The organism is Streptomyces spinoverrucosus (genome assembly GCF_006539505.1).
Classification (GTDB): Bacteria; Actinomycetota; Actinomycetes; order Streptomycetales; family Streptomycetaceae; genus Streptomyces; species Streptomyces spinoverrucosus.
Map to the genome: position 1 here is coordinate 57,387 of NZ_BJND01000021.1, position 55,711 is coordinate 113,097.

Below are 55,711 nucleotides of genomic sequence, written 5' to 3' on the forward strand. Positions count from 1 at the left end.
GGGGACGTGCTGGCGCAGGAAGCGGTCGATCTGTTCCATCTGGCGGCGGGCGACGTACTCGGCGCGGCTCAGGTCCCACACGTCGATGCCGAGGGCCCGGGTGACGCGGGTGCTGTTGATGCTGACCTCGCGGGGGTGGGGGGTGCCGAAGAAGAGGATGTCCTCGCGGGGCAGGCGCAGTTCGCCCGCCTTGGTGGCCTCCTCGACGAGGTCCCACAGGCCGTGCACGCCCCGCCACTGGTCGGGGTGCTCATGGACGTACGCCGCGAACCGGGGCCGCAGGAAGTCGACGACGCGGAACATGAGCGTCATCGGCTGGACCAGCCCGTCCTCGGGCCGGCCGATCTCGCACGGCGCTCCGCAGGCGGCGGCCACGTCGCCGTCGCCCGTGCCGTCGACGACGACGTCGGCGTCGATCACCACCGGGCCGGACTTGGTCTCGAAGACGACCCGCCAGCCGTCGTCGAGGGGCAGGGCGGCGGAGGCGAAGGAGTGGAACAGCATGCGGACGCCGGCCTCGTCGAGCAGGTCGAGGAGGACGAGTTTGTAGATCTCCGGGTCGAAGGGAACGGTGTAGCCGGTTTTGAGGGAGGGCGGGACGCAGCCGCCGCGTTCGCTCAGCCGGTCCAGCAGACGCCACAGAAAGCCGGCGACCACCGCCTCGCCCTCGCCGTGGTCGTTGGGCAGCAGCCCGTCGCCTTCCTCGCCGGGGCCGGTGAAGACGGCCTGCTTCTGCTCGTTGTGGAACGACATCAGGGGCATGACGAGGGCCACGGTGGCGTTGCCGCCCAGGAAGCCGTACCGCTCCACGAGCACCACATCGGCCCCGGCGTCGGCCGCGGCGTACGCGGCCGCGGTGCCGGCCGGGCCTCCGCCGACGACCAGGACCTCCGTGCGGCCCCCGTGGTGGGCGTCGCGCGGCGGCAGGGTGACGGTCCGTGACAGTGGAGGTCGTTGCAGGATCGGCATCGGTTCTTCCCGTCGGAGGTGTTCCGAAGGCGGTGGGACTGCCGGGCCCCGTGTCCCGCGCCCCCTGCCGGGGTCGAGGGCCCGGTCGTCAGGTCGCCGTTCCGGTACTCGGCCGCAGCAGGTGCAGGCCCGGGCGTTCGGTGTCGGACACGGCGCCGGTCTGTTCCTCCAGGGAGTCGAGGACCACGGCGCACCGGACACAGGTCTCCCGGGCGGTGCCCCGAAGCGCCTGCACGCGGGCGTCGAGATCGTCGCGGCGCTGCGGGAACTCGTCCCACAACCGGTCCACCTCGGCCAGCAGCAGCCCGGCCTGTTCGCGCGCCACACCGACCAGCGCCGGCGCCCCGATCCGGCGGGAGAAGTCGAAGACCTTGCCGGAGTAGGGCAGTGGGAGCACGGGCAGCCCGGAGAGCGCGGCGAAGATCACGAAGTGCAGGCGCATGCCGACGGCGAGGTCGAGGTGGTTCATGAAGCCGAGGACCTGGCCGGGGCTGTAGACGCTGTGCAGGATGCGTCCCCGGTCGGGTGCGGTCATCCGGGAGAGGACGCCGTGGGCGTGGTGGACGTCCTGGCGTTCCATCGGCACGAAGACCACATGGGCCTCCAGTCGCCGTACCAGGAAATCGGCCACGTCGGCGAGCAGGGCGTGGTAGTCGCTCTCGTCGAGTTTCTCCGCCGCGCGGCCCGGTTCGCGCACCGACATCCCCACCAGCCGGGTCTCGGCGGGGATGCCCTCCTGCCGCATCATCTGGTCGGTGAACGGCTCCGGCGGCAGCAGCAGCGCCGGATCGGCGGTCACGGTGAGGTCGCGGTCGAGCCCGGCCTCCTCCAGCACGAGCCGTGACTCCTCGTCCCGGACGACGACCTCGTCCATCTTCGGCAGCACCGCCCGTACCGCCTCCCGGTCCTCCGCCTCCCGCAGCGGGCCCGCGCCGACGGCGTACGCGAAGGTGCGCACCCCGCGGCCCTGCGCGGCACCCACCAGTCGCAAGTAGCGACGCGCCTCACCGTCGTAGAGGATGCCGCCGCCCCCGAGCACCAGCAGGTCCAGGCCCGACAGGACGTCGAGGATCTGTTTCTGCGGGACGCCTTCCCAGTCGACCACCTCGTCGGCGGCGGGCTGGTGGGCGCGGGTGTGCTCGGCGTTCCGGCTGAAGACGACAAGCCGGGCCTGCGGGCGGTGGGCGCGCAGGCAGCCGAGGACGCAGGTCAGGATGGCCTCGTCGCCGAGGTTGAAGCCTCCGTAGGAGCCGAGCAGGCCGATGCGCGGCCCCGGCCCTGCGGACCGGCGAGGCTGTGTGGTGGTGGTCATCCGGAACTCCTGTCCAAGGAGCTGACGAGCTGTGCGGGGGTCCGGGACAGCGGCGCGGGCGCGGCGAGGGGTCGGATCGGGGCCTCATGGGTCGCTGCCGCGGGCTGGGCCCGGGTTGCCTTCCCCACGCAGGAGAAACCCCCAGGCGGGGAGAAACCCCCCGACCAGGTACGTTCCGACAGGCAGCGTCATCCTTTCACGGGATCGGACCCGCCACCATCGCAGCGCGAGGGACCCCGGCGTCCATCGCAGCACGAGGGACCCAGCGGCGATCACAGTTCCCGCTCCGGGGGTTGGGGCCCGGACAGTGGGGAAACCGGCGTCTCATGTCAACGCCCGAACCCCTCCGGCCCCACGCTCCGAGGGCCTCACGCTGCGTGCATCACCCGGATGCCGTACGCCTGAGAGCCTCCTGGGCGCGCACGGAGGACGCTGATCTCGGTACTGGGCGCCCCCGCGGCGCCCGCGGTCGGCGTCGGAGAGAAGGCGGAGAAGGCGGGGTCGAGAAGGCAGCAACCAGGGTCCCGGATCGGCGCCAGGCATCCGACAGGCCGTCGTCGTCATGTGCAGAGGAGACCTGAATGACCACCGCATCGTCACGTACCTGGGAGCACGCCGTCGTCACCGGCGGCGCGGGTTTCGTCGGCTCGCATCTGTGCGGCGCCCTGCTGGACTCCGGCGCGGCGGTCACCTGCGTGGACGACTTCAGCACCGGCAGGCCGGAGAACGTCGCCCCGTTGCTCGACCGCCCCGGGTTCACGCTGGTGCACGCGAACGTCGCCGAACGGATACCCGTCCAGCGGCCCCCCGACCTCGTCCTGCACCTCGCCTCCCCGGCGTCCCCGTCCGACTATCTGCGGCTGCCCCTGCACACCATGGAGACCGGCAGCCTCGGCACCCGCAACGCCCTGGCACTCGCCCATGACCACGGCGCCCGCTTCCTGCTCGCGTCGACGTCCGAGGTGTACGGCGACCCGCAGCAGAACCCGCAGGACGAGCGGTACTGGGGGAACGTCAACCCGGTCGGTCCGCGCAGCGTGTACGACGAGGCGAAGCGGTTCGGCGAGGCGCTCACCACGGCGCACGCGGAGGCGGAGGGCACCGACACCTGCATCGTGCGGCTGTTCAACACCTACGGCCCGCGGATGCGCGGCCACGACGGCCGGGCGGTGCCGACCTTCGTCCGGCAGGCGCTGGACGGCGAACCGCTCACGGTCACGGGCGACGGCCGCCAGACGCGTTCCCTGTGCTACGTCGAGGACACCGTCCGGGGCATCCTCGCGGCGGCGGCGCACGGCCTGCGCGGCCCCGTGAACATCGGCAATCCGGGCGAGATCACCATGCTGGACCTCGCCCGCCTGGTGATCAGGCTCGCCGGTTCCTCCTCGGAGGTCCGCTTCATCGAACGGCCGACCGACGACCCGGCGGTGCGCTGCCCGGACATCACGCTGGCCCGCGACAAGCTCGGCTGGGAGCCCGTGGTGGACGCGGAGGACGGCCTGCGCCGCACGATCGACTGGTTCCGCGCCACGGCCACCGAACGGTGAGGCGCGCCGAGGCGGGAACGCCCGGTCACCGACTCTCCCCCACCCCATCGCACACCCCCCAGGACCCCCATGCGCATCCTCGGAATCAACGCCCTCTTCCACGACCCCGCCGCCGCACTCGTGATCGACGGCCGCACCGTGGCCGCCGCCGAGGAAGAGCGGTTCTCCCGCCGCAAGCACGGCAAGCGTCCGGTGCCGTTCTCCGCCTGGGAGCTGCCGGAGAAGGCCGCCGCGTGGTGTCTGCGACGGGCGGGCCTGCGCCCGCAGGACCTCGACGCGGTCGCCTACTCCTACGACCCGCGGCTCGCCCGGCCCGCCGAGGCGATGGGCCTCGACGATCCCTGGGACCACCTGCGGCAGACGTACGCCCGTGAGGCCCCGGGCTTCCTGCGGGCCGCGCTGCCGGGTCTGGATGCCGGCAAGGTCCGCTTCGTCCCGCACCACATGGCGCACGCCGCGTCCAGCGCCTTCGCCGCACCCGACGCCGGCGACTCCTCCGTGCTGGTCCTAGACGGCCGCGGGGAACGCGCCTCGCACCTCGCGGCGCGGCGGGTCGGGGACCGGCTGGAGGCGCTGCACGCGCAGGAGCTGCCGCACTCCCTTGGCCTGGTCTACGAGGAGCTGACCGACCATCTGGGCTTTCTGCGTTCCTCGGACGAGTTCAAGGTGATGGCCCTGGCCTCGCACGGCAGCCCGCGGATGCTGGCCGAGCTGCGCCGGTACGTGTATCCCACCGGCGACGGCGGGTTCCACGCCACCGGCGTCCCCTGGCACGCGTTCTGCCCGCCGCGCGGCGCGGACGAGCCGTGGACGCAGGAGCACGCGGACGTGGCCGCGAGCGCGCAGGCCGTGCTGGAGGAGACGCTGCTCGACCTGGTGCGCTGGCTGCACGGGCGGACCCACCACAGCGTGCTCACCCTCGCCGGGGGCGTCGCGCTGAACTGCGTCGCCAACTCCCGTATCGCCCGCGAGGGTCCCTTCTCGCAGGTATGGGTGCAGCCTGCGGCCGGTGACGCGGGCACGGCGCTGGGCGGTGCGCTGCTGCTGGCGGCGGGCGCGGGGGACGCTCCGGAGCCGATGGCGGGCGCCGACCTGGGCCGGGACTGGTCCGACGCGGAGCTGGGCGCGTGGCTGAAGACGGCGGCCGTACCCTTCGAACGGCCCGCGGACATCGCGGAGACGGTGGCCGAGGCCCTCGCCGACAACGGGATCGTCGCCTGGTTCCAGGGGCGCTCCGAGTACGGTCCCCGGGCGCTCGGCCATCGCTCGCTGCTGGCGCATCCCGGGCACGCGGGCAATCTCGAACGGCTCAACGACGTCAAGGGCCGTGAGCAGTTCCGGCCGGTGGCGCCCATGGTGCTGGCCGACCGTGCCGCCGAGATCTTCGACGGGCCGCTGCCGAGCCCGTACATGCTGTTCGTGCACGACGTGGCCGCATCCTGGCGCGAGCGCATCCCGGCCGTGGTGCACGTCGACGGCACGGCCCGCATCCAGACCGTGGACCCGGCGCAGGAGCCGCTGGTGGCCCGCATGCTGGGCGCGTTCGAGCGGCGCACCGGACTGCCGGTGGTGGTCAACACCAGCCTCAACACGGCGGGCCGGCCGATGGTCGACGATCCGCGCGACGCCCTGGAGTGCTTCGGCTCCTCACCGGTCGACCTGCTCGCCATCGGCCCGTACGCGGTCCGGCGCGGCGACTTCTTCCGCGCGACGGGGAACGGGAGGGCCTGATGCGGGAGCACACGGCTCGGGCAGCACATCTCATACGACACCTGCAGGGCTCCGTGACGGAGAACGCGCCGTCGGCGGCGCACGGAGTACGGCGAGGGCAGGAACGCACGGCCCGGGCGGCAACCGGCCCGAGAACCCGGTCCGCCGCCCAATCCGCCGCCCCCACCGCGCACGCCGATCAGGCCGAGCACGCCCCCCGGAGGCCCCGATGACCCAGGCAGGACCCAGCACCGAATCCGAGTACGCCGACGACGCCTACGCGGTGGTGATCCCCACCCTGGGCCGCCCCAGCCTGACCGCCTGCCTGCGCGCCCTGGCCCGGTCCGGCGGCCCCCGCCCCGTGCGGCTCATCCTCGTCGACGACCGCCCGGACGCCTCGGTGGGCGCGCTCACGCAGGATGTCCCCGAGCAGCTGCGCCCGCTCACCACGGTCGTCCGGGGCGGCGCCCGGGGCCCCGCGGCGGCCCGCAACGCCGGATGGCGGGCGGCGGGACGCGTCCCCTGGATCGTCTTCCTGGACGACGACGTGGTGCCCAGCCCCTCCTGGGGCGAGGACCTGGCCCTCGACCTGGCCGGGGCGACGTACTGGACGGGCGCGGTCACCGCACGGATCGACGTACCGCTGCCGCCGGACCGCCGCCCCACCGACTGGGAACGCAACACCGCCGGGCTCGCCACCGCCCGCTGGATCACCGCCGACATGGCCTACCGGAGGGCGGCCCTGGAGGCGGTCGGCGGTTTCGACGAACGCTTCCGGCGGGCCTTCCGGGAGGACGCCGACCTGGCCCTGCGGGTGCTCGCGGCCGGCTGGACGGTGACGGCCGGGGACCGGCGTACGACGCATCCGGTGCGGCCCGCCGACCGCTGGGTGTCGGTACGGCTCCAGGCGGGCAACGCGGACGACGTGCTGATGACCCGGCTGCACGGCCGGTCGTGGTGGGGCCGGGCGGGGGCGCCGCGCGGGCGGCTGCCCCGGCATGTGGCGGTGACCGGGGCGGCGGTGACGGCCCTGGCCTGCGCGGCCGTGGGCCGGCGCCGGGCGGCCACCGCGTGCGCCGGGCTGTGGCTGGCCGGGACGGCCGAGTTCGCGCTGGCCCGGATCGTGCCGGGGCCGCGCACCCGCGACGAGGTGGTCACGATGGCGCTGACCAGCGTCGCCATCCCGCCCGCCGCCGTCTGGCACTGGCTGCGCGGGCAGCTCGTCCACCGGAACACGGCGCCCGTCACCGCCGACGGGACCGGTGAGCCGCCGCGTCCCTCGCGGGAACCGGACCGGGAACGGGTGCCCTCATGACGCCGCTCACGACGCCGCGCCGCGCACCGGGACCGTGGCTGTTCGACGGGCCCCGGCAGGCGGTACCCGACAGCTTCCCGGCGGCCGTCCTGTTCGACCGGGACGGCACCCTGATCGTCGACGTCCCCTACAACGGTGACCCGGCGCGGGTCGTGCCGATGCCGACGGCGCGGGAAGCCGTCGAAGCGGTGCGGGCGCGGGGCGTCCCGGTCGGCGTGGTGAGCAATCAGTCCGGCGTCGCCCGTGGCCTGTTGACGTACCGTCAGGTCTCGGCGGTGCGGCGGCGGGTGGAGGAGCTGCTCGGCCCGTTCGGGGTGTGGGCGGTCTGCCCGCACGGCCCGGACGACGGCTGCGGCTGCCGCAAACCCGCGCCGGGTCTGGTGCTGGCGGCGTGCGAACGGCTCGGCGCACCGGTGGACCGCACGGTCGTCATCGGCGACATAGGGGCCGACGTAGCCGCTGCCCGCGCCGCCGGCGCCCGGGGCGTGCTGGTGCCGACCCCGGTGACCCGCCCCGAGGAAACCGCAGGCGCCGAGGCCACCGCCCCCGACCTGCGTACGGCGGTCCAGCTCGCCCTGTACCCGGCGCCCGATCTCGTCCCGGGAGAGTCATGACGGCCGATTCCCGAACCCTGCCCCGCTCGCTGGTCGTACGTCTGGACAGCGCCGGCGACGTCCTGCTGGCCGGGCCCGCCGTGCGGGCCGTGGCCGCCGGATCGTCGTACACGGCGCTGCTGTGCGGGCCGCAAGGGGCGAGCGCGGGACGGCTGTTGCCGGGCGTGGACGAGGTCCTGGTGCACGACGCGCCGTGGGTGGGGCTGGAACCGGCGCCGGTCTCCCGGCAGGCGACCCGGCACCTGCTGGACGCGCTGACGGCCCGTCGCTTCGACCGGGCCCTGGTGCTGGTGTCGTACCACCAGAGCCCGCTGCCGGCCGCCCTGCTGCTGAAGCTGGCGGGCGTCGGCTGGACGGCGGCCGACAGCGAGGACTATCCGGGTGCCCTGCTCGACCTGCGCCACCACCGGCAGGCGCACCGGCACGAGGTGCTCGCGGCCCTGGACCTGGCCCGGGACGCGGGGTTCGCGCTGCCGCCGGGCGACGACGGAACGCTGCGCATTCGGACCCCGCCGGACATGACCCACCTGACCGGCTCCGAGCCGTATGTGGTGCTGCATCCCGGCGCCGCCGTGCCCGCGCGGGCGTGGAGCCCCGAGCGGGCGGCGCGGGCGTCGGCCGCGCTGTCCGCCGCCGGGTACCGCGTCGTGGTCACCGGCGGCCCCGCGGAGCGGGAGCTGACGGCCCGGGTGGCCGGAGCGCATGCCCTGGACCTGGGCGGCGTCACCCATTTGGAGCAACTGGCCGGGGTGCTCGCCGGGGCGCGGGTCGCGGTGGTCGGCAACACCGGGCCCGCGCATCTGGCCGCCGCCGTCGGCACGCCGGTGGTGTCGCTGTTCGCGCCGGTGGTGCCGGTCGAGCGCTGGCGGCCGTACGGCGTCCCGCACGTGCTGCTGGGGGACCAGGAGGCCGCCTGCGCGGGCACCAGGGCCCGCAACTGCCCCACGTCGGGCCACCCCTGTCTCGACGGGATCGGTGACGCGGAGTTACTGGCCGCGGTCACCGCACTCTGCGCAAACCGGCCAGTTGGGATGAATGACTTCAAGCAGACAAGGAAGTCGAAGCGGACGGGCCCTGTGGTGGACCAGGGCCCGTCGCCCAGGCCCGCCGCCCCGTACGGACCGGGTGGCAGGGCCGAGACGGAACGAGGAGCGTCCAAATGAACATCCTGTTGTGGCATGTGCACGGCTCCTGGACGACGGCGTTCGTCCAGGGACCGCACACCTACCTCGTTCCTGTCACCCCCGACCGCGACGCCGACGGCCTCGGCCGCGCCCGTACGTTCACCTGGCCCTCCTCGGTGCGGGAGCTGACGCCCGCACAACTGCGGGACGCGGACGTGGACCTGGTGGTCCTCCAGCGCCCGCACGAGTGGGAGCTGGCCGAGCGCTGGCTGGGCGGCCGGCGCCCCGGCCGTGATCTGCCCGCCGTCTACCTGGAGCACAACGCGCCGGACGGCGACGTCCCCACGACCCGGCACCCGTTCGCCGACCGCGACGACCTCACCCTGGTGCACGTCACCCACTTCAACCGGCTGTTCTGGGACTGCGGCAGCACCCGCACCGAGGTGATCGAGCACGGCATCGTCGACCCGGGCCACCAGTACACCGGCCGCCTCCCGCGCGCGGCCGTCGTCGTCAACGAACCGGTGCGGCGCGGCCGTTACACAGGTACCGACCTGCTGCTCGAACTGGCCCGTGCCGCCCCACTGGACGTCTTCGGCATGCGCACCGAGGGCCTCGCCGACCACCTGGACCTGCCCGAGGAGCGCTGCCGCTCCGCCGACCTGCCGCAGAGCGAACTCCACGCGGCCATGGCCGAACGCCGGCTGTATCTGCACCCGGTGCGCTGGACGTCCCTCGGCCTGTCGCTCCTAGAGGCCATGCACCTGGGCATGCCGGTCGTGGCGCTCGCCACCACGGAGGCGGTCGAGGCGGTCCCGCCGGACGCGGGCACGCTGTCCACCCGCCCCGAGGTGCTGGCCCGGGCCGCCCGGCGCTACCTCGAAGAACCCGAGGCCGCCGCCGAGGACGGCGCCCGCGCACGTCAGGCGGCCCTCGAACGGTACGGGCTCAAGCGCTTCCTGGACGACTGGGAGCGCCTGCTGACGGAGGTGCGCTCATGACGTCATCGGCCGGATCCCTGCTGCACACCCACTTCGACACCGAGGGGCCGGGCTCGCTCTCCATCGCGCTCGTCTCCGAGCACGCGAGCCCGCTGGCCGCGCTGGGCGGAGTCGACGCGGGTGGGCAGAACGTCCACGTCGCCTGCCTCGCGAGCGCGCTGGCTGACAGGGGCCACCGCGTCACCGTGCACACCCGCCGCGACGATCCCGACCTGCCCGACGTCGTGCCCCTGCGCGACGGGGTGGAGGTGCACCATGTCCCGGCCGGACCGGCGGAGCCCATACCCAAGGACGAACTGCTGCCCCATATGGGCGACTTTGCCCGCCATCTGACGCGCGTGTGGCGGGGCCGTTCGCCCGACGTCGTGCACTCGCACTTCTGGATGTCGGGACTCGCCTCGCTGCGCGCGGTGCGCCCGCTGGACCTGCCCCTGCTGCACACGTACCACGCGCTGGGCACGGTGAAGCGGCGGCACCAGCAGCTCGCGGACACCAGCCCACCGCAGCGGATCGGCCACGAGACGGACGTCGGCCTGAACTGCGACCGGGTCGTCGCCACCTGCCGCGACGAGGTTCTGGAGCTGTCCCGGATGGGCATCCCCGCCGACAAGGTCAGCGTCGTACCGTGCGGGGTCGACACCGAGCTGTTCACCCCTCAGGGGCCGGCCGCGAAGCGCCGCACCCAGCGCTACCGGCTGCTCCAGCTGGGCCGGCTCGTGCCCCGCAAGGGCGCGGCGGTCTCCGTCGCCGCGCTGGCCCGGCTGCCGGACACCGAACTCCTCATCGTCGGCGGCCCCGCGAAGGACCTGCTCGACGAGGACCCGGAGGTACGGCGCCTGCGCGACCTCGCCCGCCGGGCCGGGGTCGCCGACCGCGTCCACTTCACCGGCGGGGTGCCCAGCCGCCAGGTGCCCGCGCTGCTGCGCGGCTCCGACGTGGTGCTGTGCCCGGCCGACTACGAACCCTTCGGCATAGTGCCGCTGGAGGCGATGGCCTGCGGCCGGCCGGTCGTCGCCAGCGCGGTCGGCGGCCAGCTGGACACCGTCGCCGACCCGGCCACCGGGCGGCTGGTGCCGCCCCGCGACCCCGAGGCGCTCGCCCGGGCCGTCGCCGACCTGCTGGCCCGGCCCGAGGCACGCCAGGCGTGCGGCGCGGCCGGGCGCCGCCGCGTGCTGCGCCGCTACGGCTGGAACCGCGTCGCGGCCGAGACGGAGGCGGCGTACTGCGCCGTCCTGGAGGCCCGCCAAGCCGTGACGGAGGTGGTGTGAGCCATCGACGCCCGCCGGTCCGGGCGGCCCGCCCGGGCTTCGACAGCGTTCCGAGCCACCGCACAGCACCGACGCCCGAAGGAGGTGCGGGTCCGGCCGCCGTCCCGTGTGACGCGGTACGCCCGACCAGCATGAGCGAATTCTCCGCAACCCCCGGGTCCCCCGTCACCGCCGCGCCAGCCGCGCTGGAGGCCGCGCAGGGGCACTGCCGGTCTCTGGAGCAGGCGCTGGTCCGGCTGCGCCGGGACGGGCTCGTTCGGATAGCCGACTGGGGCGGCCGGCTCGCCGCCGTCCTGCCTTCCGGCGGCCGCCTGCTGGCCGCGGGCAACGGCGGCAGCGCCGCCCAGGCCCAGCATCTGACCGCCGAACTCGTCGGCCGGTACCGCAGGGAGCGGCCCGCCTACTCGGCCATCTCCCTGCACGCCGAGACCTCCAGCCTCACCGCGCTCGGCAACGACTACGGCTTCGACCAGGTGTACGCCCGTCAGGTGGCCGCTCACGGGCGGCCCGGGGACGTCCTCGTGCTGCTGTCCACGTCCGGCCGCAGCGCCAACCTGATCAGCGCGGCCGTGACCGGCCGGACGGCGGGGCTGCGGGTCTGGGCGATGACCGGGCCGCGGCCGAACCCGCTGGCCGAGGCCGCCGACGAGGCGCTGTGCATCGACGCCGACACCACGGCGACCGTCCAGGAGGCCCATCTGGTCGCCGTGCACCTGCTGTGCGAGGCGTTCGACGCGGCGCTCGCCCCCCGTGCCGCGTCGCGCGCCGTCGCCGCCCACCGGAGGGCATCGTGACGGGGCCGAAGCCGCTGGTGGTCGTCGGGGACGTGCTGCTGGACGAGGACATCGAGGGCGTCGCGACCCGCCTGGCCCCCGACGCGCCCGCGCCGGTCGTCGACGTCACCCAGGACCGCACGCACCCCGGCGGGGCGGGGCTGGCCGCCGCGCTGGCCGCCCGGGGCGGGCGTGAGGTGGTTCTGGTGACCGCGCTCGGCGACGACGACGCGAGCGAGGCGGTACGCCGTGAACTGCGCGGCCGGGTCCGGCTGGTGGAGATTCCGCTGACCGGCAGCCTGCCGGTGAAGACCCGGGTGCTGGCGGGCGGGCGCCCGCTGGTGCGCATCGACCGGGGCGGCGGCACCCCGGGCGAACCCGACGGGGCGGTGCGCGATGCGCTGGCCCAGGCGCACGCCGTGCTCGTCGCCGACTACGGGCGGCACACGGCGAGCGCCGTCCGGCAGCATCTGGCCGCGGTCGTGCCGCGCACCCCGCTGGTGTGGGACCCGCATCCCAAGGGCGAGGAGCCCGTCCCGGGGGCGCGGCTGGTCACGCCGAACGCGGCGGAGGCGCGCGGCCTGTGTCCCTCCGGAGGATCCGAGGGCTCGGGAGGCTCAAGGAGCGACTCCCTGCGCGACCACGCCGAGCGGGGGATGGTTCTCGCGGAGCGCTGGCAGGCGGCGGGCGTCGCGGTGACGCTCGGCGACCGCGGGGTCCTGCTGGCCCGGCCGGGCGACGGTACGCCGATGCTGATCCCGCCGCCCTACCGGGCCACCGGGGACCCGTGCGGCGCCGGTGACTGCTTCGCCGCCGCGACCGCGGCCGCGCTGGCGGACGGCGCGCTGCCCGAGGAGGCCCTTCAGCGGGCGGTGGCCGAAGCGGCGGCGTTCGTGTCGGAGGGCGGGGCCGGCAACCCGGCGCTGTGGCGGACCGCGCCCGCCTCCCCCGCCATCGAAGCGCCCAGCACCGACCCCTTCGCCCTCGCCGAGCAGGTCCGGGCGCGCGGCGGCACGGTGGTCGCCACCGGCGGCTGCTTCGACCTGCTGCACGCCGGTCACGTCGGCCTGCTGGACAGCGCCCGCGGCATCGGCGACTGCCTCATCGTCTGCGTCAACTCGGACGCCTCCGTCGCCCGCCTCAAGGGCCCGGGACGGCCGCTCAACCCGGAGGCGGACCGCGTCCGCGTCCTGCAGGCCCTCGGCTGCGTCGACGCCGTCGCCGTCTTCGACGAGGACACCCCCGAGGAACTCCTCGCCCGGCTGCGGCCCGATGTGTGGGTGAAGGGCGGCGACTACTCCGTCCAGGACCTGCCCGAGGCCGGGACGCTGCGCGCGTGGGGCGGACAGGCGGTGATCCTGCCCTACCTGGACGGCCGGTCCACGACCCTGCTGGCCCGCCGCGCGGCCCGCGCCGCCGCCCGGTGACCCCCCGACCGGCCCCCCGCCTCCTGGTGCTGCGCGCGCTGGGCCTCGGCGATCTGCTGACGGCGGTGCCCGCGCTCCGGGCGCTGCGCCGACACCTCACGGGCCACGAGCTGGTCCTGGCCGCCCCGGAACGCCTGTCCGGGCCGGTCGCCGCCACCGGCCTGGTGGACCGACTGCTGCCCACGTCCGCCCCCGGCCGGGAGGTACCCGCCGACCTGCCCTGGACGGGCCCCGCCCCCGACCTCGCCGTCGACCTGCACGGCAACGGCCCGCCGAGCCATCTGCTGCTGCAACGCCTGTGCCCGCACCGCCTGTTCGCCTACGCGCACCCGGACACGCCCGACATCGTGGGCCCCGCCTGGCAGGAGGACGAGCACGAGCGGGACCGCTGGTGCCGTCTGTTGCGCTGGTACGGCATCCCGGCCGACCCTCTGGACCTACGGATCCCGGCGCCCGCCGCGTCCTCCCCCGCGCCGGGCGCCGTCGTCGTGCATCCCGGCGCGGACGCCCCCGCCCGCTGCTGGCCGAAGGAACGGTTCGCGGCCGTGGCCCGGGAACTGCGCCGGTGCGGTCACGACGTCGTGGTGACCGCCGGGGCGGGCGAGGGTGCGCTGGCCGACTACGTGGCGACGGAGGCCGGGCTGCCGTCGGCGGCGGTCCTCGGCGGCGCCGGTGACGTGCCGTTCGACCAGCTGGCCGCGCTCGTCACCCAGGCCCGCTGCGTGGTGGTCGGCGACACCGGGCTGGCCCACCTCGCCACGGCGCTGGGCACCAGCTCGGTCGTGCTCTTCGGCCCGGTCGCCCCTCGGCTGTGGGGCCCGCCGCCCGACCCGCGCCACCGGGTGCTGTGGCACCCCGGGGAGGACGACTCGGCCCGCCCGGGCGACGCCCACGGCAGGGAACCGGACGCCCGGCTGCTGCGGATCGGCGTCGAGGAGGTCGTCGAGGCGGTGCGGGCGGTGACGGACGGTGTCCCGGGCGACGCGCCGGTCCTCGGGTCGATACGTCTCTGACCTGTCAGGCGGCCGTGCTCAGCTCCGGCTGCGGTGCCGTGCCGTCGCGCTCCCCCGTCCGCACCGGCACAGGCGTCGCCGTACCGCGTTGCCGCAGCAGGTACCCCGCCCCGAGGGAACCGGCGATGACCAGGCCGCCGATCACCAGGGCGCCCCGGGCGCCGGCGAGTTCCATCAGCAGGCCCAGCAGCGGCGGACCGGCGAGGCCCCAGCCGGTGCTGATGCTGCCCCAGACACCGAGGACGCGGCCGCGCATGTGGGCGGGCGGGTCGGTCTGCAGGACGGTCGTCCCGGCGGTGTCGGAGACGGACTCCACCACGGCCATGGGCAGCACGAGCACCAGCAGGACGGCGATCGACGGCGACAGTCCCGCCGCCGCCTGGAGCAGCGCGCCGGTGGCGGCCAGGGCGGCCACGAGCCGTACCGAGGGCCTGCGCAGCCGCGCGCCGAGCACCGCGCCGAGGATGCCGCCGACTGCGAGGACGGTGGAGACGGTGCCGAAGGCGCCGGCGCCCGCCGCGAGCGGGCCGGTGACGAGGACGGCGAGGGTCAGGCCGTAGTTCCGGCCGAAGATCGCGCTGATTCCGGTGACGCCCGCGAGCGCGACCAGCCGGGGGCGGCGCAGGAAGTAGGCGAGGCCCTGCCGCACGGTCATGTCCGGCGCGGCCGCCCGCTGTGCCGAGGCCTTGGCGCCCCGCTGGGCAGGGATGCGTGCCGCCGCCTTGGCGCCACGCTGAGCGGGGATGACGTACTTCACCGCTCCGGCGGCGGGGCGCAGGAACGGGATGACGGCGGCGACGAAGAGGAACGACAGCCCGTTGGCCGCATAGGCGGCGGCCGTGCCGAGGAAGCCGACGGCGACACCGGCGAGTGCGGTACCGGCGAGCCGGCCCGCACTGTGCACCAGCGAACCGACGCCGATGGCGGAGGGCACGTCCTCGGTGGGGACCAGGTCGTTGCCCAGCAGGGCGCAGGCGGGGCCGTCGACCGTGGCGATGGTTCCGGTGACGGCGGCCAGCACCAGCAGGACGGTCAGGTCGAGCCGGTCGGTCGCCACCAGCACGGCCGTCACGAGGGCGACGACGCCCAGCAGCGCCTGGCTGACGAGGGCGGTGAGCTTGCGGGGCCAGCGGTCGACGGCGGCCCCGCCCGCGAGGCTCACCAGGAGCGCGGGCGCGGCCTGCACGGACACGGACAGCCCGGTGGCGGCGGCCGACCCGGTGATCTGCAGCACCAGCAGGTTCTGCACCGTGAGCTGCATCCACGTACCGGCGTTCGACACGAAGTTCGCCAGCGACCACCAGCGCATGCTGCGGTATTTCAGGGAGCGCCACGGCGAGCGTGAGCCGGCGGCAGGAGGCAGGTCGGAATCAGGTGACGTAGGCACAGGAGTACTCGAAGGCGGGGCGACGGTGGTCAGGCTGAGCTCGGAACACCGGCTGCGCTGCGCGGTCGCTCCACCTGGATCTGGGCGCCGCCCATCGTGGCAGACGGGACTTCCGAGTCATGACCGACGCCCTGACCCCCGGAAGATCCACAAACCGCAATCGGCCCATGCACCTGCGGATTTGCCCCGCCTGTGCACTTGCTCACAGGATCCTGCGCCGATCGCGTTATGCGACGCACGTCACGGGAACGCGGGGAGCTGAAACCTCACCACAGTGGAGGAGCCATGGCTGGTATCAGGCCCCCTGATCTGCAGAAGGCCCTGTCCGGTGCGGAGTACCCGGCCGATCGCGACAAACTGGTCGAGGTCGCCCGGAAGAACCACGCGCCCAAGGAGGTCACCGAGCGGATCTCGCACCTCGGCAAGAAGAAGTACGAGAACCCGGCCGAGGTCAGCAAGGCCGTCTTCCAGAACGAGTGACACACACGACGCCTCGCGGCGGCCGGGCTCTAGGACCCGCCCGCCGCGATCGCGTGCGGGCGGTTCAGCCGACGTACTTGCGCGCTGGCGAAGACCGGCGCGCCCGTTCCAGCGCCACCAGGCGGGCTTCGAGGTCGGCCGGGACGGGGTCGCGTTGCTTCAGCACCCACGGCAGCCCCGCCGCCGCCAGCGCGAAGGCCCGCGCGGACGCCCGGTCACGGGGCACGGTCCGCAGCAGGTACCCCGTGCGGCGCAGGGCCGACCGCCAGGGGCGGCGCAGCCAGGTGAACCACAGGGTGTTGCGCAGGCCGAGCACGCGCCGGGCGGTGCTGTCGCGGACCGGTGACGCCGCATGGTGGATGGTCAGTTCCGGTACGTAGCTCAGCCAGTGCCCCCGGCGCAGCAGATCAGTGGCCAGCAACTCCTCCTCCCCGCCGATCCACAGCCCGGCGTGGAAGCCGCCCACCTCCCGGAAGGCGTCGACACGCATCACCGTCGCGGCGGCGAGGAAGGAGCCGAGCGCCGGTCCGGGCAGCCAGTCGGGGCCGGTCAGCGGCGAGTCGCGCAGCTCGGCGACGACGGGGTCCTCCTCCCCGGACGGCTCGACGACGATACGGGCCGTGACGGCCGCCAGCGGCGGGTGAGCGTCGAGGAGATCCGCGGCCCGCCGCAGGGAGCCTCGCTCCCACCAGGTGTCGTCGTCGCAGAAGGCCACGTACGGCGTCCGCACGTGCCGTATCGCGAGATTCCGCCCGACCGCGCCCAGGTTCCGTCCGGGCCGCAGCAGCAGTACGTCCGGGAAGTCGCGGGCGACGGCCTCGCCGGTGCCGTCGCGGGAGCCGTTGTCGGTGACCACGATCCGGGGGCGCTCGGGGAGGTCCCGCAGGGTGCGCAGGGTGCGCAGCAGTTCGGTACGGCGGTCCCGGGTGATGACCACGACCGTCGTACGGGGGTCGGGGGCCTGCCCGGCTGCGCCGCTCACCGGGCCGCCCGTTCCAGCAGCCGGACCGCGTGTTCGATGCGGTCGGGAAGCCTTTCGCGGTCCCGCAGCGCCGCGGGGAGCCGGGCGAGGGTGCCGCGCAGGGCCGTACCGGCCTCCCGTTCGCCCCGGGCCGCGGCGGCGCAGAGGTGGGCGGTGTGCCGCAGGGCGACCGGGACGGGGCGGCGCAGCCACGCGGTGAGCAGGGCGTTGCGCAGTTGCAGCGCCGAGCGGCCGGGGCGCTCGCCCGGGTCGGGGTGGTGCAGGGCCGTCACCGAGGGCACATGGCTCACGCCCCAGCCCCGGGCCGCCAGATCGTAGGCGAGCAGGGTCTCCTCGCCGCCGAAGAACAGCACCGGGTGGTAGCCGCCCGCCTCCAGGAACGCCCGGCGCCGGACCACGGCCGCGCACGCGAGAAACCCCAGGACCGGACGGCCGGGCAGGTCGGCTGCGGGCGGCAGCGGCGAGTCGGCGAGCACGGAGTTCAGCGGGTCCTCGGTGGCGTCCGGGCCGACCAGCGTCCGCGCGGCCAGCAGGCCGAGACGCGGATGGGCGTCGAGGAGGTCGGCCGCGGCATCCAGGGCGCCCGGCGCCCACCAGGAGTCGTCGTCACTGAAGGCCACGTACGGCGTGGTGGCGTGCCGTACCGCGAGATTGCGGCCCAGCGCGCCGGTGTTGTGCCCGGCGGCCAGCACGCGTGCCCCCACCGGGTGCTGCCGTACCGCGTCCACCGTCCCGTCGGCGGAGCCGTTGTCCACGACGACGACCTCGGGGCGCTCGGGCAGCGCGGCCAGCCGGTCCAGGGTGCGCAGGACGCCCCGGCGCCGGTTGCGGGTGATCATCGCGACGGTGACCCGGCTGGAGCGCCGGTCGGCCACGGCAGGCCGGGAGGTGACGACTTCGGCCATGGGCTCCTCCAGGGTTGGGTTTCACGGTCACGGAGTTACCGGGTTTCACGGATTTGTTGGGTTTCACAGAGCACGGGTGTCACGCATTGACCAGCTTCCGCACGGCACTCACCACGTCCTGTGCGGTGGCGTCGTCGCAGCCCAGCAGGACGGCCGGTACGCCGTAGGGGCCCCGGTGTTCGGGCGGCGGCGTCGGAAGGACCAGCGAGACGACCGGTGTGCCGTTGGCCGCGGCGAGGTGGACCGCGCCGGAGGCCCCGGCCACGACGACGTCGGCGGCCCGCAGTACGCCGGACAGCCGCCGCGCGTCGGTACGGCCCCCGAGGTCGACCGCCGTGCTGCCGCTGACGTACCGGGTCAGCGCGGTCTCCTCCGGGCCCCCGGTGACGACGACACGGTGCCCGGTGTCGGCGAGCAGCGCGACCGCCTCCGCGCAGCGGTCCGCCGCCCAGGCCCCCTCGTCCGAGGATCCGGCTCCGGGGTGGACGACGACGTAGGGGCCGTTGCCGGTGAGCCCCACGGTGTCGGGCGGGGGCAGCACGCGCAGACGTCCGTCGTCCCCGGCCCTGGGGGCGAAACCCAGGGCCGCAGCTGTGTCGAGGGCGGCCTCGACGTCGTGTTGCCCCGGCGGGCGCCCCGAGTGGAGCCCGTCGGCGCCGATACGGAACACCTGTGCCCTGCGCAACAGGCCCACGACGGGCAACGGGCTCTCCCCGTAGGGGGCGAGGACGAGCGCCACGTCGTAGGCCTCCGCGCGCAGGCGCCGGACGAGCGCGTCGTCGCCGTCGGGGGCGGAGGCGGGCGCCTCCCGGACGAGTACGGCGTCGACGTGCGGCAGGAGCCGCGCAGCGGGCGCGCCGCCCGGCCCGCACAGCATGGTCACGTGGCCGGCCCGAGCGGCGACGGCACGCACGGCCGGTCCGGCCAGCAGAACCCCACCGAAGCCGTCGAGACGCACCACAAGGGCCTTCACCGAAACCGCTCCCCCGGCATCCGACCCAAGTCACCAGCAGCACGCATGCCCGCGAAGTAGGCGATCGTCCGCTTGAACCCTTCCTCCCAGGACACCTTGGGCATCCAGCCGAACAGCTCACAGGCGAAGGACGGATCGGGCCGCCGCCGGGCGGGATCGGACCCGTCGGCCGTGCCGAACTCCAGGCCCGCACGGGAACCGGTCAGGTCGATCACCCGGCGGGCGATCTCCTGGACGGTCGTCTCGTCCCCGCCGCCGATGTCGACGGGCCGGAGGGACCGGCTCGCGGCCACCCGCAGCACACCGTCGACCACGTCGTCGACGTAGCACAGGGAGCGGGCCCCCGTCCCGTCGTCCTCGACGGTCACCGGCCCGCCCGCCAGCGCCTGCTCCACGAAGGCCGGGATCGACTGAGCGTCGTCCGCCCGCATCCGCGGGCCGTAGGTGTCGAAGAGGCGCACGATCCCGGCGTCCGTGCCGTGGGCGGTGGCGTACGCGGCGGTCAGGGCCTCGGAGAAGCGCTTGGAGACGTCGTACACCGTGCACGGCCCGTCCGGATGGGCCTCGCCCCGCGCCTCCTCCGGCTCGGGAGCCCCCAGGGGGTCCCCGCGCACCCGGCCCGCCGAGGCGAGCAGGAACCGCGCTCCGTCCCGGCCCGCGACGGCCAGCGCGTTTCGGGTGCCGAGTCCGGCGGCGTCCAGCGCGTCCAGCGGCCGGTCCCGGCAGTCGGCCGGTGAGGCGGGGCCCGCGCAGTGCAGTACCAGGTCGTACGGGTGGCCGGTCAGGGCGTCCGGGAAGCCGGGGTCCGCCACGTCGAGCTCCAGGAACCGGAAGCCCGGGCGGCCGGTGAGGTGCCGCACGTTGTCCGCCGACCCCGACGACAGGTTGTCCGCACAGTCGACGCCGACACCGCTGTCGAGCAGGCGTTCGCACAGATGCGAGCCCAGGAAACCGGCACCGCCGGTCACCACGGCCCGCTCCCAGCCGGGCCGCGCCGTCGACAGCGCGGAGAACGTCATCGTCGTCATCAGCTCGACCTTCCTTCCGCCGATGAGGCCGAAGACCCCCTTACCGAAGACCCCCCTTACCGAAAAGCCCTGGCGTGCGCCGCTCCGGCGACAGCGGCCCGAGTGCCCAACCGGACCGTTTTCATACTCGGCCGCCGCGACGGGCCTGCCACACGGGCCGCGCTTGACAAAAGCCGCTAATCCACCCCAAAAGCCCCCACCCCACTCCACGTGCTCCGACCGCACAGCGCCCGGCTCCGAACTCCTGAGGCCCCGTTCTCCCACCCGTCGGCTCCCGGTCACCCCTGTGGACACGGCCGTCTGGTGCACTTCCCCCGCGTCCTGGGAAAGTTGACGAGACCTCAGGGGGGACCTGTGACGCGTCGTCAGAAGCGGTTCGGATCGGGCAGAACGTTCATCGCGGTTCTCACGGCACTCGGCGCGCTGGCCGGTGCGGCCCTGGCAGGGGCGGCACCGGCCGGCGCCGCTTCGGACGGGACCCGGATCGCGCCGGGCGTCGTCCATCGGGAGTTGGACATCCAGGCGGCCAAGGGCCCGACGCACGTCCATGTGATCGACGTCGACCTGCGCGACCCGCGCGTCCGCCTCGGCCTGCTGTACCCCGGAGCGGTGGCCGCGCGGGCGACCGTCTCCCAACTCGCCGATGCCCGGGGCGCGGTGGCGGGAGTCAACGGCGACTTCTTCAACATCACCGAGACCCAGCACCCGGGCGTCGCCGCGACCGGCGCGAGCGTCGGACCGGTGATCGTGCGCGGTACGGCGCTGAAGGCGGCGGTGCCGAACGGCCAGCGGTTCGGCCCGGCGCTGCCGCCGGGCACGAGCACCAAGGACGTCGTGGGCGTCGGGGCCGACCGGCGGGCCCGGCTGGACAGCCTCGCGCTGCAGGGCTCGGTCACCGCGCCCGAGGGGCAGCTGCCGCTCGGCGGCCTCAACCAGTACGCGCTGCCGGTCGGCTCCGTCGGCGCGTTCACGTCGGCGTGGGGCAGCGTGTCCCGGGTGCGTGCCACCTGCGGCACCGACACCAACCGCGCGGCGCCGTGCAGCACGGACACCCACGAGGTGACGGTCAGGAACGGCCGGGTGGTGTCGAGCGCAGACGCGCCCGGCAGCGGTCCGATCGCCAAGGGGACGACCGTGCTCGTCGGCCGCGAGGCGGGCGCTCAGCGGTTGCGGAAGTTCGCGGTGGGCGAGTCCGTGCGGGTACGGCACCGGCTGGTGGCGTCGGCGTCACGGATCCCGTACCGCTTCGCCCTGGGTGGCTACCCGGTCCTGAGGGACGGACAGCCGCTGCCCGGTCTGGACGACCGGACGGCGGCGGTGCGCACCGCCGTGGGCATCGCGGACGGCGGACGGCGCGTGCTGCTGCTCGCGGTGGACGGCGCCCCCGAGTACCGCACCGGCCTGACGATCGCCGAGGTGGCGGACACCATGCGGCAGCTGGGCGCGGTGCAGGCCTTCAGCCTGGACGGCGGCGGGTCCTCCACGCTGGTCGCCCGCGCTCCGGGCGAGAGCACCGTCTCCGTACGCAACCACCCGAGCGGCGGCGCGGAACGCCCGGTGCCGAACGGCATCGGGGTGTTCTCGACCACCTGACGCTCAGGAACCCACGGACCTCACGGTCGCAGGCCGCTCACCATGTCGGCCGTGGCCGTGAGGCCGCTGTGGATGGTCGGGGCGATACTCGACCCCGCGAGATAGAAGCCGAGCAGCAGGCAGACGATCGCGTGCGTGGGCTTGAGCCCCCCGTTGCGCACGAAGATCACCGCCAGGATGAACAGCAGCAGCACCACAGAGATGGAAATGGCCATCGTCAACCTCCTCCGCCACGTCCGCTTCGCGGCGTTCGGCCGCAAGTGTGGCGTAGCGGAGGGTTGCTCCGGGCGGCTGACCTGTCCCCCGAACGTGTGGTGTCCGTGGACCGACGGACGTGCGAGAGCTACGCCCGCTCGTGGGCGTCCAGGAACGCCTCAAGTCCGAGCAGGTCGTCGGTGTTGATGAAGTCGACGTCCGCGGCGAGCAGCTCGGTCCACAGCGCGTCCCGTTCCGGCCCGGCCACGTCCGGCGTGGCCCAGAACCGCACCTTCTGGCCGCGCGAGTGCGCCGCCCGCATGATGCTCCGCAGCTTCTGCCGCTCGGCCGCCGGGAACTCGCCCGCGCCCCGCCAGGTGAAGTTCAGCGTCCAGTTGTCGCTGATCAGCGGGACGAACGAGGCGGGCGCCGAGCTGCCGAGGTCGGCCAGCCGGCCGTCGTAGAAGGCGCGGCGCACCTTCTGCGCCTCCATCGGCACGCGCGCCGCACGGTCGCCGGAGATGACGGCCGTGACCGGTCCGGGGAAGACCTTGCCGTGGGCGTACGTGGTGAACAGGTGCCGGTAGCGGCGCAGATGACGGTCGAGTTCGAGGTAGGTCGAGGCGCCCTCGGTCTTGATGTCGATCAGCAGCTGGAGCGACCCGCGGTGGCCGCGGTACACCGAGCCGCGGTTGGCCTTCACGCGGGCGGCGAGGGTGTCGAGGTAGAGGGACTCCAGGGTGCGGGCCGGGTCGAGGTCCTCGGGGTCGTGGGCGACGAGGAGCTGGTCGCCGACGAGGTAGATGTCGGCCTCGACGCTGCCGAAGCGGTGGTCGAGGGCGTCGAGGAGCGGCCGGGGGTGCTCGTAGTCGTTGTGCGCGTGGGCGCGCCACAGCGGCCGCGGGGAGCGCTTGCGGTCGTCCGCCAGCGCGCTCGCGCCGGGCAGGGCGACCGCGCCCGCGAGGGCGGCGCCAAGGGTGGTGAGGGCTCTGCGACGGGTGGTGAGGGCCATGCTCTGCCTCCCTGGTGGGCGGGTTGGAACCCCAGCGAGTATGAGGTTCCGACCCGCCCAACCGGCAGGTGGGAGCGGGGGAGTTGGCCGGACCGCCGCCATGAGTTCACTTCACCGGCGCAGTCACACCGAAAAGCCCGCCCCAGGTGGGACGGGCTTTCCTCGGGGTTATCGCGCGCTTCGGCCGCGCGTTTCCCGGTGTACGTCAGGGGGCCTGAAGGTCCACCAGTTCGGCCAGCGCGGCACGGTGGGCGCCCGCGGTGCCGTACGCGATGGAGTCCGCCTTGGCCCGCTTCAGATACAGGTGCGCCGGGTGTTCCCAGGTCATCCCGATACCGCCGTGCAGTTGCAGCGCCTCCTCGGCGGTGCGCACGGCGACGGGCGCGGCATACGCCTGGGCCACCGCGACCGACACGTCCACGTCCTCGCCGGTCGCCAGCGCGTCCGCCGCGCCGCGTGCGGCGGCCCGCAGGTGGACGATCTCCAGCCACTGCTGGGCCAGCCGGTGCTTGAGCGCCTGGAACCCGCCGACGGGCCGGTTGAACTGCTTGCGCTCCTTCAGATAGCGCACGGTCTCGGTCAGCGACCAGTCGGCGAGGCCCAGTTGCTCGGACGCCAGCAGCCCGGCCGCCGCGCGCAGGGCCCGTCGTACGGCGGGCTCGGCTTCGCCCACCCGGTGCCCCGCCGCACCCTGGAGGACCACCCGCCCCACGGGCCGGGTCAGGTCCAGCGACACCTGCGGCGCCACCGTCACGGCGTCGGCCTGCACGGCGTACAAGCCGCCGTCGTCGGCGGGCACGAGCAGCACATCGGCGGCCGACGCGTCCGCGATGCCGGTCAACTCACCGTGCAGGACTCCGTCTTCGAGTCGTACGACGGGGAAGGCGGCGCCCGGTGCGAGGTGCAGCGGGACGGCGAGGGCGCCGATGGTCCGGCCCGACGCCAGCCGGGTGAGCAGCTCGCCGGAGCCGTCGCAGGCCAGCAGCGCCTCGGTGGCGACGACGGCGCTCGTCAGATACGGCACCGGCGCGACCGCCCGCCCCAGCTCCTCCAGGACGACGGCGACTTCGCGGTGCGTCGCGCCCTGTCCGCCCCGGTCCTCGGGCACCAGCAGTCCGGCGAGGCCCATGCCGTCGGTGAGGAGCTTCCACAGCTGAAGGTCGTGCGGGGTGTCGGACTCGCTGCGGGCGATCACACCGGGCGCGTCGCAGTGGTCGGTGAGCAGGTCCCGGACGGCGGCGCGGAGGGCCTCTTCCTCCTCCGAGTAGAGAAGATCTGTCATCGGGCGAGGTCCTTCCAGGCGACGTCCTTGTCGGTGCGCGGCTCGGCGGGCAGTCCGAGGACGCGTTCGGCGACGATGTTCAGCAGGATCTCGCTGGTCCCGCCCTCGATGCTGTTGCCCTTGGAGCGCAGGTAGCGGTAGCCGGCGTCACGGCCGGTGAAGTCCACGAGCTCGGGGCGCCGCATGGTCCAGTCGTCGTACAGGAGCCCTTCTTCGCCCAGGAGTTCGACCTCCAGGCCGCTGATCTCCTGGTTGAGGCGGGCGAAGGCGAGCTTCATGCCGGCGCCCTCGGGGCCGGGCTGGCCCGCGACGAGCTGCTGGCGCAGCCGTTCGCCGGTGAGCCGGGCGACCTCGGCCTCGACCCAGAGCTTGAGGAGCCGCTGGTGGAGGTCGTGGGTGCGCAGTTCGGGGCGTTCGCGCCAGGTCTTGGAGACCGGGCCGATCATGCCGCCCTCGCGGGGCAGTCGCATGCCGCCGATGGCGACGCGCTCGTTGTTCAGCGTGGTCTGCGCGACCCGCCAGCCGTCGCCGACCTCACCGAGGCGGCGCGCGTCGGGGATCCGGACGTCGGTCAGGAACACCTCGTTGAACTCGGCCTCGCCGGTGATCTGGCGCAGTGGCCGGACCTCGACGCCGGGGTCGGTCATGTCGCAGAGGAAGTACGTGATGCCCTGGTGCTTGGGCACGTCCGGGTCGGTGCGGGCGATGAGGATGGCCCAGCGGGCGAGATGCGCGCTGGACGTCCAGACCTTCTGCCCGTTGACGATCCAGTCGTCGCCTTCCCGGACCGCCCGGGTGCCCAGCGCGGCCAGGTCGGACCCGGCGCCGGGCTCGCTGAACAGCTGGCACCAGACCTCCTCCCCCACCCACAGCGGCCGCAGATAGCGCTGCTTCTGCTCCTCGGTGCCGTAGCGCAGGATCGTCGGCGCGGCCATGCCCAGGCCGATGCCGATCCGCCGCGGGTCGTTGTCCGGGGCGCCCGCCGCCTCCAGCTCGGCGTCCACGACGGCCTGGAGCGAGCGCGGGGCACCGAGACCGCCGAGCCCCTCGGGGTAGTGCACCCAGGCGAGCCCGGCGTCGAAACGGGCCCTGAGGAAGTCTAGCCGGTCCGTGGACGCGGGCGGATACGCGGCCAGCAACTCCTGCGTGCGGCGGCGCAGTTCAGTGGCGTCGGTCATGCTGCCTCCTCCACGACAACGGCGATCCGGCCGGTGGTGAGGCCGTCCGCCACCTTCTGCACGGCCGTCGCGGCACCGCTCAGCGGCACCCGCTCGCTCACCAACGGCTTGATCGCGCCGCGTGCGGCCAGGTCGGTGAGCTGCTCGTGGCAGTGCTGGACCAGCTTGGGGTTCTTGGTGTTGTACAGGCCCCAGTGCAGGCCGAGGATCGAGTAGTTCTTGACGAGGGCGTGGTTGAGCGCGGGGCTCGGGATCGTGCCGCTCGCGAAGCCGACGACCACGATCCGGCCCTCGAAGGCGACCGTCTTGGCGGACTGGGTGTACGCCTCGCCACCCACGGGGTCGTAGATCACGTCGGCGCCCCGGCCGCCGGTGGCCTCCTTCACCGCCGCGACGACATCGGTGGCACGCCGGTCGATCACGACGTCGCAGCCCAGCTCACGCGCGACGGCGGCCTTCTGCGCGCCGCCCACGACGCCGATAACCGTGGCGCCGGCCGCCTTGCCGAGCTGCACGGCCGCGCTGCCGACCCCTCCGGCGGCGGCGTGCACGAGCAGCGTCTCGCCGGCCTCCAGCCGGGCCCGCCGGTGCAGGCCGAACCAGCCGGTCTGGTAGCCGATGTGCAGGGCGGCGGCCTCGGCGTCGTCCAGGGCGTCGGGCGCGGGGAGCAGGGCGGCGGCGTCCGCGACGGCGTACTCGGCGAAACCGCCGTACGGCAGCGCCGGGTTGGCGATCACACGGCGGCCGTCCTCCGTCTCGCCGCAGATCTCCACGCCGGGCGTGAAGGGCAGCGGCGGCCGGACCTGGTACTGACCCCGGCACAGCAGGGCGTCCGGGAAGTTGATGTTCGCGGCCCGCACCTTCAGCAGCACCTGGCCGTCGCCGGGCGTCGGCGCCGCCACCTCATTCAGGCGCATCACCTCGCTCGGCTCGCCGTTCTCGTGCACCTGCCATGCCTGCATGCGGGGCCTCCACGGGGGACTGCGTCGTCTGACCGGGTCGCCTCGCATACTAAGCGGTCGCTTGCCGCGTAGGGAACAGTCAGATACGTCACGCTTGCTTCGGCCGCGCCCGCACATGCATCCGCTCCCCCTGCGGCCCGAACAGGCTGAGGAACTCCACCGGCCCCTCCCCCGTCGACCCGAACCAGTGCGGCACCCGCGTGTCGAACTCGGCCGCCTCCCCCGCGGCCAGCACCACGTCGTGCTCACCGAGCACCACGCGCAGCTTCCCGGACAGCACATACAGCCACTCGTAACCCTCGTGCGTCCGCGGCGTCGGCTCGACCTGCTGCTGCGGCACGATGATCTTGTAGGCCTGGAGCCCGCCGGGTTGACGGGTGAGCGGCAGATAGGTGCGGCCGTGCCGCACGATCGGCTTGCTCCGCACCCGCGGATCGCTCACCGGCGGCGCCCCGACCAGCTCGTCCAACGGCACCTGGTGGGCCTGCGCGATCGGCAGCAGCAGCTCCAGGCTGGGCTTGCGCAGCCCCGACTCCAGCCGGGACAGGGTGCTCACCGAGATCCCGGTCGACTCGGACAGTGCCGCGAGCGTCACCTCCCGCTCCTTCCGGATCCGCCGCAGCCGGGGGCCCACATCCGCGAGAACGTCTTCGGTACTCATGCTCGTATTGCAGAATCGGCAAAGACGTTTGTCAATCCCGTATCCGCAGGCGACCGTGTCGGTATGACCGAGACATACGAAGTGATCGTGATCGGCGGCGGCACGGCGGGCCTGTCCGCCGCCCTCGTACTGGGCCGCGCCCGGCGCCGCACGCTGGTGATCGACGCGGGCGAGCCGCGCAACGCGCCCGCCGCGCACATGCAGGGCTATCTGTCGCGGGACGGCATGCCGCCCGCCGAGTTCCTGGCGATCGGCCGCGAGGAGATCGCGCAGTACGGCGTGGAGCTGGTCCGGGACCGGGCGGTGGACGTCACGCGCGGCAGGGACTTCGCGGTCGCGCTGGCGAGTGGACGGCACGTGCACGCCCGACGGCTCGTCATCACCACCGGCCTCAAGGACGAGCTGCCGGCGGTGCCGGGAGTCGCGGAGCGGTTCGGCCGGGATGTGCTGCACTGCCCGTACTGCCATGGCTGGGAGGTCCGCGACCAAGCCTTCGGCGTGCTCGCCACCAGCCCGATGAGCGTGCACCAGGCACTGATCGTCACCCAGTGGTCCAAGGACGTGACGTTCTTCCTGCACGAGGTCGCCGAGGACGACCTGTCCGACGACGACCTGCGCCGGCTCGCCGCGGCCGGGGTCAAGGTCGTGCCGGGCGAGGTCGCGGGCGTGGTGGTCGAGGACGACCGGCTCACCGGGGTCCGGCTCGCGGACGGCACGGTCCACGAGCGGGAGGTGCTGTTCACTGCGCCCCGCGCCGTCCCGCAGACCGGCCTGCTGGAGCGGCTGGGCGCCGAGCTGAACGAGACGCCGTTCGGCGCGTATGCCGTGGTGGACGCGACCGGCCTGACGAGCGTGCCGGGCGTGTGGGCCGCGGGCAACGCCGTCGGCTTCTCCGAGCAGGTGGTGAACGCGGCGAGCGGCGGCTACCGCGCGGGCGCCACGATCAACGGGGAGCTGCTGATGTCCGATCTCGACGCGGCCGTCCAGGTGTAGGCCCCGCCTCCCCGGTGCACCATGACTGCATGCTGCTGACCCGGCTCGCCGACGTGTCCCGGGAGGTCGCCGCCACCTCGGCGCGGTCCCGCAAGATCGCCCTGCTCGCCGAGTTGTTCCGGTTCGCGGAGCCGGACGACGTGCCGATCGTCATCCCGTATCTCGCGGGGCGACTGCCGCAGGGCCGGCTCGGCATCGGCTGGAAGGTGCTCGGCCGCCGGGTCGACCCGGCCGCCGAGCCGACCCTGACCGTGCGCGAGGTGGACGCCCGCCTCACCGCGATCGGCAAGGTCACGGGCACCGGTTCGCAGGCCGAGCGGGCCCGGCTGGTCGGGGAGTTGATGGGCGCGGCCACCGAGGGCGAGCAGCGTTTCCTGATCGGCCTGATCACGGGCGAGGTCCGGCAGGGCGCGCTGGACGCGCTCGCCGTCGAGGGGCTGGCGCAGGCGACCGGGGCGGCGGGCCCGGACGTGCGGCGGGCGGTGATGCTGGCGGGTTCGTTGCAGACCGTGGCGCAGGCGCTGCTCGCCGACGGCCCGCAGGCCCTGGACCGCTTCCGCCTCACCGTCGGCCGCCCGGTGCTGCCGATGCTGGCGCACACCGCGTCTTCGGTGACGGAGGCGGTCGAGAAGCTGGGCGCCTGCGCGGTGGAGGAGAAGCTGGACGGCATCCGCGTCCAGGTCCACCGCGACGGCGACGACGTACGTCTCTACACCCGCACCCTCGACGACATCACCGACCGGCTGCCCGAGCTGACCTCGGCCGCGCTTCGGCTGCGCGGCGAGCGGTTCGTGCTGGACGGCGAGGTGATCGCCTTCGACGAGCGCGGGCGGCCGCGCTCGTTCCAAGAGACCGCCGGCCGGGTCGGCTCCCGGGTGGACGTGGCCACGGCCGCCCGGGCGGTCCCGGTCTCCCCCGTCTTCTTCGACGCGCTGTCCGTCGACGGCCGCGATCTGCTCGACCTGCCGTTCGCCGAGCGGCACGCGGAACTGGCCCGGCTGGTGCCCGAGCCGATGCGGGTGCGGCGGACCGTGGTGTCCGGCCCCGACGACGTGCCCGCGGCCGAGACCTTCCTCGCCGAGACCCTCGAACGCGGCCACGAGGGCGTCGTGGTCAAGGCGCTCGACGCGCCCTACAGTGCGGGGCGGCGCGGCGCCGCCTGGTTGAAGGTCAAGCCCGTGCACACCCTCGACCTGGTGGTCCTGGCCGCCGAGTGGGGCCACGGCCGCCGCACCGGCAAGCTCTCCAACCTCCACCTCGGCGCCCGCACGGCCGACGGCGGCTTCGCGATGCTCGGCAAGACGTTCAAGGGCATGACCGACGCGATACTGGCCTGGCAGACGGAGCGGCTCCAGGAGCTGGCCGTCGAGTCCGACGGCTATGTGGTGACCGTACGACCCGAACTCGTCGTGGAGATCGCCTACGACGGTCTGCAGAAGTCGACCCGCTATCCGGCGGGCGTCGCCCTCCGCTTCGCCCGCGTGCTCCGCTACCGAGAGGACAAGCGCCCGGAGGAGGCCGACACCGTCGAGACGCTGCTGGCCGCACACCCGGAGGTCAGGCCGTGAGGGGCAGGCACAGCGCGGGCCTGCTGCTGTTCCGGCACACCGACGGCGGTCTGGAGGTGCTGCTGGGCCACATGGGCGGACCGTTCTTCGCCCGGCGGGACGCGGGCGCGTGGACCGTGCCGAAGGGCGAGTACGACCCCGCGGAGCCCGCCTGGGAGGCGGCCCGCCGGGAGTTCCGGGAGGAACTCGGGCTGCCGCCGCCGGACGGCGAGGCCGTGCCGCTCGGCGAGGTCCGGCAGACCGGCGGCAAGATCGTCACGGCGTGGGCGGTCGAGGCGGACCTCGACCCCGGCTCCATCAACCCCGGCACCTTCACCCTGGAGTGGCCGCCGAAGTCGGGACGCACCCAGGAGTTCCCGGAGCTGGACCGCGTGGCGTGGTTCGGCCTGGACCGGGCCCGCGAGGTGATCGTCAAGGCGCAGTCCGCGTTTCTCGACCGGCTGGCGGAGCACTCGGCCTGAAGAGGCCCGCACGCGTTGCGGCCCCCACCGCGGCGCGGGAAGGTCGAAGCACAGTCGCTCCCCAGGAGGTCAGCCATGCCCATCGCAACGGTGAACCCGGCGAACGGCGAGACGATCAAGACGTACGAGGCCATGGGCGCCGAGGAGATCGAGCGCCGGCTCCAGCTCGCCGAGGCCACGTTCCGCACGTACCGGGAGAGCGGCTTCGCCGATCGCGCGCGGTTGCTGAACCGGGCCGCGGACCTCCTCGACGAGGACCAGCAGGACATCGCCCGCGTGCTGACCACCGAGATGGGCAAGCCGATCAAACAGGCGCGCGCGGAGGCCGCGAAGTGCGCCAAGGCGATGCGCTGGTACGCCGCCAACGCCGAGCGCCTCCTCGCCGACGAGGAGCCCGCCGAAGCCGACGTCGAGGACTCCGGCGCCTCCCGGGTCCGGGTCCGCTACCGGCCGATCGGCCCGATCCTCGCGGTGATGCCGTGGAACTTCCCCCTGTGGCAGGTGATCCGCTTCGCGGCGCCGGCGCTGATGGCGGGCAATGTCGGTCTGCTCAAGCACGCCTCGAACGTCCCCCAGACCGCCCTCTACCTGGAGGACCTGTTCCACCGGGCGGGCTTCACCGAGGGCTGCTTCCAGACCCTGCTCATCGGCTCCGCCGCGGTCGACGACATCCTGCGCGACGAACGCGTCAAGGCGGCGACCCTGACCGGCAGCGAGCCCGCCGGGCGCGCGGTCGCCTCCACCGCCGGGGAGATGGTCAAGAAGACGGTGCTGGAGCTGGGCGGCAGCGATCCGTACATCGTGATGCCGTCGGCGGACCTCGACCGGGCCGCACAGGTCGCGGTGACGGCGCGGGTGCAGAACACGGGCCAGTCGTGCATCGCCGCCAAGCGGTTCATCGTCCACACCGACGTCTACGACGCCTTCGCCGAGCGTTTCGTCCAGGGCATGAAGGCGTTGAAGATCGGCGACCCGATGGACGAGGAGACGGAGGTCGGGCCGCTGTCCAGCGAGCGGGGCCGGGCCGACCTGGAGGAGCTGGTGGACGACGCGAAGCGCAGCGGCGCGACGGTGCTGTGCGGCGGGCAGCGGCCCGAGGGCGACGGCTGGTACTACCCGCCGACGATCCTAGCCGGGATCACCCGCGAGATGCGCATCCACCGCGAGGAGGCGTTCGGACCGGTCGCCACGCTGTACCGGGCGGGTGACCTGGACGAGGCGGTGCTGATCGCCAACGACTCGCCGTTCGGGCTGAGTTCCAACGTCTGGACCCGCGAGGAGGCGGATGTCGACCGGTTCGTACGGGACCTGGAGGCGGGCGGTGTGTACGTCAACGGGATGACCGCCTCGCACCCGGCGTTCCCGTTCGGGGGTGTGAAGCGGTCCGGGTACGGGCGTGAGCTGTCCGGGCACGGAATCCGCGAGTTCTGCAACATCACGACCGTATGGCACGGAGCGTGAGGGTTCCGGGGCTACGATCCCCTTTGTGAACCGCGAAGTGACTCTGCCTCTGATCGTCGACGACCGCGGTACCTTGCAGGTGGCCGCGGCCGACGTGAGCAAGCTGCTCCGCACGGTGGGCGGGAGGTGGCTGCGTCTCGTCGAGGCCGGGCAGGAGGGGCTCGACGAGGACACGGTCGCCGCGCTGACCATTGAGCTGGCCAAGTTGGCCGACCGGATCGACGTGGCGTGCATCGCGCACAGCAGCGGGGCCGGTTCGTAGAAGTCAGTCGAGGTCAGCGGCCTGCGGTGGTCCGGCGCCCAAAAGTCGTTGTCGCCTGTACGGAGTAATCCGGCGAGAGATCGCGGGCCTCTCGGGTGATCGTGGGTTTACACCTCCTCGGAGGTGAACCACCTTCTGACCGGGGCCCAGAGCCTTCCGGACGGCGAAAGCAGGCACGGTTCATGGCGACTTTGTGCAGACCCTCGGTGTCCGTTCCAGAACACGTGATCACGATGGAAGAGACGCTGGAGCTGGCACGCTCCCGCCACGCGGACCATCCCCAACTTCCGCTGGCCCTCCGGCTGATCGAGAACACCGGCGTGCGCACGCGGCACATCGTGCAGCCCATCGAGGAGACCCTCAAGCACCCCGGGTTCGAGACCCGCAACAAGATCTACGAGGCCGAGGCCAAGGCCCGCGTCCCGGCGGTCGTACAACGGGCGCTCGACGACGCGGAACTCCTCACCAGCGACATCGACGTGATCATCTATGTGTCGTGCACGGGCTTCATGATGCCCTCGCTCACGGCCTGGCTGATCAACGAGATGGACTTCTCCAGCAACACCCGTCAGATACCCATCGCCCAGCTGGGCTGTGCGGCCGGCGGCGCGGCGATCAACCGGGCCCATGACTTCTGCATGGCCTACCCCGACGGCAATGTGCTGATCGTGGCCTGCGAGTTCTGCTCGCTGTGCTACCAGCCCACCGACATCGGCGTCGGATCGCTGCTGTCCAACGGCCTGTTCGGGGACGGTATCGCCGCCGCCGTGGTCCGCGGCAGCGGCGGCACCGGAGTGAAGCTGGAGCGCAACGGCTCGTACCTGATCCCCAAGACCGAGGACTGGATCTCGTACGACGTCCGGGCCACCGGATTCCACTTCCTGCTGGACAAGCGGGTGCCCGGCACCATGGAGCCGCTCGCGCCGGCGCTGCACGAGCTGGCGGGCGCCCACGGCTGGGACGCCTCCGACCTGGACTTCTACATCATCCACGCCGGAGGACCCCGCATCCTCGACGACCTCAGCAAGTTCCTGCAGGTCGACCCGCACGCCTTCCGGTTCAGCCGGGCCACCCTCACCGAGTACGGCAACATCGCCAGCGCCGTCGTCCTGGACGCGCTGCGCAGGCTGTTCGACGAGGGCGGTGAGGAGCACCAGGCGCGCGGGCTGCTCGCCGGGTTCGGACCCGGCATCACCGCGGAGATGTCCGTGGGCCGCTGGCAGATCGACGAGGCGGCGTGACATGAGCGAGGACACGATCATCGCGACCGCGCCACCGCACGTCGGGTGCGGCATGAGCGACGCCATGACCACGGGGACCGCGCCGCCACCCGTGCGGCAGTGGCCATCGCTGGACCTGACAGGAGTGGACTTCGATCCGGTCCTGCGCGACCTGATGGACGACGGCCCGGTCACCCGGATCCAGCTGCCCAACGGCGAGGGCTGGGCCTGGCTCGTCACCCGCTACGACGACGTACGGATGGTGGCCAACGACCCCCGGTTCAGCCGCGAGGCGGTCATGGACCGGCCGGTCACCCGGCTCGCCCCGCACTTCATCCCGGCCCGTGGCGCGGTCGGCTTCCTGGATCCGCCGGACCACACTCGGCTGCGCCGCTCGGTGGCCGCCGCGTTCACGGCGCGGGGCGTGGAGCGGGTCCGGGAGAGATCCCGGCAGATGCTCGACGAGCTGGTGGACGAACTGCTCCAGGACGGCCCGCCCGCCGACCTCACGGCGACCGTGCTCAGCCCGTTCCCCATCGCGGTGATCTGCGAGCTGATGGGCGTCCCGGCCGCCGACCGGCACAACATGCACGTCTGGACGCAGCTGATCCTGTCCTCGTCGCAGGGCGCGGACGTCAGCGAGCGGGCCAAGAAGGAGATGAGTGCCTACTTCTCCGATCTCATCGGCCTCAGGGAGAACAGCACGGCCGAGGACGTCACCTCCCTGCTCGGCGCCGCCGTGGGCCGGGGCGAGATCACGCTGGAGGAGGCCGTCGGCCTCGCCGTTCTGATCCAGATCGGCGGCGAGGCGGTCACCAACAACAGCGGGCAGATGTTCTACCTCCTGCTCACCCGGCCGGACCTCGCCGAGCGACTGCGCGCCGACCCGGCCATCCGCCCCCAGGCCATCGACGAACTGCTGCGCTGGATCCCGCACCGCAACGCCGTCGGCCTGTCCCGCATCGCCACGGAGGACGTACACATCAAAGGCCACCTCATCCGCGCGGGCGACGCGATCTACGTGTCGTATCTCGCGGCCAACCGGGACCCGGACGTCTTCCCCGACCCCGAGACGATCGACTTCTCCCGCAACCCCAACCCGCATGCGGCGTTCGGCTTCGGACCCCACTACTGCGTGGGCGGCATGCTGGCGAAGCTGGAGTCCGAGCTGCTGGTGGACGCCCTGCTGGACCAGGTGCCGGGCCTGCGGCTGGCGGTGCCGCCGGAGGAAGTGCCCTTCAGGAAGGGCGCGTTGATCCGCGGGCCCGAGGCCCTGCCCGTGACCTGGTGAGCACCCGATGACCGCGACCGAGGGTCTGCTGGTACCGCCGGGCCACGGCCGGGTCGTCGAGACCCCGGCCCAGCACGTCACGTTCAAGGTGACCGGCACGCACTCACGGATGGCGTCCACCTTCGAGGTGGTCGTCCCCCCGGGCTTCGACGTCGGCGCCCATGTGCACACCCGCAGCGAGGAGTTGTTCTACGTGCTCGAAGGCGAGCTGGACGTACTCGCCTTCGAGCCCCGCGTCCGGACCCCCGACAACTGGCAGAAGTGGGAGTCGAGTTCGGGAAGGCGAGTGGTCCGTGCCACACCGGGCACGGTCATCGTCATACCGCCGGGTTGCCCACATGCGTTCGCCAATCCGACGGAGACCCCGGCAAAGATGTTCTTCCAGGCGTCCCCGCCTCCGGATCACGAGCGGTACTTCGAGGAACTGCTGGAGATCCTGAGGGACGGGGGCCCACCGGATCACGAGGCGATCGAAAAACTCCGGGCAAGGTACGACATCAAGCAACTCACACCTTTGAAGCACCGGTGAGGATGCCCACCCAGGGGCGCGGGGAACTGCGCGACCAGCCCCCACGGCCCGCAGCCCGCGTACTACCGAATGGACATCCCAGAGACCGTCCGAGCAATCACCAGCCGCTGAATCTCACTGGTCCCCTCGAAGATCGTGTAAATCGCGGCATCCCGGTGCATCCGCTCCACGGGGTACTCACGGGTGTACCCGTTACCCCCCAGAATCTGCACGGCCTGCGCGGTCACCTTCTTCGCGGTCTCACTCGCGAACAGCTTCGACATCGACCCCTCCGCGGCCGTGAACGGCTTGCCGTTCACCGCCATCCAGGACGCCCGCCACACCAGCAGCCGCGCCGCATCGATGGACGTACGCATGTCGGCGAGCTGGAACGCCACGCCCTGGTTGTCGATGATCGGCCGCCCGAACTGCTCACGCGTCATCGCATAGTCGAGAGCAACCTCATACGCGGCCCGGGCGGTGCCCACCGCCATGGCGCCGACCGCAGGGCGGCTCGCCTCGAACGTCGCCATCGCCGCGTTCTTCACCCGCTCCCCGCGGGAGGCCTTCGCGCGGGCCAGCCGCTCGTCCAGCTTCTCCTTGCCGCCGAGCAGGCAGGAGCCGGGGACACGCACGTTGTCGAGGACGACCTCGGCGGTATGCGAGGCGCGGATGCCGTGCTTCTTGAACTTCTGGCCCTGGGACAGCCCCGGCGTGTTCGGCGGGATGATGAAGGAGGCGTGGCCCTTGGAGCCCAGCTCGGGGTCGACGACCGCGACGACCACATGGACGTTGGCGATGCCACCGTTGGTCGCCCAGGTCTTGGTGCCGTTGATGACCCACTCGTCCTTGGCCTCGTCGTACACCGCACGCGTACGCATGGACGCCACGTCGGACCCGGCGTCGGGCTCGGAGGAGCAGAACGCGGCGACCTTGACGTCGCTCGCATCGCCGTACATCTGGGGGATCCAGGTGCCGATCTGCTCCTCGGTGCCGTTGGCGAGCACGCCCACCGCCGCGAGGCCGGTGCCGACGATCGACAGGGCGATACCGGCGTCGCCCCAGAACAGTTCCTCCATGGCCATCGGGATACCGAGGCCGGTGGGGTCGAAGTACTGCTGCGCGTAGAAATCGAGGGAGTAGATGCCGACCTTCGCGGCCTCCTGGATGACCGGCCAGGGAGTCTCCTCACGCTCGTCCCATTCGGCGGCCGCGGGGCGGATGACATCGGCGGCGAAGCCGTGCAGCCAGTCCCGGACCTCCTTCTGTTCGTCGTTGAGCTCCATGGTGAACTCGGCCATGTCCCCTCCAGCGGCGCACAATGCATGTTACTTGCGGTAACGGCAGTCTGTTACCCATGGGTAGGAAAAGTCAACTGACGACGACTCCTCGGCAGCCCGTTCGAGGCACGGGGCGTGTTGAGTGTTAGTTTGCGCTGGCGTCACCGATTCAGCACGGGTGGGGAGAGCTCATGGACACCACGCAGCGGACCGAGCAGCAGCGGTCCGCCGACCGCCGACGGCGCGAGCTGCTGGAGGCCGCCGACAGGGTGGTGCTGCGGGATGGTCCGCAGGCGTCGATGAACGCCATCGCCGCGGAGGCGGGCATCACGAAGCCGATCCTTTATCGCCACTTCGGTGACAAGGGCGGGTTGTACGCGGCGCTGGCCAAGCGGCACACGGACGCGCTGCTGGACTCACTGCGGGCCGCGCTGGACGCTCCGGCGGAGCGGCGTGAGCGGGTGGAGGCCACGCTGGACACCTACCTCGCGGCGATCGAGGCGCGGCCTCAGGTGTATCGGTTTCTGATGCATCCGGCGGAGGGGTCGCCGGGGGATCAGGGGTTCGATGTGGGCAAGCACTCGGCGCCGTTGTTGCGGCGGATGGGTGAGGAGCTGGCCCAGGTGATCGAGGAGCGGTTGGATCTCGGGCCGGGGAGTCAGCAGCTGGCTCGGGTGTGGGGGCATGGGATCGTTGGGATGATGCATGCCGCCGGGGACTGGTGGCTGGGGGAACGGCCGTGTTCTCGGGCCGAGTTGGTGCGGAGTTTGGCTGATCTGCTGTGGGGGCGTCTTGCGGCTGCGGGGGATCGGATGGGGGGTCCGGGGTTCTGACCGTTGAGTGCCGTCTGCGGGTTGTGGGTGGTTGCTCGCGCCCGCGCGGCGGAGCCGCATATCGATACAGCCCCGCGCCCCTTAGGTTGGCATCCTCACCTGTGCCAAGAAGCTCGGGCCGCCTGTCGCATCAGGCGTCTGTGGCGCCAGCCCTTCACACGGTCCGCGTACACCCTTCCCTCCAGGTGGTCGCACTCGTGTTGCAGGCAGCGGGCGAAGAAGCCCGTGCCATGGATGATGATCGGCTCCCCGGTCACCGTGAACCCCTCCACCACCGCGTGGTCGTAGCGCTCCGTCCCCGCCTCCAGGCCCGGCAGGGACAGGCAGCCCTCCGGGCCGCGGATCACCACGCCGTCCGTCTCCACCAAGCGTGGGTTGACCACATGGCCCAGGTGACGTACGTCATCGTCGTCGGGGCAGTCGTACACGAACACCCGCAACGGCTCGCCGATCTGGTTGGCTGCCAGGCCGACCCCGTTCGCGGCGTACATCGTCGCGAACAAGTCCTCCACCAAATCCGCCAGTCCACTCCCGAAGTCGGTTACCTCCCGGCAGGGCTCACGCAACGCGGGGTCGCCGAGCAGGGTGAGAGGCCGGACGCGCCCGTGGGCGCCCGGGATCGAGCCGTGTCGCATGACCGCAAGGGTACGGTTCCCTTCGGTCCACGTTCGCCGCGCAGGCGCGGGCCGCGATTCGGGCAGGTGAGTGGATCTCGATAGGCTGAGGCCTCACCACGTTGCCGGATGCTACGGCGCGGCGCGTACGCAAGGAGGATCGAGAACTGATGGCAGGCAACTCGGACCCGCTCACGCCGCGGGCCAAGCTGGCCGTGACCGCGGGCAAGGCGGTCGCAGCGGCATCGCGCGCCGCGGGGCGCGGCAGCGGTTCGGTGATCGGTGGCCGGGTGGCCCTCAAACTCGACCCCGACCTTCTCGCCCGGCTCGCCCAGAACCTGGACGTGATCCTGGTGTCGGCGACCAACGGCAAGACCACCACCACACGGCTCATCGCCGAGGCGCTGCGCGCCGCGGGTCCCGTGGTGTCCAACGCGCTCGGCGCCAACATGCCCGCCGGTATCACCTCGGCGTTGGCGGGGGGCTCGGACGCCAAGTTCGGTGTCATCGAGGTGGACGAGAAGTACCTCGCCGGTGTGGCCCGGGACACGGACCCGAAGTGCATCGCGCTGCTGAACCTCTCCCGCGACCAGCTCGACCGTGCCGCCGAGACCCGGATGCTCGCCGAGAACTGGCGTGAGGGCCTCGCCGGAACGAAGGCTGTGGTGGTCGCCAACGCGGACGACCCGCTGGTGGTGTGGGCGGCGTCCTCGTCCCCCAACGTGATCTGGGTCGCCGCCGGGCAGATGTGGAAGGACGACGCCTGGTCCTGCCCGTCCTGCGGCGGTGTGATGCAGCGCCCCGGCGACGACTGGTTCTGCGGTGAGTGCGGTTTCCGCCGGCCCACGCCGAGCTGGGCGCTGTCCGGCGACCATGTGCTCGACCCGCACGGCTCCGCCTGGCCGATCCACCTCCAGCTGCCGGGCCGCGCCAACAAGGCCAACGCCACCTCCTCGGCCGCCGTCGCCGCGGTGTTCGGGGTGCCGCCGCAGGTCGCCCTGGAGCGGATGTACCAGGTGCAGGCCGTGGCCGGACGGTACGACGTGGTGCAGTTCATGCAGCGCGACCTGCGGCTGCTGCTCGCCAAGAACCCGGCCGGCTGGCTGGAGACGTTCTCCCTCATCGACCCGCCGCCGACGCCGGTGATCCTTTCCGTGAACGCGCGCTCCGCCGACGGTACGGACACCTCGTGGCTGTGGGACGTCGACTACACGCGGCTGACCGGCCACCCGATCTTCGTCATCGGCGACCGCAAGCTGGACCTCGCGGTGCGGCTGGAGGTCGCCAACCAGCACTTCCAGGTCTGCGAGAACCTCGACCAGGCGGTACAGATGGCCCCGCCGGGCCGGATCGAGGTCATCGCCAACTACACCGCGTTCCAGGACCTGCGCCGCCGCGTCGGCAACTGACAAGCACTCAGGGGACTTTCGTGAGCGACAACCAACTGCGGGTCGTCTGGATCTACCCGGACCTGCTCAGCACATACGGCGACCAGGGCAACGTCCTCGTCGTGGAGCGCCGGGCCCGGCAGCGCGGCCTGGACGTGGCGCGGCTCGACGTGCGCAGCGACCAGCCGATCCCGACCTCCGGCGACATCTACCTGATCGGCGGCGGCGAGGACCGCCCGCAGCGGCTCGCGGCCGAGCGGCTGCGCCGCGACGGCGGGCTGCACCGGGCCGTGGGGAACGGCGCGATCGTCTTCTCCGTGTGCGCCGGTTACCAGATCCTCGGCCATGAGTTCATCAACGACCTCGGCCAGCGCGAGCCCGGCCTCGGGCTGCTGGACGTGGTGTCCGTGCGCGGCGAGGGCGCGCGGTGCGTCGGTGACGTGCTGGGCGACATCGACCCGCGCCTGGGCCTGCCCCCGCTGACCGGCTTCGAGAACCACCAGGGCGTCACCCACCTCGGCCCCACCGCCCGCCCGCTCGCGCAGGTGCGGTTCGGCAACGGCAACGGCACGGGCGACGGCACCGAGGGCGCGTACAACGACACCGTCTTCGGCACGTACATGCACGGCCCGGTGCTGGCCCGCAACCCGCAGATCGCCGACCTGCTGCTGAAGCTGGCGCTCGACGTCAACGCGCTGCCGCCGACCGACGACCGCTGGTACGAGGCGCTGCGCGACGAGCGCATCGCGGCGGCGCAGCAGCAGCCCGCGTAAGGCGCGTTCACCTGCTGCCCAGCGCCGCTCAAGGAGCCCGTCTGACGGACCGTCCGCACAGGTGAGCGGGGTCGTCCAGCAGTCGGACGCACGGTTCGGTCCCGCCCCCCGGTGCCGCTAGGGTGGCGGGGATCGAGCCGGACAGCGTGGTCCGGTCCCGGCTCACGTCGAGAAGGTATTTCGGGCTATGCGCATTGGTGTCCTCACGTCCGGCGGCGACTGCCCCGGTCTGAACGCCGTCATCCGGTCCGTCGTGCACCGCGCCGTCGTCGACCACGGCGACGAGGTCATCGGTTTCCGCGACGGCTGGAAAGGCCTCCTGGAGTGCGACTACCTCAAGCTCGACCTCGACGCGGTGGGCGGCATCCTGGCCCGCGGCGGCACCATCCTCGGCTCCTCCCGGGTCCGTCCCGAGCATCTGCGGGACGGTGTGGAGCGGGCCAAGGGGCATGTCCAGGAGCTCGGCCTGGACGCGATCATCCCGATCGGCGGTGAGGGCACGCTCAAGGCGGCCCGGCTGCTGTCGGACGGCGGGCTGCCCATCGTGGGCGTGCCGAAGACCATCGACAACGACATCGCCGTGACCGACGTGACGTTCGGCTTCGACACCGCCGTGACCGTCGCGACCGAGGCGCTGGACCGGCTGAAGACCACCGCCGAGTCGCATCAGCGGGTGCTGATCGTGGAGGTCATGGGTCGGCACACCGGGTGGATCGCGCTGCACTCGGGCATGGCGGCGGGCGCCCACGCCATCGTCGTACCCGAACGGCCCTTCGACATCGAGGAGCTGACCGCGAAGGTCGGGGAGCGGTTCGAGGCGGGCAAGCGGTTCGCGATCGTCGTCGTGGCGGAGGGGGCGAAGCCGCGGCCCGGCACGATGGCGTTCGACGAGGGCGGCAAGGACATCTACGGGCACGAGAGGTTCGCGGGGGTCGCCCGGCAACTGTCCATCGAGCTGGAGAACCGGCTCGGGAAAGAGGCGCGGCCGGTCATTCTCGGGCATGTGCAGCGGGGTGGTACGCCTACGGCTTATGACCGGGTGCTTGCTACGCGGTTCGGGTGGCATGCGGTGGAGGCGGCGCATCGGGGGGAGTTCGGGAAGATGACGGCTCTGCGGGGGACCGAGATCGTGATGGTGTCTTTGGCTGAGGCTGTGGAGACGCTGAAGACTGTGCCGGAGTCTCGGTACGCCGAAGCGGAGTGTGTGCTTTAGCCGTCCGGCGGGTGCGGGTTGTGGGGGGCTGGTCGCGCAGTTCCCCGCGCCCCTGAAGGCATGCAGTCACCCCGGTCGCAAGTGTTACCGGACGCGGTTCTAGTCTTGGGGCGGACGTAAACGCACAACCCCCACGAAACAGGAGCCGTCGGATGGATCACAGCGGGCACGGCATGACCATGGACTTGCCGCCGTTCACGCTGGGGCGGGGGCTTCAGTGGTCGGCGGAGCCGTTCTTTCTCGTGGCCTGTCTGTTGGGGCTCGCGCTGTACGGGTGGGGTGTCGTCCGGCTGCGGCGGCGCGGGGACAAGTGGCCGCTCGGGCGGACCGTGTCCTTCGTCACCGGTGTGCTGACCATCGGGCTCATGATGTGCACCCAGCTGAACGACTACGGCATGGTCATGTTCAGCGTGCACATGGTGCAGCACATGGTGATCAGCATGCTGTCGCCGATCCTGATCCTGCTCGGCGGCCCGATCACGCTCGCGCTGCGCGCGCTGCCGCCCGCCGCCCGGGGCCACAAGGGTCCCCGTGAGCTGCTGCTGGCGCTGCTGCACAGCCGGTACATGCGGATCATCACGCACCCGGCGTTCACGATCCCGCTGTTCATCGCCAGCCTCTACGCGCTGTACTTCAGCCCGATCTTCGACTTCCTGATGGGATCCAAGCCGGGGCACATCGCGATGATGGTGCACTTCCTCGCCGTGGGCCTGGTGTTCTTCTGGCCGATCATCGGCGTGGACCCGGGGCCGCACCGGCCCGGCCATCTGATGCGGATGCTGGAGCTGTTCGCGGGCATGCCGTTCCACGCCTTCTTCGGCATCGCGCTGATGATGGCGTCGACGCCGATGATCGACACCTACGCCGACCCGCCCGCCTCGCTCGGCATCGACGCGCTCGCCGACCAGAACGCGGCCGGCGGTATCGCCTGGGCGTTCAGTGAGATCCCGTCGGTTCTGGTGCTTATCGCGCTGCTGTTCCAGTGGCATGCCTCCGAGCAGCGGCAGGCGCGGCGCAAGGACCGGGCCGCCGACCGCGACGGCGACAAGGAACTCGAGGCGTACAACGCCTATTTGGCCTCACTGAACGCACGCAGCCGCTGACCTGCCTTTTCGGGTGGTTCCCTTCATTAGCAGGGCCGGGTCATCGTCGGTCGTTATGTGCTGCTGCACCGGCTCGGCGGCACGGGTCATGTGTGGTTGGCCCACGACCGGAGACTTGCCTGCGAGGTCGCGCTCGAGGAGAGCGTGTTCCGTGACCCAGCTGTGGTCGGACTGCGCGGTCATCCGCATGTGGTGACCGTGCTCGACGTGCTGGAGCACGAGGGCGTGCCGTGGATCGTGATGGAGTACGTGGCCGGATCCGTCGACCTGCGCGATCTCGGCACCCGGCGCGGGCCGCTCGCCCCGGCCGAGTGCGCCCGGATCGGCCTGGCCGTGCTCGACGCCCTGACCGCCGGACACGACCGGGGCCTGACGCACCGGGATGTGAAACCGGCGAACATCCTGCTGGCGCCGGACCGCGCCGGGGCACCGTACGGACGCGTCCTGCTCACCGGCTACGGCATCTCCACCGGCTCGGCAGCGGCGCCGGAGCGGGCGACCGGCGGGCCGCCCACGCCCGCCGCCGATCTGTTCTCGCTGGGCTGCACCCTGTACTACGGCGTCGAGGGCCACGGCCCCTTCGAGTGGGAATCGCCGCCGGCGGAGTTCACCGCCGTGGTCACGGACGAACCGCGGCCGCCGGTGCGCGCGGGCGCGCTGGAACCCGTACTGCGGGCGCTGCTCGTGAAGGATCCGGTACGGCGGGTCGCGGCGCCGGAGGCGGAGGCCGCGCTGGCGCGGATCGTGACGCCGCAGGGCGACGGGTCCGTGCGGACGCGGACGGATCTCGGGTCGCAGCCCCACTGGGGGAGGCGTCGGATCTGCCATCGGTGACGGGACAACGTCGGCGCACCCGGCCCCGGGCGCTTCAGGCCGCCGTCGCCGGTGGGCTCGGGCTGGTGCTGGCGCTGGGCGGCGTCTGGTACGCGCTGGCCGACCGGGCGGAGGGCAGCGGCGGCGCGGCCGCGGCGCCGTACGGCCACACCGTGGGGCTCGCCGAGCCGCTCAAGGAGGGCGACTGCGTGCTGGCCGACTGGCCCGGGCCGCGTTTCACGGGCACGCCCCGGCTGGCGCTGGACCCGACGTGCCGGGACAAGGCGCCCGACGGGCAGGTCATGGGCTTAGTCGAGGCGGCGTCGGCGGAGGAGGCGGGGCAGGTGGCGCCGGGCCGGTGCGAGGAGCTGACGCGGGAGATCCGGGAGCGGCTGGCGGACGTGCGTGGTTTCGCCGTGGTGCCGACGCGGGCCGAGTTCGAGGTGGCCGGGCGGCGGGCCGCCTGTCTGGTGCTGGGCGGGCGCGGGCCGGTGTACGGGCCGCTGGGGAGCCATCGGCGGCTGGGGTCGGCGTTCGCGGACACGGCGACCATGCAGCGGCGGGACTGCCTGGACGCCCGTTCGAACCGGGACGTCCGGCTGGCCTCCTGCGAGGGCTCGTACGACGAACAGGTGCTCGGTTTCACTCGGCTCGATGCGGGACTCACGCTCACGCAGGCGCGTACCCGCTCGGACGCGGCGTGCGCACGGGACGTATCGCCCACCGACTACGGATTCGACCCTTCCGTCTACGAGGCCGGGTCCTGGACGAGCGAGGGGTCCTGGAATTCCGGCACTCATTTCGCCGTGTGCACCGTACGGAAGCAGAACGGGGGCACCATGGGAGGGGACGAACCATGAGGAGGGTGTTGCGATGCCCGGTTCTACGGACGGTTCTACGAAAGCGATGGGGGTGCTCACCGTCGGCGGACTCGTCGTGGTGACCGCCTACACGGTGGCGCTCGGCAGCAACGGCTGGCTGTGGTTCGGCTGGGTCGTGCTGGGCCTGATCACCCTCGGGATGGTGGCCACCCGCAGCACCTGAGGCCGCTCACTCGCGGGTGACCCGCCCCGCCGAGTGCACCCCCGGCTGGTACTTCGGCAGCCGGGCGGTGACCTTCATGCCCGCGCCGACGGCGGTCTCTATGACGAGGCCGTAGTCGTCGCCGTAGACCTGCCGCAGCCGGTCGTCGACGTTGGACAGTCCGATGCCGCCCGAGGGGCTGACCTCCCCGGCGAGGATGCGGCGCAGCAGGTCGGGGTCCATTCCGGCGCCGTCGTCCTCGATCACCACGAGGGCTTCGGCGCCGGTGTCCTGGGCGGTGATGCTGATGTGGCACTTGTCGGCCTTGCCTTCGAGGCCGTGCTTGACGGCGTTCTCGACGAGCGGCTGGAGGCAGAGGAAGGGCAGGGCGACCGGGAGGACTTCGGGGGCGATCTGGAGCGTGACGGAGAGGCGGTCGCCGAAGCGGGCGCGGACGAGCGCCAGGTAGTGGTCGATGGCGTGGAGTTCGTCGGCGAGGGTGGTGAAGTCGCCGTGCCGGCGGAACGAGTAGCGGGTGAAGTCGGCGAACTCCAGGAGCAGTTCGCGGGCGCGCTCGGGGTCGGTGCGGACGAATGAGGCGATGACCGCGAGCGAGTTGAAGATGAAGTGCGGGGAGATCTGGGCGCGCAGGGCCTTGATCTCGGCCTCGATGAGGCGAGTGCGGGACTGGTCGAGGTCGGCGAGTTCGAGCTGTACGGAGACCCAGCGGGCCACCTCGCCGGCCGCGCGGACGAGGACGGCGGACTCGCGGGGCGCGCAGGCGACGAGGGCGCCATGGACGCGGTCGTCAACGGTGAGGGGGGCGACGACGGCCCAGCGCAGGGTGCAGTCGGGGGCGTCGCAGGTCAGGGGGAAGGCTTCGCCGCGGCCGGTCTCCAGGGGGCCGGTGAGGCATTCCATGATCTCGGCGCGGTGATGGGCGCCCACGCCGTCCCAGGCGAGGACATGCGTGTCGTCGGTGAGGCACAGGGCGTCCGTGCCGAGCAGTGAGCGCAGTCTGCGGGCGGACTTACGGGCCGTTTCCTCCGTGAGCCCGGCCCGCAGCGCGGGCGCGGCGAGGGACGCGGTGTGCAGGGTCTGGAAGGTGGCGTGCTCGACGGGGGTGCCGAGACCGCCGAGGCTCTCGGGGCGAGCCGTGCGCCGCCCCAGCCAGAAGCCCGCGGCGAGCAGCGGAAGCACGGCAACACAGAGCCCGGCAACGAACCCACTCATGCCGCCACCCCGTCCGGGCCGTCGCCCACATCCGCATGCGGCAGTACCGCGCCAGCCCCCGAGCCCGCGGACCCATCGCCCGCCCTCCCGCGCCGGACCCCGACGTCCCCCGGGCCGACGAAACAGGCCCCAGCAGCTACCGGCACCCGGCGGGACTCACTCATGCCGCCACCTCTCCCAGGAAACCCGAGCGGTCACTCACATCCGCCCGCAGCAGAACCACGCCAGCAACCGAGCCCGCGAAGCCATCGCCCGCCCTCCCGCACCGGACCCCGACGTGCCCCAGGCCGACGAGACAGGCCCCAGCGGCTACCGGCACCCGACGGGACTCACTCATGCCGCCACCTCTCCCAGGACACCCGAGCGGTCACTCACATGCGCCCGCACCAGAACCACGCTCGGCGGCAAGGTCCCAGCGGCTCCCGGCACCCGGCGGGGCTCGCTCATGCCTTCACCTCCGCCCGTACTTCCTCCGGCAGATGGAATCGCGCCAGGATCGCCGCCGTCCCCGCCGGGACCCGGCTTGGGGTCGCCAGGGACACCAGCGCCATCGTGAGGAAGCCCAGCGGGACCGACCACAGGGCGGGCCAGGCGAGCAGGGCGTGCAGGGGGCCCGCGCCGGGGAAGTCCGCCATGGTCGCGGCGACCGCCAGGAACGCCGAACCGCCTCCCACCAGCATCCCGGCCGCCGCGCCCGGCGGAGTCAGCCGACGCCACCAGATGCCGAGCACCAGCAGCGGGCAGAACGACGACGCCGACACGGCGAAGGCCAGCCCCACCGCGTCCGCCACCGGCAGCCCGCCGACCAGCACGCTCGCCACGAGCGGCGCGGCCATCGCGAGGACCGTGCCGCGCCGGAAGTGCCGCACGCCCCGCGCGGGCAGGACGTCCTGCGCGAGCACGCCCGCCACCGCCATGGTCAGCCCCGACGCCGTCGACAGGAACGCCGCGAAGGCCCCGCCCGCCACCAGCGCGCCCAGCAGATCGCCGCCGACGCCCCCGATCATGCGTTCCGGCAACAGCAGGACCGCCGCGTCCGCGTCGCCGGTGAGGGTGAGTTCGGGGGCGTAGAGACGGCCGAGGGCGCCGTACACCGGCGGCAGCAGATAGAAGCCGCCGATGAGGGCGAGCACGGCGACCGTCGTCCGGCGGGCGGCGACGCCGTGCGGGCTGGTGTAGAAGCGGACGACGACGTGCGGCAGGCCCATGGTGCCGAGGAAGGTGGCGAGGATCAGTCCGTACGTGGCGTAGAGCGGGCGTTCCGCACGGTTCTCGGCCCGCGACGGTGACATCCCGCCGCCGCTCGCGGGGTCGGCCCTGGGGACGGGCGTGCCCTTGTCGAACGTGAGGCGGGTGCTCTGTTCGATGCGGTGGGTGCCGGCGGGCAGGTCGAGCCGCTGCTCCTCGTACGCACGCCCGTCGACCGTGCCGCTGACCGTCACCGTCAGCGGCTTGTCGAGCTTCAGGTCGAGGGTGTCGTCGACGCGGACGACCCGCTGTTCGCGGAAGGCGGCCGGTTCGTCGAAGGCGTTGCGGGGAGCGCCGTCGCCCTGCCAGGCAAGGACGAGGAAGAGGGCGGGGACCAGGAGGGCGGTGAGCTTCAGCCAGTACTGGAAGGCCTGCACGAACGTGATGCTGCGCATGCCGCCCGCCGCGACGATCGCGGTCACGACGACGGCGACGATGATCCCGCCGAGCCAGTCGGGCGCGCCGGTCAGGACGGTCAGCGTGAGCCCGGCGCCCTGGAGCTGGGGCAGCAGGTACAGCCAGCCGACGCCGACGACGAAGGCGCCCGCGAGCCGCCGTACCGCCTGGGAGGCGAGGCGGGCCTCGGCGAAGTCGGGCAGCGTGTAGGCGCCGGAGCGGCGCAGGGGGGCGGCGACGAACACGAGGAGGACCAGGTATCCGGCGGTGTATCCGACCGGGTACCAGAGCATGTCCGGACCCTGGACGAGGACCAGTCCCGCGATGCCGAGGAAGGACGCGGCGGACAGGTACTCACCGCTGATCGCGGCAGCGTTCAGACGGGGGCCGACGGTGCGGGAGGCGACGTAGAAATCGGAGGTGGTCCGGGATATGCGCAGGCCGAAGGCGCCGACGAGGACGGTCGCCACGACGACGAGGGCGACGGCGGGAACGGCGTATCCGGAGTACACGGGTCGACGTCCTCAGCGGTCCTCGACCAGGCGGACGAAGTCCCGTTCGTTGCGTTCGGCGCGGCCGACGTACCAGCGGGCCAGCAGCACCAGCGGCGCGTACAGGCAGAAGCCGAGGACCAGCCACTCCAGGCGGCGGGCGTTGGGCGTGGTGGCGAACACCAGGGGCAGGGGGCCGACCAGCAGGACGAGGACCGCGAACACCGTGAAGGCGGCGCGGAGTTGGGTGCGCATCAGGGAGCGGACGTAGGTGTGGCCGAGGGTGGTCTGCTCGTCGATCTCGGTGCGCGGGCGGTAGTAACCCGAGGCGCGGCGGGTGCGGCGGGGCGGGCCGGTGACGACCACGCGGCGTTCGGTGGGTTCCTGGGGCACCGTCACGACCTCCTCATGAGCAGGTCCCGCAGCTCGCGCGCGTGGCGGCGGCTGACCTGGAGTTCCTCCGTGCCGACCAGGACACTGACCGTGCCCGCGTCGAGACGGAGTTCGCCGATGTGGCGCAGGGCGACCAGGTGGCGGCGGTGGATGCGCACGAAGCCGCGAGAGCGCCAGCGCTCCTCCAGGGTGGACAGCGGGATACGGACCAGGTGGCTGCCCTTGCCGGTGTGCAGGCGGGCGTAGTCGCCCTGGGCCTCGACGTGGGTGATGTCGTCGACGGCGACGAAACGGGTCACGCCGCCCAGCTCGACGGGGATTTGGTCCGGGTCGGGCTCGTGGACGGGGATGCGGGGCGCGGAAGAGGTGCCGCGCTGCTCGACGGCCCGGCGTACGGCCTCGGCGAGCCGCTCCTTGCGGACGGGTTTCAGCACGTAGTCGACCGCCTTGAGGTCGAAGGCCTGCACGGCGAAGTCCTCGTGCGCGGTGACGAAGACTACAAGCGGCGGCTGGGCGAAGCCGGTGAGCAGCCGGGCCAGGTCCAGTCCGTCGAGACCGGGCATGTTGATGTCGAGGAAGACGACGTCGATGGCCTCGGGTCCGTCCGGTCCGGACTCCAGGGCGCGGGTGATCCGGCGCAGCGCCTCGGTCGCGTCGCCGGCACCCTCGGCGCTGCCGATCCGCGGATCCGCGTTCAGCAGGTACACGAGTTCCTCAAGTGAGGGTCGTTCGTCGTCGACAGCCAGGGCGCGCAGCATGAACGTGGAGTCTAGGTGCGATTCGTCCGCCTGCACACGGGCCGGAGGTGGACGTTCGCGCTGGATACAGTGCTGTTATGAACAGCAGGCCGGCGCCCTTCGACGAACTGGACCGGAAGATCATCACCGCGCTGATGGCGAACTCCCGGACGAGCTTCGCCGAGATCGGCGCGGCGATCGGGCTGTCCTCGACGGCCGTGAAGCGCCGGGTGGACCGGCTGCGGGAGACCGGCGTGATCACCGGGTTCACGGCGACCGTGGAGCCGTCGGCGCTGGGCTGGCGTACCGAGGCGTATGTCGAGGTGTACTGCGAGGGCGCGGCGCCGCCCCGGCGGCTGGCGGAGGTGGTGCGGGGGTATCCCGAAATCGCGGCGGCGATGACGGTGACCGGCGGCGCGGACGCGCTGCTGCATGTGCGGGCGCGGGACGTGGAGCACTTCGAGGAGGTGCTGGAGCGGATCCGTACGGAGCCGTTCATCCGGAAGACGATCAGTGTGATGGTGCTGTCCCATCTGATCCCGGAGAGTCCGGAGGCGGGTGCGAGCCAGCCCGCGCCGGAGCGCGCACCAGACGTGCGCTGAGGCCGGAAACAACGCAGCGATCCTGCGCGGACACGCAGCTTTTGTTTCTTGTCGGTCCTTTCCGCCGTTCCTACCGTGGTGTCACCCCCAGTCGACACCGCAGGAAGCGGAGGAACCCCTCTGTGCCCGAAATCCGTGTGCCGCGCCGGCGGCGCTTCCTCGTCTGCGAACCCAGACACTTCGCCGTGCAGTACGCGATCAATCCCTGGATGGACCCCGACGTCCGGGTCGACGTCGCTCTGGCCCAGCAGCAGTGGCGGACGCTGATCCGCGCCTACGAGGACCACGGCCACACCGTCGACACCGTGCCGCCGGTGCCCGGTCTGCCGGACATGGTCTTCGCCGCCAACTCGGCGGTCGTCGTCGACGGCCGCGTCTTCGGCTCCCTCTTCCACGCGCCCGAGCGGCGCCCCGAGTCCGGCTACTACGACACCTGGTTCAAGGCGGCGGGCTTCGACGTCTACCGCCCGGAGAACGTCTGCGAGGGCGAGGGCGACCTCGTCCCGACGGGCCGGTACGTGCTGGCCGGCACCGGCTTCCGCACCACCCGCGAGGCGCATCGCGAGGTGCAGGAGTTCCTCGGTGTGCCGGTGATCTCCCTGACCCTGGTGGATCCGTACTTCTACCACCTCGACACGGCGCTGTTCGTGCTCGACGAGGAGAACATCGCGTACTACCCGGACGCGTTCTCGCCCGGCAGCCGTGAGGTGCTCGCGCGGCTGTACCCGGACGCGGTGCTCGGCACCCGCGAGGACGCGATGGCGTTCGGGCTCAACTCCGTCTCCGACGGACATCACGTCTTCATCTCACCCCGCGCCGAGGGCCTCGCCGCGCAGCTCGCCGACCGCGGCTACCTGCCCGTCCCCGTGGACCTGTCGGAGTTCCACAAGGCCGGCGGGGGCATCAAGTGCTGCACCCAGGAAATCCGGGAGATCCGTTCATGACCGCACCCGCCCGTACCCGCGACTCCGCCGAGCTGATCCGCGCCGAGGAGCCGGTGCTCGCGCACAACTACCACCCGCTGCCCGTGGTCGTCGCCCGCGCCGAGGGCACATGGGTGGAGGACGTCGAGGGCCGCCGCTACCTCGACATGCTGGCCGGCTACTCGGCCCTCAACTTCGGCCACCGCCACCCCGCCCTGATCGACGCGGCCCACCGCCAGCTCGACCGTCTGACCCTGACCTCCCGGGCCTTCCACAACGACCGGCTCGCCGAGTTCGCCGAGCGGCTGGCCGAGCTGACCGGCCTGGACATGGTGCTGCCCATGAACACCGGCGCGGAGGCGGTGGAGAGCGGCATCAAGGTGGCCCGCAAGTGGGCGTACGACGTGAAGGGCGTCCCCGCCGACCGGGCGACGATCGTGGTGGCGGCGGAGAACTTCCACGGCCGTACGACGACGATCGTGAGCTTCTCGACGGACGAGACCGCTCGGGCGGGGTTCGGCCCGTTCACGCCGGGCTTCCGGATCGTGCCGTACGACGACCTGGCGGCGCTGGAGGCGGCGGTCGACGAGACGACGGCCGCCGTGCTGATCGAGCCGATCCAGGGCGAGGCGGGCGTGCTCATCCCGTCCGACGGCTATCTGGCGGGCGTGCGGGAGCTGACGCGGCGCAAGGGGTGCCTGTTCATCGCGGACGAGATCCAGTCGGGCCTCGGCCGTACGGGCCGCACGCTCGCCGTCGAGCACGAGGACGTCGTCCCCGATGTGCTGCTGCTCGGCAAGGCGCTGGGCGGGGGCATCGTGCCGGTGTCGGCGGTGGTCGCGCGCCGGGAGGTGCTCGGGGTGCTGCGGCCCGGTGAGCACGGTTCGACGTTCGGCGGCAACCCGCTGGCCGCCGCGGTCGGCACGGCGGTGGTCGAGCTACTGGAGACGGGCGAGTACCAGCGCCGGGCCGCGGAACTGGGCATTGTCCTGCGGGGCGCCCTTGAGGGGCTGGTCGGCAAGGGCATCGTCGGCTTCCGGGCGCGCGGGCTGTGGGCGGGGGTCGACATCGACCCGGCGATCGGCACCGGGCGCGAGATCAGCGAACGCCTGATGCGTGAGGGCGTGCTGGTGAAGGACACACACGGCTCGACGATCCGGCTCGCACCTCCGCTGACCATCACGACGGAGGAACTGCGCTCGGCGGTGGGGGCGCTGGGGGTGGTGTTGGGGCAGGCCTGAGGGGGCGGGGCGGGGGCGGCTTCGCGTGGGGGCGACTTCGCGTGGCGGCGGCTTCGCGTGGCGGCGGCTTCACGCGGCGGCGGCTTCACGCGGCGGCGGCTTCACGCGGCGGCGGCTTCACGCGGGGGCGGTCGACGGCCTGCCTTCACGCAGGTCTCGCCCGCCGCGAGCAGCCCCTGCGCGCGGCAGCGGACGAACGGTTCCCCCAGGCCCCGCCACCGCAAGCAGCCCCTACGTAGCAGCAGGCGACGGCCTTCAACCAGGCCCCGCCCACCGCGAACAGCCCCTGCACGGCGGCAGCGATCGACGGCCTTCACGCGGGCCTCGCCCACCGCGAACAGCCCCCGCGCGGCAGCGATCGACAGCCTTCACCCAGACCCACCCACCCCAAGCAGCCCCCGCACGGCAGCGATCGACGACCTCCACCCAGACCCACCCACCAAGCAGCCCCCGCGCGGCGGCAGGCGACGGCCTTCACCTAGACCCGCCCGCCGCGAATAGCGCCCCCACCCAGCCCTCCACGCGACCGCCCGCCCCGCCCCTCTCCCCGCAGGTGGTCCCCCGCGCGGCAGCCCCGCCCCCGCAGGGGTGAAGATGGGGGCAAGAGGTGGTAGACCACTCTCAGCGACAGAGAGGTCAACCGTGGGCACATTCGAGGAGCGCGACGTCGACCGTCGGCGGTTCGACGTGGCGGACGCCGCTCCCGTGCTGCTCGACGCCCAGGGCGTGGTGACGAGCTGGACCAGGAACGCCCAGCGCCTGCTGGGGTACGGCCCCGCCGAGGCGGTGGGCCTGGGTGTCGCCGAATTGCTGATGCCCGAGGACGCGGCACGGGTACCGGAGCTGGTCGAGCGGTGCCGCAGGGACGACGGCTGGGCGGGCCTGCTGACGGCCCGGCGCGACAACGGGATGCCGGTCCGGGTGATGGTCAGGATCACCTCGGCACTGGAGACGCAGGGCCCCTCCCGCTGGCTGGTGCTGCTGTCGGAACTGGGCGACGCCCCCGGCTGGGACATGAGCCGCGGCATGCTGGAGCAGTTGGTGGCCCGCTCCCCGATCGGCATAGCGATCGTCGACACCAACCTGCGCTACGTCTGGTCGAACGCCGCCCTCGCCAGGTTCGGCGGCGGACCGCCCAGCCACCGGCTCGGCCTGCGCCTGGCGGACATCCAGCCGGGCCTGGACGCCGAGGCGATCGAGGCGCAGATGCTGCACGTCCTCGCGACCGGCGAGCCGGTCCTGGACTTCGAGCACGTGGGCCACGTACGGTCCGCCCCCTTCCGCGAGACCGCCCACATGATGACGTTCACCCGCCTCGACGACGGCCACGGCCGCCCCATGGGCGTGTACTACACCGTCGTCGACATCAGCGACCGGCACCGCGCCCGCCAGCGGCTCGCCCTGCTCGACCGGGCCGGGGAGCGCATCGGCCGCACCCTGGACATCACGCGGACCGCGCAGGAACTGGCCGACGTGGCGGTGCCCGAACTCGCCGACTTCGTGACCGTGGACCTGCTGGAGTCGGTGCTGCGCGGCGCGGAACCGGAACTCGGGCCGCCACGCGAAACGGACCCGGTGCGGCTGCGCCGGGCGGGTCAGCGCTCGCTCGACCGGTCCATCCCGGAGGCCGTCGTGGAGATCGGCGAGGTGGCCTCGTATATGGCGGGATCGCCGCCGATCCGCTCGCTGACAACAGGCAGTTCCTGGCGCGAGGAGCGGCTCGACCCGCTCGCCGAGCAGTGGGCCACGGACGCCCGCGGCGGCCGGCGGTCCATCTTCATCGAGCTGGGCCTGCACAGCGCGATGACCGTACCGATCCGCGCACGGGGCGTCACCCTCGGCGTCACCACCTTCTTCCGGCGCCGCCGCCACGAGCCCTTCGACGAGGGCGACCTGAGCCTCGCCGAGGATCTCGTCTCCCGGGCGGCCGTGTGCGTGGACAACGCCCGGCGCTACACCCGCGAACGGGACGCGGCCCTGGTCCTGCAGCGCAGCCTGCTGCCGCACCGGCTGCCGGAGCAGGAGGCCGCGGAGGTGACGGCCTGCTACCGGCCCGCCGACGAGCTGACCGGCCTCGGCGGGGACTGGTACGACCTGATCCCGCTGTCGGGGGCGCGGGTCGCCCTGGTGGTGGGCGAGGTCACCGGGCACGGCATCCACGCGGCGGCGGCGATGGGGCGGCTGCGGACCGCCGTACGCACCCTCGCGGCGCTGGACCTGCCGCCGGAGGAAGTCCTCGGCCACCTCGACGACCTGGTCGCCCTGGGCGCGCCCGAGGAGGGTGTCGTACCGGACGCGGGCAACCAGTGCGGGCCGCAGGCGGAGGACGCGGACAGCTCCCAGGCTGTCGGTTCGGGTTGCGTGTACGTCGTCTACGACCCGGTCGACGGCCGGTGCACGATGGCCGCCGCCGGGCATCCCACACCGGTGGTGATCGGGCCGGACGGCAAGGTCACGTTCGTGGAGCTGCCGCAGGGACCGGCCCTCGGCGTGGGCGGGCCGCCGTTCGAGGCGGTGGAGGTGACGCTGGCCGAGGGCACCACGCTCGCGCTGCACACCGACGGGCTGCTGGCCGGCGACGACGGGGCGTGGGCGATCGACGTGAGCCGGGACCGGCTGCGAGGCGCGCTGCAGCGGCCCGCGCCGTCGCTGGACCAGCGCTGCCGGGCCGTGGTCGACGCGCTGGTGCCCGCCCGGCCGCACGACGACGTGGCCCTGCTGATGGCCCGCACCCGGCTGCTCGGCGCCGAACAGGTGGCGAGCTGGGACCTGCCCAGCGATCCGGCGGTGGTCGCCGACGCCCGCAAGTCGGCCTGCCGGCAGCTGTCGGAGTGGGGGCTGGAGGAGCTGACCTTCACCACCGAGCTGGTCGTGAGCGAGCTGGTCACCAACGCCATCCGGCACTCCACCGGCCCGATCCGGCTGCGGCTGATCAAGGCGGGCACGCTGGCTTGCGAGGTCTTCGACGGCGGCGCCACCGCACCGCATCTGCGCCATCCGCGCACCACGGACGAGGGCGGGCGCGGACTGCTGCTGGTCTCACAGCTCACCCAGCGGTGGGGCACCCGGTTCGTCCCCGACGGCAAGGTCATCTGGGCGGAGCAGCCGCTGACCGGCTTCGCGGACTGACGCGGGCGCGGAAAACCGGCGGACGCCGTCCTGCGTCAGGTCCCCAGCCTGCGCGCCAGGTCCCGCAGGTCCTTGCCGATCGACGAGCGGACCTGCCGGGCCATGACGGGCGCGGCCAGCCGGTAGAACTTTCCGGCATCCCCCCGCACCCGGATCCGGGCGTGCGTGCCGTCGGGATGCGGGTCGAAGGTGTAGGTGACGTGCATCGGCATCGGCCCCGCCACGGACACCATGTCCAGCAGCCGCGGCGGGTCGTACGCCGCGACGCTCAGGACGTAGTCGATCCGCCGCCCGAGGAAACGGGCCGTACGCGTCACCTCGGCGCCGACGCCGAAGCCGCCCGTGTCCGCCTCCCGGGTCAGCTCCGCCGTACGGATGCCCTGCGTCCACTCGTGGTCGTGACGCCAGTCCATGGCGTACGCGGCGACGCGCTCGGGCGGCAGCCCGATGACGCGCTCCGCCGTCACGTCGATGCTCATGCCGGTCTCCGGGGTGTCTCGGCGGATGGTCAGCTCCACTCAGGATTCCGGCCACTGACACCGAGCGCGCGGTGGAGTGCGGGGGCGTCGGCCGGCACGGGCACGGCCGGTCCGTAGCCGCCGTTGGTCCGGGCCTGCTCGGCGATCTGCTCGACCACACCGAGGACGGCCTGCGCGGTCTCGGCGCCGAGGGTGAACGACAGGCCGGTGGCGCGGGCCAGGTCCCAGCCGTGCAGGGCGAGTTCCTGCAGCGTGATCGACGCGGCGAAGGCGGCGGGCATCTCGCCGGGCCCGAAGTGCGTGCTGCCTTCGTACGCCGCCGGCTCGGCCCACGCGGCCGCGGCCAGCTCGGCCGCCTCGGCCACGGCGGCCGGCGACATCGCCGAGACACCGGTGTCCTCCTGGGGCTCCTTACGCGCCGCCCGCGCGGAGGAGAGCAGGGTGCCGCCGAGGTGGTCGAGCAGCTCGGCGACGGTGAACTTCTCGCACGGCGTGCGGTCGGTGAGCTGGTCGGCCCGAACGCCGGACACGAGGGCGACGACGGCGCCGGTGCACTCCTGGAGGGCGGGGTGGAGGGTGTTCATGGGTTCTTCCTCCTTGCGGCTGAGGGGAACTACGGCTGGTGGGAACTGCGGGCTACGAGAAGAAGGGCGCGGGCTCGCCGGTCTCGGCGTACGCCTTGAGCTGGACGAACTTGGTCGCCCAGCCGTAGGTGAAGTCCCGGTAGGCGTCGTCGACCGCCGGGAAGCCGCTGTGGGTGAAACGCAGGGTGACGTCGCCCTCGGGCCGGGCCAGGACCTCGTACGTCTGCACGGTGCCGTGCCAGGGGCCGTTCTCGCCGGTCAGCACGAGCCGCTTGCCGGGCTCGGCCTCGGTGACGCGGAGCCGCCAGGGCTCGGGCACGCCGGGGAAGCTCAGCTCGTGCCGGCCGTCCACGCCCTGCTCGGCAGTGGCGGTCGTGGTGAACCAGCCGTGGATGCCGTCGGTCGTCGAGATCGCCCGGTACACGGTCTCCGGGTCGGCCGCTATGTGCAGCTGCATCGCTATGTCCGCCATGTCGTGATCCTTGCTTGAGTGACCCACCTTGCTTTAGCCGAGACTAAAATGAAGTGCCCGCGAAGCGCAAACTGTAGCGGCGACTAAAATGACGGGCATGGATGCGGTACGGGCGGTCGCCGAGCCCCGGCGGCGGGAGATTCTGCGGCTGGTGTGGGACGCGGAGCTGTCCGCGGGCGAGATCGCCGAGCGGTTCGACGTCACGTTCGGGGCGGTCTCCCAGCACCTCAAGGTGCTGCGGGACTCCGGCCTGGTTACGCTGCGCCAG

Annotated in this window: 53 protein-coding genes and 1 pseudogene (2 of these 54 only partly in view); 32 read left to right on the forward strand and 22 right to left on the reverse strand. The window is 72.8% G+C overall.

What is annotated here, in order from left to right:
- Together SSP24_RS15895 and SSP24_RS15900 are read right to left on the reverse strand one after the other, a co-directional pair.
- On the reverse strand, positions 1 to 969 hold the 5' portion of the coding sequence (locus SSP24_RS15895) for an FAD-dependent oxidoreductase (RefSeq protein WP_141310193.1). Its footprint begins 483 nt before the window's first position; the window shows 969 of its 1,452 coding nt (coding positions 1–969); the start codon lies at positions 967 to 969; the stop codon falls past the left edge of the window.
- An 88-nt stretch (positions 970 to 1,057) separates the two neighbouring features.
- Positions 1,058 to 2,281, reverse strand: a complete 1,224-nt coding sequence (locus SSP24_RS15900) for a polysaccharide pyruvyl transferase family protein (protein WP_141310194.1) — start codon at positions 2,279 to 2,281, stop codon at positions 1,058 to 1,060.
- Positions 2,282 to 2,862: 581 nt separating this feature from the next.
- Between SSP24_RS15900 and SSP24_RS15905 the strand changes: the two genes are divergently transcribed.
- The 10 genes from SSP24_RS15905 (at position 2,863) to SSP24_RS15950 (ending at position 14,073) form a co-directional block, all read left to right on the forward strand.
- Positions 2,863 to 3,828, forward strand: coding sequence for an NAD-dependent epimerase/dehydratase family protein (locus SSP24_RS15905; protein ID WP_141310195.1), 966 nt, complete (start codon positions 2,863 to 2,865; stop codon positions 3,826 to 3,828).
- Between the two features lie 69 nt (positions 3,829 to 3,897).
- Positions 3,898 to 5,559, forward strand: a complete 1,662-nt coding sequence (locus tag SSP24_RS15910; protein ID WP_141310196.1) for a carbamoyltransferase family protein — start codon at positions 3,898 to 3,900, stop codon at positions 5,557 to 5,559.
- A gap of 208 nt (positions 5,560 to 5,767) precedes the next feature.
- Complete coding sequence (locus tag SSP24_RS15915; protein WP_141310197.1) at positions 5,768 to 6,853, forward strand: glycosyltransferase family 2 protein; 1,086 nt, start codon at positions 5,768 to 5,770, stop codon at positions 6,851 to 6,853.
- Complete coding sequence (locus SSP24_RS15920) at positions 6,850 to 7,467, forward strand: D-glycero-alpha-D-manno-heptose-1,7-bisphosphate 7-phosphatase (protein ID WP_141310198.1); 618 nt, start codon at positions 6,850 to 6,852, stop codon at positions 7,465 to 7,467. Before SSP24_RS15915 ends, SSP24_RS15920 begins: the two co-directional genes overlap by 4 nt.
- Positions 7,464 to 8,630 carry a glycosyltransferase family 9 protein gene (locus SSP24_RS15925; protein ID WP_141310199.1) on the forward strand — a complete coding sequence of 389 codons (1,167 nt, stop codon included), beginning with the start codon at positions 7,464 to 7,466 and terminating at the stop codon, positions 8,628 to 8,630. Before SSP24_RS15920 ends, SSP24_RS15925 begins: the two co-directional genes overlap by 4 nt.
- Positions 8,627 to 9,592, forward strand: a complete 966-nt coding sequence (locus SSP24_RS15930) for a glycosyltransferase (RefSeq protein ID WP_141310200.1) — start codon at positions 8,627 to 8,629, stop codon at positions 9,590 to 9,592. The genes SSP24_RS15925 and SSP24_RS15930 overlap by 4 nt, the downstream gene beginning before the upstream one ends.
- Positions 9,589 to 10,860, forward strand: a complete 1,272-nt coding sequence (locus SSP24_RS15935) for a glycosyltransferase (protein ID WP_141310201.1) — start codon at positions 9,589 to 9,591, stop codon at positions 10,858 to 10,860. The genes SSP24_RS15930 and SSP24_RS15935 overlap by 4 nt, the downstream gene beginning before the upstream one ends.
- Positions 10,861 to 10,991: 131 nt before the next feature.
- Entirely contained in the window at positions 10,992 to 11,654 is a 663-nt protein-coding gene (locus SSP24_RS15940; RefSeq protein WP_141310202.1) for a D-sedoheptulose-7-phosphate isomerase, read from the forward strand.
- Positions 11,651 to 13,060, forward strand: coding sequence for a D-glycero-beta-D-manno-heptose 1-phosphate adenylyltransferase (gene rfaE2 / locus SSP24_RS15945; protein WP_141310203.1), 1,410 nt, complete (start codon positions 11,651 to 11,653; stop codon positions 13,058 to 13,060). Before SSP24_RS15940 ends, rfaE2 begins: the two co-directional genes overlap by 4 nt.
- Complete coding sequence (locus SSP24_RS15950) at positions 13,057 to 14,073, forward strand: glycosyltransferase family 9 protein (RefSeq protein ID WP_229865581.1); 1,017 nt, start codon at positions 13,057 to 13,059, stop codon at positions 14,071 to 14,073. The genes rfaE2 and SSP24_RS15950 overlap by 4 nt, the downstream gene beginning before the upstream one ends.
- Positions 14,074 to 14,077: 4 nt before the next feature.
- Here SSP24_RS15950 and SSP24_RS15955 read toward each other — a convergent pair whose 3' ends face one another.
- The gene (locus SSP24_RS15955) at positions 14,078 to 15,436 is read right to left on the reverse strand and encodes an MFS transporter (RefSeq protein ID WP_268255094.1); all 1,359 of its coding nucleotides are present in this window, start codon (positions 15,434 to 15,436) and stop codon (positions 14,078 to 14,080) included.
- Between the two features lie 309 nt (positions 15,437 to 15,745).
- Between SSP24_RS15955 and SSP24_RS15960 the strand changes: the two genes are divergently transcribed.
- Positions 15,746 to 15,940: a DUF2795 domain-containing protein gene (locus tag SSP24_RS15960; RefSeq protein WP_141310206.1), complete on the forward strand. Its 195-nt coding sequence runs from the start codon at positions 15,746 to 15,748 to the stop codon at positions 15,938 to 15,940.
- 64 nt (positions 15,941 to 16,004) lie between these two features.
- On the opposite strand, the gene SSP24_RS15965 is transcribed toward SSP24_RS15960, so the two are convergent.
- From SSP24_RS15965 to SSP24_RS15980, 4 genes are all read right to left on the reverse strand, one after another.
- On the reverse strand, positions 16,005 to 16,922 hold the full coding sequence (locus tag SSP24_RS15965; RefSeq protein WP_141310207.1) for a glycosyltransferase family 2 protein: 918 nt from the start codon (positions 16,920 to 16,922) through the stop codon (positions 16,005 to 16,007).
- Positions 16,919 to 17,827, reverse strand: coding sequence for a glycosyltransferase family 2 protein (locus SSP24_RS15970; RefSeq protein ID WP_141310208.1), 909 nt, complete (start codon positions 17,825 to 17,827; stop codon positions 16,919 to 16,921). Before SSP24_RS15970 ends, SSP24_RS15965 begins: the two co-directional genes overlap by 4 nt.
- Positions 17,828 to 17,906: 79 nt before the next feature.
- Entirely contained in the window at positions 17,907 to 18,800 is an 894-nt protein-coding gene (locus SSP24_RS15975; RefSeq protein ID WP_141310209.1) for a glycosyltransferase family 9 protein, read from the reverse strand.
- Positions 18,797 to 19,828: an NAD-dependent epimerase/dehydratase family protein gene (locus SSP24_RS15980; RefSeq protein ID WP_229865585.1), complete on the reverse strand. Its 1,032-nt coding sequence runs from the start codon at positions 19,826 to 19,828 to the stop codon at positions 18,797 to 18,799. Before SSP24_RS15980 ends, SSP24_RS15975 begins: the two co-directional genes overlap by 4 nt.
- Positions 19,829 to 20,182: 354 nt before the next feature.
- Between SSP24_RS15980 and SSP24_RS15985 the strand changes: the two genes are divergently transcribed.
- The gene (locus SSP24_RS15985; protein WP_141310210.1) at positions 20,183 to 21,421 is read left to right on the forward strand and encodes a phosphodiester glycosidase family protein; all 1,239 of its coding nucleotides are present in this window, start codon (positions 20,183 to 20,185) and stop codon (positions 21,419 to 21,421) included.
- A 20-nt stretch (positions 21,422 to 21,441) separates the two neighbouring features.
- Here SSP24_RS15985 and SSP24_RS15990 read toward each other — a convergent pair whose 3' ends face one another.
- The 6 genes from SSP24_RS15990 to SSP24_RS16015 all read right to left on the reverse strand — a co-directional run bounded on the left by SSP24_RS15990 (position 21,442) and on the right by SSP24_RS16015 (position 26,711).
- Positions 21,442 to 21,636, reverse strand: a complete 195-nt coding sequence (locus SSP24_RS15990; protein WP_141310211.1) for a hypothetical protein — start codon at positions 21,634 to 21,636, stop codon at positions 21,442 to 21,444.
- 128 nt (positions 21,637 to 21,764) lie between these two features.
- On the reverse strand, positions 21,765 to 22,628 hold the full coding sequence (locus tag SSP24_RS15995) for a phosphatidylinositol-specific phospholipase C/glycerophosphodiester phosphodiesterase family protein (protein ID WP_141310212.1): 864 nt from the start codon (positions 22,626 to 22,628) through the stop codon (positions 21,765 to 21,767).
- Positions 22,629 to 22,833: 205 nt separating this feature from the next.
- The gene (locus SSP24_RS16000) at positions 22,834 to 23,910 is read right to left on the reverse strand and encodes an acyl-CoA dehydrogenase family protein (protein WP_141310213.1); all 1,077 of its coding nucleotides are present in this window, start codon (positions 23,908 to 23,910) and stop codon (positions 22,834 to 22,836) included.
- Positions 23,907 to 25,088 carry an acyl-CoA dehydrogenase family protein gene (locus SSP24_RS16005; RefSeq protein WP_141310214.1) on the reverse strand — a complete coding sequence of 394 codons (1,182 nt, stop codon included), beginning with the start codon at positions 25,086 to 25,088 and terminating at the stop codon, positions 23,907 to 23,909. Before SSP24_RS16005 ends, SSP24_RS16000 begins: the two co-directional genes overlap by 4 nt.
- Positions 25,085 to 26,050 carry an NADPH:quinone oxidoreductase family protein gene (locus tag SSP24_RS16010; RefSeq protein ID WP_141310215.1) on the reverse strand — a complete coding sequence of 322 codons (966 nt, stop codon included), beginning with the start codon at positions 26,048 to 26,050 and terminating at the stop codon, positions 25,085 to 25,087. Before SSP24_RS16010 ends, SSP24_RS16005 begins: the two co-directional genes overlap by 4 nt.
- An 88-nt stretch (positions 26,051 to 26,138) precedes the next feature.
- A complete protein-coding gene (locus SSP24_RS16015; protein ID WP_141310216.1) occupies positions 26,139 to 26,711 on the reverse strand; it encodes a helix-turn-helix domain-containing protein in 573 nt (190 codons plus the stop codon).
- A 63-nt stretch (positions 26,712 to 26,774) separates the two neighbouring features.
- Between SSP24_RS16015 and SSP24_RS16020 the strand changes: the two genes are divergently transcribed.
- The 8 genes from SSP24_RS16020 (at position 26,775) to SSP24_RS16055 (ending at position 34,496) form a co-directional block, all read left to right on the forward strand.
- Positions 26,775 to 27,704, forward strand: a complete 930-nt coding sequence (locus tag SSP24_RS16020; protein WP_141310217.1) for an NAD(P)/FAD-dependent oxidoreductase — start codon at positions 26,775 to 26,777, stop codon at positions 27,702 to 27,704.
- A 29-nt stretch (positions 27,705 to 27,733) separates the two neighbouring features.
- On the forward strand, positions 27,734 to 29,272 hold the full coding sequence (locus SSP24_RS16025) for an ATP-dependent DNA ligase (RefSeq protein WP_141310218.1): 1,539 nt from the start codon (positions 27,734 to 27,736) through the stop codon (positions 29,270 to 29,272).
- Positions 29,269 to 29,733, forward strand: coding sequence for an NUDIX hydrolase (locus SSP24_RS16030; protein WP_141310219.1), 465 nt, complete (start codon positions 29,269 to 29,271; stop codon positions 29,731 to 29,733). Before SSP24_RS16025 ends, SSP24_RS16030 begins: the two co-directional genes overlap by 4 nt.
- 75 nt (positions 29,734 to 29,808) lie before the next feature.
- The gene (locus SSP24_RS16035; protein WP_141310220.1) at positions 29,809 to 31,194 is read left to right on the forward strand and encodes an NADP-dependent succinic semialdehyde dehydrogenase; all 1,386 of its coding nucleotides are present in this window, start codon (positions 29,809 to 29,811) and stop codon (positions 31,192 to 31,194) included.
- 25 nt (positions 31,195 to 31,219) lie between these two features.
- Complete coding sequence (locus tag SSP24_RS16040) at positions 31,220 to 31,456, forward strand: DUF6213 family protein (RefSeq protein ID WP_141310221.1); 237 nt, start codon at positions 31,220 to 31,222, stop codon at positions 31,454 to 31,456.
- A 101-nt stretch (positions 31,457 to 31,557) separates the two neighbouring features.
- Positions 31,558 to 32,697: a type III polyketide synthase gene (locus tag SSP24_RS16045; protein ID WP_268255092.1), complete on the forward strand. Its 1,140-nt coding sequence runs from the start codon at positions 31,558 to 31,560 to the stop codon at positions 32,695 to 32,697.
- A gap of 52 nt (positions 32,698 to 32,749) precedes the next feature.
- Entirely contained in the window at positions 32,750 to 33,967 is a 1,218-nt protein-coding gene (locus SSP24_RS16050) for a cytochrome P450 (protein WP_174864658.1), read from the forward strand.
- A gap of 7 nt (positions 33,968 to 33,974) precedes the next feature.
- Complete coding sequence (locus SSP24_RS16055) at positions 33,975 to 34,496, forward strand: cupin domain-containing protein (protein ID WP_141310223.1); 522 nt, start codon at positions 33,975 to 33,977, stop codon at positions 34,494 to 34,496.
- 62 nt (positions 34,497 to 34,558) lie between these two features.
- On the opposite strand, the gene SSP24_RS16060 is transcribed toward SSP24_RS16055, so the two are convergent.
- Positions 34,559 to 35,776, reverse strand: coding sequence for an acyl-CoA dehydrogenase family protein (locus SSP24_RS16060; protein WP_141310224.1), 1,218 nt, complete (start codon positions 35,774 to 35,776; stop codon positions 34,559 to 34,561).
- A gap of 170 nt (positions 35,777 to 35,946) precedes the next feature.
- Between SSP24_RS16060 and SSP24_RS16065 the strand changes: the two genes are divergently transcribed.
- A complete protein-coding gene (locus SSP24_RS16065; RefSeq protein ID WP_141310225.1) occupies positions 35,947 to 36,588 on the forward strand; it encodes a TetR/AcrR family transcriptional regulator in 642 nt (213 codons plus the stop codon).
- A 95-nt stretch (positions 36,589 to 36,683) separates the two neighbouring features.
- On the opposite strand, the gene def is transcribed toward SSP24_RS16065, so the two are convergent.
- On the reverse strand, positions 36,684 to 37,223 hold the full coding sequence (gene def / locus SSP24_RS16070; RefSeq protein ID WP_141310226.1) for a peptide deformylase: 540 nt from the start codon (positions 37,221 to 37,223) through the stop codon (positions 36,684 to 36,686).
- A gap of 149 nt (positions 37,224 to 37,372) precedes the next feature.
- Between def and SSP24_RS16075 the strand changes: the two genes are divergently transcribed.
- The 6 genes and pseudogenes from SSP24_RS16075 (at position 37,373) to SSP24_RS16100 (ending at position 43,536) form a co-directional block, all read left to right on the forward strand.
- Positions 37,373 to 38,611, forward strand: coding sequence for a MurT ligase domain-containing protein (locus SSP24_RS16075; protein ID WP_141310227.1), 1,239 nt, complete (start codon positions 37,373 to 37,375; stop codon positions 38,609 to 38,611).
- A 20-nt stretch (positions 38,612 to 38,631) separates the two neighbouring features.
- The gene (locus tag SSP24_RS16080; RefSeq protein ID WP_141310228.1) at positions 38,632 to 39,363 is read left to right on the forward strand and encodes a type 1 glutamine amidotransferase; all 732 of its coding nucleotides are present in this window, start codon (positions 38,632 to 38,634) and stop codon (positions 39,361 to 39,363) included.
- A 187-nt stretch (positions 39,364 to 39,550) separates the two neighbouring features.
- Positions 39,551 to 40,576, forward strand: a complete 1,026-nt coding sequence (locus tag SSP24_RS16085) for a 6-phosphofructokinase (RefSeq protein ID WP_141310229.1) — start codon at positions 39,551 to 39,553, stop codon at positions 40,574 to 40,576.
- Positions 40,577 to 40,728: 152 nt separating this feature from the next.
- The gene (locus SSP24_RS16090) at positions 40,729 to 41,679 is read left to right on the forward strand and encodes a cytochrome c oxidase assembly protein (RefSeq protein ID WP_141310230.1); all 951 of its coding nucleotides are present in this window, start codon (positions 40,729 to 40,731) and stop codon (positions 41,677 to 41,679) included.
- Positions 41,680 to 41,721: 42 nt separating this feature from the next.
- Positions 41,722 to 43,352 (forward strand): annotated as a pseudogene (locus tag SSP24_RS16095) (protein kinase domain-containing protein).
- Between the two features lie 13 nt (positions 43,353 to 43,365).
- Positions 43,366 to 43,536, forward strand: coding sequence for a hypothetical protein (locus tag SSP24_RS16100; RefSeq protein ID WP_141310231.1), 171 nt, complete (start codon positions 43,366 to 43,368; stop codon positions 43,534 to 43,536).
- Positions 43,537 to 43,542: 6 nt separating this feature from the next.
- Here the strand turns inward: SSP24_RS16100 and SSP24_RS16105 are convergent, their stop codons facing one another.
- From SSP24_RS16105 to SSP24_RS16120, 4 genes are all read right to left on the reverse strand, one after another.
- Positions 43,543 to 44,748 carry a sensor histidine kinase gene (locus SSP24_RS16105; RefSeq protein ID WP_141310232.1) on the reverse strand — a complete coding sequence of 402 codons (1,206 nt, stop codon included), beginning with the start codon at positions 44,746 to 44,748 and terminating at the stop codon, positions 43,543 to 43,545.
- Between the two features lie 443 nt (positions 44,749 to 45,191).
- The gene (locus SSP24_RS16110; RefSeq protein ID WP_141310233.1) at positions 45,192 to 46,904 is read right to left on the reverse strand and encodes a sodium/solute symporter; all 1,713 of its coding nucleotides are present in this window, start codon (positions 46,902 to 46,904) and stop codon (positions 45,192 to 45,194) included.
- Positions 46,905 to 46,916: 12 nt separating this feature from the next.
- Positions 46,917 to 47,276: a hypothetical protein gene (locus SSP24_RS16115; protein WP_141310234.1), complete on the reverse strand. Its 360-nt coding sequence runs from the start codon at positions 47,274 to 47,276 to the stop codon at positions 46,917 to 46,919.
- 2 nt (positions 47,277 to 47,278) lie between these two features.
- Complete coding sequence (locus SSP24_RS16120; protein WP_141310235.1) at positions 47,279 to 48,034, reverse strand: LytR/AlgR family response regulator transcription factor; 756 nt, start codon at positions 48,032 to 48,034, stop codon at positions 47,279 to 47,281.
- 77 nt (positions 48,035 to 48,111) lie between these two features.
- Between SSP24_RS16120 and SSP24_RS16125 the strand changes: the two genes are divergently transcribed.
- The 4 genes from SSP24_RS16125 to SSP24_RS16140 all read left to right on the forward strand — a co-directional run bounded on the left by SSP24_RS16125 (position 48,112) and on the right by SSP24_RS16140 (position 53,908).
- Positions 48,112 to 48,615, forward strand: coding sequence for an Lrp/AsnC family transcriptional regulator (locus SSP24_RS16125; RefSeq protein ID WP_141310236.1), 504 nt, complete (start codon positions 48,112 to 48,114; stop codon positions 48,613 to 48,615).
- 41 nt (positions 48,616 to 48,656) lie between these two features.
- A complete protein-coding gene (ddaH, locus tag SSP24_RS16130) occupies positions 48,657 to 49,559 on the forward strand; it encodes a dimethylargininase (RefSeq protein WP_373306742.1) in 903 nt (300 codons plus the stop codon).
- Positions 49,556 to 50,779, forward strand: coding sequence for an ornithine--oxo-acid transaminase (gene rocD, locus SSP24_RS16135; protein WP_141310238.1), 1,224 nt, complete (start codon positions 49,556 to 49,558; stop codon positions 50,777 to 50,779). The genes ddaH and rocD overlap by 4 nt, the downstream gene beginning before the upstream one ends.
- 642 nt (positions 50,780 to 51,421) lie before the next feature.
- On the forward strand, positions 51,422 to 53,908 hold the full coding sequence (locus SSP24_RS16140) for a SpoIIE family protein phosphatase (RefSeq protein WP_141310239.1): 2,487 nt from the start codon (positions 51,422 to 51,424) through the stop codon (positions 53,906 to 53,908).
- Positions 53,909 to 53,943: 35 nt separating this feature from the next.
- On the opposite strand, the gene SSP24_RS16145 is transcribed toward SSP24_RS16140, so the two are convergent.
- From SSP24_RS16145 to SSP24_RS16155, 3 genes are read right to left on the reverse strand one after another with little or no spacing between them, the layout of a single operon-like run.
- Positions 53,944 to 54,387 carry an SRPBCC family protein gene (locus SSP24_RS16145; protein WP_141310240.1) on the reverse strand — a complete coding sequence of 148 codons (444 nt, stop codon included), beginning with the start codon at positions 54,385 to 54,387 and terminating at the stop codon, positions 53,944 to 53,946.
- 29 nt (positions 54,388 to 54,416) lie between these two features.
- Complete coding sequence (locus tag SSP24_RS16150) at positions 54,417 to 54,971, reverse strand: TIGR03086 family metal-binding protein (RefSeq protein ID WP_141310241.1); 555 nt, start codon at positions 54,969 to 54,971, stop codon at positions 54,417 to 54,419.
- 52 nt (positions 54,972 to 55,023) lie between these two features.
- On the reverse strand, positions 55,024 to 55,443 hold the full coding sequence (locus tag SSP24_RS16155) for an SRPBCC family protein (RefSeq protein WP_141310242.1): 420 nt from the start codon (positions 55,441 to 55,443) through the stop codon (positions 55,024 to 55,026).
- Between the two features lie 97 nt (positions 55,444 to 55,540).
- Between SSP24_RS16155 and SSP24_RS16160 the strand changes: the two genes are divergently transcribed.
- Positions 55,541 to 55,711, forward strand: the 5' portion of a protein-coding gene (locus tag SSP24_RS16160) for an ArsR/SmtB family transcription factor (RefSeq protein ID WP_141310243.1). 162 nt of this gene lie beyond the right edge of the window; only the first 171 of its 333 coding nucleotides appear in the window; the start codon lies at positions 55,541 to 55,543; the stop codon falls past the right edge of the window.

What these genes read in the sequence shown, in the direction of transcription:
- SSP24_RS16060 (WP_141310224.1), bottom strand. Translation starts at nt 35,776, where the DNA reads ATGGCCGAGTTCACCATGGAGCTCAACGACGAACAGAAGGAGGTCCGG.
- SSP24_RS16025 (WP_141310218.1), top strand. Translation starts at nt 27,734, where the DNA reads ATGCTGCTGACCCGGCTCGCCGACGTGTCCCGGGAGGTCGCCGCCACC.
- SSP24_RS15980 (WP_229865585.1), bottom strand. Translation starts at nt 19,828, where the DNA reads ATGACGACGATGACGTTCTCCGCGCTGTCGACGGCGCGGCCCGGCTGG.
- SSP24_RS16050 (WP_174864658.1), top strand. Translation starts at nt 32,750, where the DNA reads ATGAGCGACGCCATGACCACGGGGACCGCGCCGCCACCCGTGCGGCAG.
- SSP24_RS16010 (WP_141310215.1), bottom strand. Translation starts at nt 26,050, where the DNA reads ATGCAGGCATGGCAGGTGCACGAGAACGGCGAGCCGAGCGAGGTGATG.
- def (WP_141310226.1), bottom strand. Translation starts at nt 37,223, where the DNA reads ATGCGACACGGCTCGATCCCGGGCGCCCACGGGCGCGTCCGGCCTCTC.
- SSP24_RS15905 (WP_141310195.1), top strand. Translation starts at nt 2,863, where the DNA reads ATGACCACCGCATCGTCACGTACCTGGGAGCACGCCGTCGTCACCGGC.
- SSP24_RS15970 (WP_141310208.1), bottom strand. Translation starts at nt 17,827, where the DNA reads ATGGCCGAAGTCGTCACCTCCCGGCCTGCCGTGGCCGACCGGCGCTCC.
- SSP24_RS16125 (WP_141310236.1), top strand. Translation starts at nt 48,112, where the DNA reads ATGAACAGCAGGCCGGCGCCCTTCGACGAACTGGACCGGAAGATCATC.
- SSP24_RS15990 (WP_141310211.1), bottom strand. Translation starts at nt 21,636, where the DNA reads ATGGCCATTTCCATCTCTGTGGTGCTGCTGCTGTTCATCCTGGCGGTG.
- SSP24_RS16075 (WP_141310227.1), top strand. Translation starts at nt 37,373, where the DNA reads ATGGCAGGCAACTCGGACCCGCTCACGCCGCGGGCCAAGCTGGCCGTG.
- SSP24_RS15960 (WP_141310206.1), top strand. Translation starts at nt 15,746, where the DNA reads ATGGCTGGTATCAGGCCCCCTGATCTGCAGAAGGCCCTGTCCGGTGCG.
- SSP24_RS16150 (WP_141310241.1), bottom strand. Translation starts at nt 54,971, where the DNA reads ATGAACACCCTCCACCCCGCCCTCCAGGAGTGCACCGGCGCCGTCGTC.
- SSP24_RS15935 (WP_141310201.1), top strand. Translation starts at nt 9,589, where the DNA reads ATGACGTCATCGGCCGGATCCCTGCTGCACACCCACTTCGACACCGAG.
- SSP24_RS16035 (WP_141310220.1), top strand. Translation starts at nt 29,809, where the DNA reads ATGCCCATCGCAACGGTGAACCCGGCGAACGGCGAGACGATCAAGACG.
- SSP24_RS16105 (WP_141310232.1), bottom strand. Translation starts at nt 44,748, where the DNA reads ATGAGTGGGTTCGTTGCCGGGCTCTGTGTTGCCGTGCTTCCGCTGCTC.
- SSP24_RS15920 (WP_141310198.1), top strand. Translation starts at nt 6,850, where the DNA reads ATGACGCCGCTCACGACGCCGCGCCGCGCACCGGGACCGTGGCTGTTC.
- SSP24_RS16020 (WP_141310217.1), top strand. Translation starts at nt 26,775, where the DNA reads ATGACCGAGACATACGAAGTGATCGTGATCGGCGGCGGCACGGCGGGC.
- SSP24_RS15910 (WP_141310196.1), top strand. Translation starts at nt 3,898, where the DNA reads ATGCGCATCCTCGGAATCAACGCCCTCTTCCACGACCCCGCCGCCGCA.
- SSP24_RS16100 (WP_141310231.1), top strand. Translation starts at nt 43,366, where the DNA reads ATGCCCGGTTCTACGGACGGTTCTACGAAAGCGATGGGGGTGCTCACC.
- SSP24_RS15940 (WP_141310202.1), top strand. Translation starts at nt 10,992, where the DNA reads ATGAGCGAATTCTCCGCAACCCCCGGGTCCCCCGTCACCGCCGCGCCA.
- SSP24_RS16065 (WP_141310225.1), top strand. Translation starts at nt 35,947, where the DNA reads ATGGACACCACGCAGCGGACCGAGCAGCAGCGGTCCGCCGACCGCCGA.
- SSP24_RS15915 (WP_141310197.1), top strand. Translation starts at nt 5,768, where the DNA reads ATGACCCAGGCAGGACCCAGCACCGAATCCGAGTACGCCGACGACGCC.
- SSP24_RS16005 (WP_141310214.1), bottom strand. Translation starts at nt 25,088, where the DNA reads ATGACCGACGCCACTGAACTGCGCCGCCGCACGCAGGAGTTGCTGGCC.
- SSP24_RS15995 (WP_141310212.1), bottom strand. Translation starts at nt 22,628, where the DNA reads ATGGCCCTCACCACCCGTCGCAGAGCCCTCACCACCCTTGGCGCCGCC.
- SSP24_RS16155 (WP_141310242.1), bottom strand. Translation starts at nt 55,443, where the DNA reads ATGGCGGACATAGCGATGCAGCTGCACATAGCGGCCGACCCGGAGACC.
- SSP24_RS16085 (WP_141310229.1), top strand. Translation starts at nt 39,551, where the DNA reads ATGCGCATTGGTGTCCTCACGTCCGGCGGCGACTGCCCCGGTCTGAAC.
- SSP24_RS15900 (WP_141310194.1), bottom strand. Translation starts at nt 2,281, where the DNA reads ATGACCACCACCACACAGCCTCGCCGGTCCGCAGGGCCGGGGCCGCGC.
- SSP24_RS16145 (WP_141310240.1), bottom strand. Translation starts at nt 54,387, where the DNA reads ATGAGCATCGACGTGACGGCGGAGCGCGTCATCGGGCTGCCGCCCGAG.
- SSP24_RS16055 (WP_141310223.1), top strand. Translation starts at nt 33,975, where the DNA reads ATGACCGCGACCGAGGGTCTGCTGGTACCGCCGGGCCACGGCCGGGTC.
- SSP24_RS16090 (WP_141310230.1), top strand. Translation starts at nt 40,729, where the DNA reads ATGGATCACAGCGGGCACGGCATGACCATGGACTTGCCGCCGTTCACG.
- rocD (WP_141310238.1), top strand. Translation starts at nt 49,556, where the DNA reads ATGACCGCACCCGCCCGTACCCGCGACTCCGCCGAGCTGATCCGCGCC.
- SSP24_RS15925 (WP_141310199.1), top strand. Translation starts at nt 7,464, where the DNA reads ATGACGGCCGATTCCCGAACCCTGCCCCGCTCGCTGGTCGTACGTCTG.
- SSP24_RS16120 (WP_141310235.1), bottom strand. Translation starts at nt 48,034, where the DNA reads ATGCTGCGCGCCCTGGCTGTCGACGACGAACGACCCTCACTTGAGGAA.
- SSP24_RS16000 (WP_141310213.1), bottom strand. Translation starts at nt 23,910, where the DNA reads ATGACAGATCTTCTCTACTCGGAGGAGGAAGAGGCCCTCCGCGCCGCC.
- SSP24_RS15930 (WP_141310200.1), top strand. Translation starts at nt 8,627, where the DNA reads ATGAACATCCTGTTGTGGCATGTGCACGGCTCCTGGACGACGGCGTTC.
- SSP24_RS16015 (WP_141310216.1), bottom strand. Translation starts at nt 26,711, where the DNA reads ATGAGTACCGAAGACGTTCTCGCGGATGTGGGCCCCCGGCTGCGGCGG.